The sequence below is a fragment of the Stenotrophomonas sp. RG-453 genome (genome assembly GCF_033843685.1).
GTDB lineage: Bacteria > Pseudomonadota > Gammaproteobacteria > Xanthomonadales > Xanthomonadaceae > Stenotrophomonas > Stenotrophomonas bentonitica_A.
The window spans coordinates 170,391-225,486 of sequence record NZ_JAMYED010000003.1 but is presented as its reverse complement, the minus strand read 5'-3'; the positions used below and the strand labels follow the sequence as shown (position 1 = coordinate 225,486).

At 65.6% G+C, this 55,096-nt stretch carries 59 protein-coding genes, 4 tRNA genes and 3 pseudogenes (2 of these 66 only partly in view); 48 read left to right on the top strand and 18 right to left on the bottom strand.

From position 1 onward, the window contains the following. The 7 genes from NJD74_RS06635 to NJD74_RS06605 form a co-directional block, all read right to left on the bottom strand. Positions 1-465, bottom strand: partial view of an FMN-binding glutamate synthase family protein gene (locus tag NJD74_RS06635; protein WP_319623857.1) — the 5' portion only. The gene continues 1,158 nt to the left of window position 1, outside the view; 465 of the gene's 1,623 nt are visible here — the first part of the coding sequence; its start codon is at positions 463-465; the stop codon falls past the left edge of the window. A 31-nt stretch (positions 466-496) separates the two neighbouring features. Then, positions 497-1,783: a nucleotide sugar dehydrogenase gene (locus tag NJD74_RS06630; RefSeq protein WP_319623856.1), complete on the bottom strand. Its 1,287-nt coding sequence runs from the start codon at positions 1,781-1,783 to the stop codon at positions 497-499. 303 nt (positions 1,784-2,086) lie between these two features. Then, a complete protein-coding gene (locus NJD74_RS06625) occupies positions 2,087-2,542 on the bottom strand; it encodes a BLUF domain-containing protein (RefSeq protein ID WP_319623855.1) in 456 nt (151 codons plus the stop codon). A gap of 109 nt (positions 2,543-2,651) precedes the next feature. Further along, positions 2,652-3,707 carry a TraB/GumN family protein gene (locus tag NJD74_RS06620; RefSeq protein ID WP_319623854.1) on the bottom strand — a complete coding sequence of 352 codons (1,056 nt, stop codon included), beginning with the start codon at positions 3,705-3,707 and terminating at the stop codon, positions 2,652-2,654. A 184-nt stretch (positions 3,708-3,891) separates the two neighbouring features. Beyond that, positions 3,892-3,978: transfer RNA gene (locus NJD74_RS06615), tRNA-Leu, on the bottom strand. A gap of 66 nt (positions 3,979-4,044) precedes the next feature. Next, a complete protein-coding gene (gene hemN / locus NJD74_RS06610; protein WP_319623853.1) occupies positions 4,045-5,454 on the bottom strand; it encodes an oxygen-independent coproporphyrinogen III oxidase in 1,410 nt (469 codons plus the stop codon). Between the two features lie 44 nt (positions 5,455-5,498). Further along, positions 5,499-5,936, bottom strand: coding sequence for a group III truncated hemoglobin (locus NJD74_RS06605; RefSeq protein WP_037553174.1), 438 nt, complete (start codon positions 5,934-5,936; stop codon positions 5,499-5,501). A 188-nt stretch (positions 5,937-6,124) separates the two neighbouring features. Between NJD74_RS06605 and NJD74_RS06600 the strand changes: the two genes are divergently transcribed. Both NJD74_RS06600 and NJD74_RS06595 read left to right on the top strand, forming a co-directional pair. Continuing rightward, positions 6,125-6,418, top strand: coding sequence for a hypothetical protein (locus NJD74_RS06600; RefSeq protein ID WP_019183361.1), 294 nt, complete (start codon positions 6,125-6,127; stop codon positions 6,416-6,418). 2 nt (positions 6,419-6,420) lie between these two features. Further along, positions 6,421-7,506, top strand: a complete 1,086-nt coding sequence (locus NJD74_RS06595) for a 4Fe-4S dicluster domain-containing protein (protein ID WP_319623852.1) — start codon at positions 6,421-6,423, stop codon at positions 7,504-7,506. A 54-nt stretch (positions 7,507-7,560) separates the two neighbouring features. Here NJD74_RS06595 and NJD74_RS06590 read toward each other — a convergent pair whose 3' ends face one another. From NJD74_RS06590 to NJD74_RS06560, 7 genes are all read right to left on the bottom strand, one after another. Continuing rightward, complete coding sequence (locus tag NJD74_RS06590) at positions 7,561-7,809, bottom strand: hypothetical protein (protein WP_019183363.1); 249 nt, start codon at positions 7,807-7,809, stop codon at positions 7,561-7,563. A gap of 280 nt (positions 7,810-8,089) precedes the next feature. Further along, complete coding sequence (locus tag NJD74_RS06585; protein WP_046273698.1) at positions 8,090-8,551, bottom strand: BLUF domain-containing protein; 462 nt, start codon at positions 8,549-8,551, stop codon at positions 8,090-8,092. Positions 8,552-8,702: 151 nt separating this feature from the next. Further along, positions 8,703-10,757, bottom strand: coding sequence for a PAS domain-containing sensor histidine kinase (locus tag NJD74_RS06580; RefSeq protein ID WP_254427778.1), 2,055 nt, complete (start codon positions 10,755-10,757; stop codon positions 8,703-8,705). Next, complete coding sequence (locus NJD74_RS06575; RefSeq protein ID WP_102788285.1) at positions 10,747-12,246, bottom strand: ATPase domain-containing protein; 1,500 nt, start codon at positions 12,244-12,246, stop codon at positions 10,747-10,749. Before NJD74_RS06575 ends, NJD74_RS06580 begins: the two co-directional genes overlap by 11 nt. Before the next feature lie 132 nt (positions 12,247-12,378). Then, positions 12,379-12,452: transfer RNA gene (locus tag NJD74_RS06570), tRNA-Cys, on the bottom strand. A 77-nt stretch (positions 12,453-12,529) separates the two neighbouring features. Continuing rightward, a tRNA-Gly gene (locus NJD74_RS06565) sits at positions 12,530-12,605 on the bottom strand. A gap of 147 nt (positions 12,606-12,752) precedes the next feature. Continuing rightward, positions 12,753-12,828 (bottom strand) — tRNA-Gly (locus tag NJD74_RS06560). Positions 12,829-13,035: 207 nt separating this feature from the next. On the opposite strand from NJD74_RS06560, the gene NJD74_RS06555 reads away from it, so the two are divergent. After that, positions 13,036-13,380 carry a hypothetical protein gene (locus tag NJD74_RS06555; RefSeq protein ID WP_102788284.1) on the top strand — a complete coding sequence of 115 codons (345 nt, stop codon included), beginning with the start codon at positions 13,036-13,038 and terminating at the stop codon, positions 13,378-13,380. Positions 13,381-13,874: 494 nt separating this feature from the next. Here NJD74_RS06555 and NJD74_RS06550 read toward each other — a convergent pair whose 3' ends face one another. Then, positions 13,875-14,375 carry a DUF305 domain-containing protein gene (locus NJD74_RS06550; RefSeq protein WP_003098996.1) on the bottom strand — a complete coding sequence of 167 codons (501 nt, stop codon included), beginning with the start codon at positions 14,373-14,375 and terminating at the stop codon, positions 13,875-13,877. A 450-nt stretch (positions 14,376-14,825) separates the two neighbouring features. Between NJD74_RS06550 and NJD74_RS06545 the strand changes: the two genes are divergently transcribed. The 11 genes from NJD74_RS06545 to NJD74_RS06495 all read left to right on the top strand — a co-directional run bounded on the left by NJD74_RS06545 (position 14,826) and on the right by NJD74_RS06495 (position 25,136). Continuing rightward, a complete protein-coding gene (locus NJD74_RS06545) occupies positions 14,826-15,572 on the top strand; it encodes a hypothetical protein (protein WP_003098991.1) in 747 nt (248 codons plus the stop codon). Positions 15,573-15,690: 118 nt separating this feature from the next. After that, positions 15,691-15,903: an AlpA family transcriptional regulator gene (locus NJD74_RS06540; RefSeq protein ID WP_003090093.1), complete on the top strand. Its 213-nt coding sequence runs from the start codon at positions 15,691-15,693 to the stop codon at positions 15,901-15,903. A gap of 42 nt (positions 15,904-15,945) precedes the next feature. Next, on the top strand, positions 15,946-16,821 hold the full coding sequence (locus NJD74_RS06535; protein ID WP_003098988.1) for a ParA family protein: 876 nt from the start codon (positions 15,946-15,948) through the stop codon (positions 16,819-16,821). After that, entirely contained in the window at positions 16,805-17,074 is a 270-nt protein-coding gene (locus NJD74_RS06530) for a hypothetical protein (RefSeq protein ID WP_003050422.1), read from the top strand. The genes NJD74_RS06535 and NJD74_RS06530 overlap by 17 nt, the downstream gene beginning before the upstream one ends. Continuing rightward, positions 17,067-18,746 carry a ParB family protein gene (locus NJD74_RS06525; RefSeq protein ID WP_004350508.1) on the top strand — a complete coding sequence of 560 codons (1,680 nt, stop codon included), beginning with the start codon at positions 17,067-17,069 and terminating at the stop codon, positions 18,744-18,746. The genes NJD74_RS06530 and NJD74_RS06525 overlap by 8 nt, the downstream gene beginning before the upstream one ends. A gap of 14 nt (positions 18,747-18,760) precedes the next feature. Next, entirely contained in the window at positions 18,761-19,321 is a 561-nt protein-coding gene (locus tag NJD74_RS06520) for a DUF2857 domain-containing protein (protein WP_003090097.1), read from the top strand. Positions 19,322-19,324: 3 nt separating this feature from the next. Next, positions 19,325-20,563, top strand: coding sequence for an STY4528 family pathogenicity island replication protein (locus tag NJD74_RS06515; protein ID WP_003116837.1), 1,239 nt, complete (start codon positions 19,325-19,327; stop codon positions 20,561-20,563). A gap of 429 nt (positions 20,564-20,992) precedes the next feature. Continuing rightward, complete coding sequence (locus NJD74_RS06510) at positions 20,993-21,784, top strand: PFL_4669 family integrating conjugative element protein (RefSeq protein WP_003116836.1); 792 nt, start codon at positions 20,993-20,995, stop codon at positions 21,782-21,784. Further along, positions 21,781-22,308: a DUF3158 family protein gene (locus NJD74_RS06505; protein WP_003098978.1), complete on the top strand. Its 528-nt coding sequence runs from the start codon at positions 21,781-21,783 to the stop codon at positions 22,306-22,308. The genes NJD74_RS06510 and NJD74_RS06505 overlap by 4 nt, the downstream gene beginning before the upstream one ends. A gap of 73 nt (positions 22,309-22,381) precedes the next feature. After that, the gene (locus NJD74_RS06500; protein ID WP_003098976.1) at positions 22,382-22,822 is read left to right on the top strand and encodes a single-stranded DNA-binding protein; all 441 of its coding nucleotides are present in this window, start codon (positions 22,382-22,384) and stop codon (positions 22,820-22,822) included. A 283-nt stretch (positions 22,823-23,105) separates the two neighbouring features. Continuing rightward, positions 23,106-25,136 carry a DNA topoisomerase III gene (locus NJD74_RS06495; protein ID WP_003116834.1) on the top strand — a complete coding sequence of 677 codons (2,031 nt, stop codon included), beginning with the start codon at positions 23,106-23,108 and terminating at the stop codon, positions 25,134-25,136. Between the two features lie 723 nt (positions 25,137-25,859). Here NJD74_RS06495 and NJD74_RS06490 read toward each other — a convergent pair. After that, entirely contained in the window at positions 25,860-26,495 is a 636-nt protein-coding gene (locus tag NJD74_RS06490) for a cation transporter (RefSeq protein ID WP_003098972.1), read from the bottom strand. Between the two features lie 417 nt (positions 26,496-26,912). On the opposite strand from NJD74_RS06490, the gene NJD74_RS06485 reads away from it, so the two are divergent. Next, positions 26,913-27,116: a hypothetical protein gene (locus NJD74_RS06485; protein WP_023657334.1), complete on the top strand. Its 204-nt coding sequence runs from the start codon at positions 26,913-26,915 to the stop codon at positions 27,114-27,116. Between the two features lie 454 nt (positions 27,117-27,570). Here NJD74_RS06485 and cadR read toward each other — a convergent pair whose 3' ends face one another. Next, positions 27,571-27,969 (bottom strand): Cd(II)/Pb(II)-responsive transcriptional regulator, encoded by a 399-nt coding sequence (gene cadR / locus NJD74_RS06480; RefSeq protein WP_003098965.1) that lies wholly within the window; start codon positions 27,967-27,969, stop codon positions 27,571-27,573. A 91-nt stretch (positions 27,970-28,060) separates the two neighbouring features. Between cadR and NJD74_RS06475 the strand changes: the two genes are divergently transcribed. From NJD74_RS06475 to NJD74_RS06435, 9 genes and pseudogenes are all read left to right on the top strand, one after another. Beyond that, positions 28,061-30,973, top strand: a complete 2,913-nt coding sequence (locus NJD74_RS06475; RefSeq protein ID WP_003098961.1) for a heavy metal translocating P-type ATPase — start codon at positions 28,061-28,063, stop codon at positions 30,971-30,973. Between the two features lie 3 nt (positions 30,974-30,976). Then, positions 30,977-31,477, top strand: a complete 501-nt coding sequence (gene lspA, locus NJD74_RS06470; RefSeq protein WP_003098955.1) for a signal peptidase II — start codon at positions 30,977-30,979, stop codon at positions 31,475-31,477. Between the two features lie 465 nt (positions 31,478-31,942). Further along, positions 31,943-32,125: pseudogene (locus tag NJD74_RS19675) on the top strand (hypothetical protein); the annotation flags it as partial. A gap of 337 nt (positions 32,126-32,462) precedes the next feature. Further along, positions 32,463-32,675, top strand: coding sequence for a hypothetical protein (locus NJD74_RS06460; RefSeq protein ID WP_003116833.1), 213 nt, complete (start codon positions 32,463-32,465; stop codon positions 32,673-32,675). Positions 32,676-32,696: 21 nt separating this feature from the next. Next, positions 32,697-33,089: a hypothetical protein gene (locus NJD74_RS06455; protein WP_003116832.1), complete on the top strand. Its 393-nt coding sequence runs from the start codon at positions 32,697-32,699 to the stop codon at positions 33,087-33,089. A 182-nt stretch (positions 33,090-33,271) separates the two neighbouring features. Continuing rightward, on the top strand, positions 33,272-33,958 hold the full coding sequence (locus NJD74_RS06450) for a hypothetical protein (RefSeq protein WP_003116830.1): 687 nt from the start codon (positions 33,272-33,274) through the stop codon (positions 33,956-33,958). Between the two features lie 83 nt (positions 33,959-34,041). Beyond that, positions 34,042-34,779 (top strand): hypothetical protein, encoded by a 738-nt coding sequence (locus tag NJD74_RS06445; protein WP_033962840.1) that lies wholly within the window; start codon positions 34,042-34,044, stop codon positions 34,777-34,779. Positions 34,780-34,876: 97 nt separating this feature from the next. Then, positions 34,877-35,155 (top strand): hypothetical protein, encoded by a 279-nt coding sequence (locus NJD74_RS06440; RefSeq protein WP_003116828.1) that lies wholly within the window; start codon positions 34,877-34,879, stop codon positions 35,153-35,155. Positions 35,156-35,443: 288 nt separating this feature from the next. Continuing rightward, a complete protein-coding gene (locus tag NJD74_RS06435) occupies positions 35,444-36,268 on the top strand; it encodes a hypothetical protein (RefSeq protein ID WP_003098941.1) in 825 nt (274 codons plus the stop codon). A 261-nt stretch (positions 36,269-36,529) separates the two neighbouring features. Here the strand turns inward: NJD74_RS06435 and merR are convergent, their stop codons facing one another. Beyond that, entirely contained in the window at positions 36,530-36,937 is a 408-nt protein-coding gene (gene merR / locus NJD74_RS06430; protein WP_003098939.1) for an Hg(II)-responsive transcriptional regulator, read from the bottom strand. 71 nt (positions 36,938-37,008) lie between these two features. On the opposite strand from merR, the gene merT reads away from it, so the two are divergent. The 24 genes and pseudogenes from merT to traD all read left to right on the top strand — a co-directional run. Then, positions 37,009-37,359, top strand: a complete 351-nt coding sequence (gene merT / locus NJD74_RS06425; RefSeq protein ID WP_003116827.1) for a mercuric ion transporter MerT — start codon at positions 37,009-37,011, stop codon at positions 37,357-37,359. A 12-nt stretch (positions 37,360-37,371) separates the two neighbouring features. Further along, positions 37,372-37,659, top strand: coding sequence for a mercury resistance system periplasmic binding protein MerP (merP, locus tag NJD74_RS06420; protein ID WP_003116826.1), 288 nt, complete (start codon positions 37,372-37,374; stop codon positions 37,657-37,659). A gap of 10 nt (positions 37,660-37,669) precedes the next feature. Continuing rightward, complete coding sequence (gene merA, locus NJD74_RS06415; RefSeq protein ID WP_003098932.1) at positions 37,670-39,358, top strand: mercury(II) reductase; 1,689 nt, start codon at positions 37,670-37,672, stop codon at positions 39,356-39,358. Between the two features lie 24 nt (positions 39,359-39,382). Further along, positions 39,383-40,374: pseudogene (locus tag NJD74_RS06410) on the top strand (Tn3 family transposase); the annotation flags it as partial. Between the two features lie 45 nt (positions 40,375-40,419). Next, positions 40,420-40,704, top strand: a complete 285-nt coding sequence (locus NJD74_RS06405) for a DUF3085 domain-containing protein (RefSeq protein ID WP_031629745.1) — start codon at positions 40,420-40,422, stop codon at positions 40,702-40,704. 141 nt (positions 40,705-40,845) lie between these two features. Continuing rightward, positions 40,846-41,031 (top strand): annotated as a pseudogene (locus tag NJD74_RS06400) (XF1762 family protein); the annotation flags it as partial. Next, positions 41,012-41,296, top strand: coding sequence for an XF1762 family protein (locus NJD74_RS06395; protein WP_003098923.1), 285 nt, complete (start codon positions 41,012-41,014; stop codon positions 41,294-41,296). The pseudogene NJD74_RS06400 and the gene NJD74_RS06395, both read left to right, overlap by 20 nt. Positions 41,297-41,606: 310 nt before the next feature. Beyond that, positions 41,607-42,512 carry a DUF3577 domain-containing protein gene (locus tag NJD74_RS06390; protein WP_003116825.1) on the top strand — a complete coding sequence of 302 codons (906 nt, stop codon included), beginning with the start codon at positions 41,607-41,609 and terminating at the stop codon, positions 42,510-42,512. 145 nt (positions 42,513-42,657) lie between these two features. Next, positions 42,658-43,485 (top strand): DUF932 domain-containing protein, encoded by an 828-nt coding sequence (locus NJD74_RS06385; protein WP_003116824.1) that lies wholly within the window; start codon positions 42,658-42,660, stop codon positions 43,483-43,485. 94 nt (positions 43,486-43,579) lie between these two features. Next, positions 43,580-44,269 carry a DUF3275 family protein gene (locus NJD74_RS06380; protein WP_003116823.1) on the top strand — a complete coding sequence of 230 codons (690 nt, stop codon included), beginning with the start codon at positions 43,580-43,582 and terminating at the stop codon, positions 44,267-44,269. A 94-nt stretch (positions 44,270-44,363) separates the two neighbouring features. Further along, a complete protein-coding gene (locus tag NJD74_RS06375) occupies positions 44,364-44,705 on the top strand; it encodes a hypothetical protein (protein WP_003116822.1) in 342 nt (113 codons plus the stop codon). Positions 44,706-44,809: 104 nt separating this feature from the next. After that, positions 44,810-45,217 (top strand): hypothetical protein, encoded by a 408-nt coding sequence (locus tag NJD74_RS06370; RefSeq protein WP_003116821.1) that lies wholly within the window; start codon positions 44,810-44,812, stop codon positions 45,215-45,217. Positions 45,218-45,233: 16 nt separating this feature from the next. Further along, positions 45,234-45,494 (top strand): hypothetical protein, encoded by a 261-nt coding sequence (locus NJD74_RS06365; protein WP_003090124.1) that lies wholly within the window; start codon positions 45,234-45,236, stop codon positions 45,492-45,494. A 76-nt stretch (positions 45,495-45,570) separates the two neighbouring features. Then, positions 45,571-46,218, top strand: a complete 648-nt coding sequence (locus NJD74_RS06360; RefSeq protein ID WP_054901198.1) for a hypothetical protein — start codon at positions 45,571-45,573, stop codon at positions 46,216-46,218. Between the two features lie 40 nt (positions 46,219-46,258). Continuing rightward, on the top strand, positions 46,259-47,392 hold the full coding sequence (locus NJD74_RS06355) for a DUF6094 domain-containing protein (protein ID WP_255632234.1): 1,134 nt from the start codon (positions 46,259-46,261) through the stop codon (positions 47,390-47,392). Positions 47,393-47,495: 103 nt separating this feature from the next. After that, positions 47,496-47,807, top strand: coding sequence for a hypothetical protein (locus tag NJD74_RS06350; protein WP_003821089.1), 312 nt, complete (start codon positions 47,496-47,498; stop codon positions 47,805-47,807). A gap of 102 nt (positions 47,808-47,909) precedes the next feature. Further along, positions 47,910-50,189 carry a helicase-related protein gene (locus tag NJD74_RS06345; protein WP_021205692.1) on the top strand — a complete coding sequence of 760 codons (2,280 nt, stop codon included), beginning with the start codon at positions 47,910-47,912 and terminating at the stop codon, positions 50,187-50,189. A gap of 113 nt (positions 50,190-50,302) precedes the next feature. Then, entirely contained in the window at positions 50,303-51,172 is an 870-nt protein-coding gene (locus tag NJD74_RS06340) for a hypothetical protein (protein ID WP_003821092.1), read from the top strand. A 158-nt stretch (positions 51,173-51,330) separates the two neighbouring features. Next, positions 51,331-51,930: a PilL N-terminal domain-containing protein gene (locus NJD74_RS06335; RefSeq protein ID WP_003821093.1), complete on the top strand. Its 600-nt coding sequence runs from the start codon at positions 51,331-51,333 to the stop codon at positions 51,928-51,930. Next, the gene (locus tag NJD74_RS06330; RefSeq protein WP_003821094.1) at positions 51,927-52,568 is read left to right on the top strand and encodes a hypothetical protein; all 642 of its coding nucleotides are present in this window, start codon (positions 51,927-51,929) and stop codon (positions 52,566-52,568) included. Before NJD74_RS06335 ends, NJD74_RS06330 begins: the two co-directional genes overlap by 4 nt. Before the next feature lie 14 nt (positions 52,569-52,582). Beyond that, positions 52,583-53,308, top strand: coding sequence for a TIGR03759 family integrating conjugative element protein (locus NJD74_RS06325; protein WP_003821095.1), 726 nt, complete (start codon positions 52,583-52,585; stop codon positions 53,306-53,308). Further along, positions 53,290-53,880 carry a transglycosylase SLT domain-containing protein gene (locus NJD74_RS06320; protein WP_003821096.1) on the top strand — a complete coding sequence of 197 codons (591 nt, stop codon included), beginning with the start codon at positions 53,290-53,292 and terminating at the stop codon, positions 53,878-53,880. Before NJD74_RS06325 ends, NJD74_RS06320 begins: the two co-directional genes overlap by 19 nt. After that, a complete protein-coding gene (locus NJD74_RS06315) occupies positions 53,877-54,416 on the top strand; it encodes an integrating conjugative element protein (RefSeq protein ID WP_003821097.1) in 540 nt (179 codons plus the stop codon). Before NJD74_RS06320 ends, NJD74_RS06315 begins: the two co-directional genes overlap by 4 nt. Positions 54,417-54,420: 4 nt before the next feature. After that, positions 54,421-55,096 carry the 5' portion of a type IV conjugative transfer system coupling protein TraD gene (traD, locus tag NJD74_RS06310; protein WP_003821101.1) on the top strand. 1,517 nt of this gene lie beyond the right edge of the window, so only the first 676 of its 2,193 coding nucleotides appear in the window; its start codon is at positions 54,421-54,423; its stop codon lies off the right edge, out of view.

Genomic DNA, 55,096 nt, shown 5'->3' with positions numbered 1-55,096 from the left:
GATGTTGAACACGCTGGCCGAGTACGGCTTGGCACAGTTGGGCCCGATCTGGATGCGGAAATCGTGGTGGCCGATCTCGGTCGGCGCCAGCGAGTGGTTGATCCATTCGTAATCCACCGCATACGTGCTGCGCAGCGTACCGAATGGCACCACGTCCATTTCATTCTTGGAGCGCTGGTAGATCAGGGCACGCTGCTGGCGCGAGAACGGCACGTCTTCCAGATCGCTCTGCACGAAGTACTGGCGGATCTCCGGCCCGATCGATTCCAGCCCGTAGCGGAAGTGCGCCATCACCGGGTAGTTGCGCCGCAGCGTGCTGCGCTTCTGCAGCATGTCCCACGTGCCCAGCACCACCAGCAGGGCCGTCACCCCCACGCCCCAGTACCAGGCGGGCCAGATCGTGCCCAACCACAGGCAGACCGGGAACAGCAGGATGGCGAGCAGATACGCGAGATAGCGGTGCATGGCTTTCCTCAATCAATAGCTGCCAACGAGTCTACAGGCGGTCGTCCACCACTTCCCGGGGCCATACGGATTTGACGTCGTACACCACGCCACCCGGTGCCAACAACGCGCGCACCTGCGCCGCATCCAGGGCACGGAAACGATCGTGCGCCACGGCGAGCACGACCGCGTCATACCCGCCCGCATCCGGGGCGTCGACCCAACGCACGCCGGCATCGGCCAGTGCCGCCGGACCGACCCACGGGTCCTGCACGTCCACCCGGGCCCCACTGGCCTGCAGGCGCTGCGCCAGTTCCAGCGCGCGGCTGTTGCGCAGGTCCGGGCAGTTCTCCTTGAAGGTGACGCCCAGCACCAGCACCCGGGCCTGGGCGACATCGATGCGGCGCGATGCCAGCAGCGCCAGCACGCGTTGTGCGACGTGCTCGCCGACCCGGTTGTTGACCTGGCGCGCGGTGTGGATCAGATCGGGGTGATAGCCCACGCTCTCGGATTTGTGCAGCAGGTAGTACGGATCCACGCCGATGCAGTGGCCGCCGACCAGGCCGGGCCGGAACGGCAGGAAGTTCCACTTGCTGCCGGCCGCGTCCAGCACATCCTGGGTATCGATGCCGAGCCGATCGAAGATCAGCGCCAGCTCGTTGACCAGGGCGATGTTGACGTCGCGCTGGATGTTCTCGATCACTTTGGCGGCTTCGGCCACGCGGATCGACGGTGCCGGCCATGTGCCTGCGGTGATGATGCTCTTGTACAGGGAATCGACCACCGCGGCGACCTCGGGCGTCGAGCCGGAGGTGATCTTGCGGATGTCCGGCAGCCGCCGCTCGCGGTCGCCCGGGTTGATCCGCTCCGGGCTGTAACCGCAATAGAAATCCTCGTTGAAGCGCAGCCCCGACCCTTCCTCGAGCAGGGGGACGCAGACTTCCTCGGTGGTACCGGGATAGACCGTGGATTCATAGATCACGATGTCGCCGCGCTTGAGCAGGCCGGCAATCAAGGTACTGGCGCTGCGCAGCGGCCCCAGATCGGGCTGCTCATGCGCATCGATCGGGGTCGGCACGGTCACGATGTACACATTGCAGGCGGCCAGATCGGCGGGATCGGCGCTGTAATGCGCATGCACAGCGGCAGCGAGCTCATCGGCCTCCAGTTCCAGCGTGTGGTCCAGGCCACGCTGCAGCTCGGCGACCCGCGCGCTATCGATGTCGTAGCCCACCGTGGCCTGCTGCCGGCCGAAGGTCACTGTCAACGGCAGCCCGACATAGCCGAGCCCGATGACGCCGATGCGCGGCGCGGCCGCGGCGGAAATGGCCTGGGTCATCGCTCGGCTCCGCATCGCGGAACCGGGCCGGCCAGCAGGCGGGGCGTCATCAGGGGATACGTCATGCGATACGGAGCCGGGATACAGGTCATGCAAGCCTAACGCGCCAGCCCCTGCCCCACAAAGAACAAAGCCGCCGCCCGCGGAGAGTACGGACGACGGCCAAAGGAATAATGGTCCAGCTGCGGTTACTACCCTTTCAGACAGCCTCCAAGGGCAAACCCCGCAAGACTGGTCACAGCTGGTAGGAAGAGGATAGGCGGGCAACCGTGATCATTGTGTTACGGCCAGCGTTGTTCTGCGTTACGAACCCAGCGTCACCGCAGCCGGTTCCAACTCGCCGGAGACACCGGTCCACGCCGCAAGCAGACAGCCAAACCCCGTGGGCGTGTCGCCCGCTGCGGGCAGGCCGGCCAGAAATCCGTGCCAGGGCGCATCGATGATGCGCGCCAGTGCTTCGGGCTCCACTGCTGCGGAGGCCATCGTCCAGCGGGGGAAGTGGCGGGCACCGACCGTCCCGCGCGCAAGCTCACGCAGGTTGGTATGGATGCGCGCGTTGAACACCCGCTGGAACACCGAATCCACGCCATCCTCCGGACCTTCGAAATACTGCAGGAACCGACGCCCGTCGAACATCAGCACGCCGGTGACGCCGGCCACTTTATTGAATCCCGATGCCGCGCGCAGGATCTGATCGATATCAGACGTTTCGATTCCATCGACAGCGTCGCTGACATAAGCGACCGCATGCAGCGGCATGAAGGATTTCCGGAATGAACTGAAGCTGACTATGCCATGAAGTATTCGCACTGGGTAGACATCGACTGTGTCTGCCATCCCGTTCCGGAAAAGCGCGCCGGCGCATGCGTCATTCCGGGATCTGCACCTCGAATCCACGCTCGCGCAGCTGATCGATATAGCCGCCGGGCGTGACCAGCGAAGTCACCGGCACCGTCGCGAAGGTCACCGCGTTGCGTGCCAGCGCGTCGCTGGCCATGGAGATCCATTTGCGGTGAGCTTGGGCATCGACGTCGGTCAGGCCGCGGCGGCGCCCGAAGTCACTGTTGGCCACCGCATCCACGCAGGCCACGTACTGCCCTTTCACTGCCAGGCGCTGCAGCGCCTGGATATCACCCACGGCCCAGGCATTGGCGCGCTCGGCCAGCAGCGGCAGCCCGTGCTCGATCACCTCCAGCGTGCGCCGGAAGCATTCCACGTCCTGCAGGGCTGTCCCACGCACTTCCTTCAACGCCTGCCGGGGGTCGGCGATCTTGATCGTGACCTGGGTCGACACCGGCTTGAGGCCGTGTGCCTTGCTGGCCTTCTCGATGATCCTGGAGACCGGCGAGGATCGGCCCAGCCCCACATCCTTGAGGGCGGCGGCGTACAACTGCGTAGCGGCCACCAGCGGGCGGTCTTTCTCGATGCCATTGTCGCGCCCGATGTGACGCTGCTTGAGCAGCGCCCAGCGTGCATAGAGATCGGGCGGCAGGACCTCGCGCAGCGTGCGTCCGTCAGGATCGCGCGCCGCCTTCATCGCCGCAGGCGCCAGGGTCAGGCGGCGGAAGAACCCCACATCGGCATCCAGCGTCCAGCCGGGTGAGCCGAGCACCTCCTGGGCGCTGGCGATCACCGCCTGCACCTCGTCGGCGCGCCAGTCCAGCTTGGCCGGCAGCGGCGAGACCGTGCCGAGAATCCACAGTGTGTGCCCCTGGCTGTTGCGGACCTGCCACATGCCCGGCCCCGGCTGCACGCCGGAGACCAGCACCGGGGCAAGGTCGGTCACCTCGCCCGCCGTCTGCGCCGGTACCGGTACCGGTTCCTGCGCCGGCGCATGGACCTGGGCATTGGCATGGACCGCGCCGCCGAGCAGCACTGCCATGCCCCACACCAGTGCGCTCCCTGCACGTCCTGCGTTGGCCATGTGACCTTTCCGAAGTGAGTTGCTGCGCAGCGTACGGCGGCGCGCGGCCGGCTGCGTAAAGTTTGCGTTGCACCGGAACGCCGGCTGCAACGAACAAGGGCAGCCGGTTGGCTGCCCTCGCGTTGAATCATCACCGGCGTGCGTCGATCGCAGCGCGATCAGAACCCACGCCAAGGGGAAGCCTTGGTGCCCGGGGCCGGAATCGAACCGGCATGGGGTCGCCCCCGGCGGATTTTAAGTCCGATGCGTCTACCAGTTTCGCCACCCGGGCAACGGCGCGCATAGGGTGCCTGATCGCGCCCGGTTTTGGAATGCACGCACGCCGGGGCGACGGCACTCAGATCGCCCTGGAATACCGCACCGGCTGGTCCGGCTGCGCGAGATAACGGTCGAAGCACATCGCCAGCAGCCGCAGCAGCGGGCGCCCGCGTTCGCTGGCGCGCACCACGCCCTGCGCGTAGTCGGCCAGGCCGTCGGCCTGCAGCGTGGCCAGCGCGCGCAGCCCGTCGGCGAAATACGCCTCGAAGTCCACGCCATGCCGTGCTGCCAGCGCGGCGCCATCCACTTCGCCCTGGCACATCAGCTGGCCGATCAGCTCGGCGCGCAGTACGTCGTCCTCGTCCAGCTGCAGGCCACGCCAGACCGGCAGGCGCCCTGCATCGACGGCCGCCTCCCAGGCCGGCAGCTCGCGCGGGTTCTGGCTGTAGGTGTCGCCGATGTGGCTGATCGCGCTGGCGCCCAGGCCGACCAGATCGGTATCGGCATGCGTGGTGTAGCCCATGAAATTGCGGTGCAGCTGGCCCGCGCGTTGTGCCCGCGACAGATCCTCCTCCGGCAATGCGAAGTGGTCCATGCCGATGTACTGATAGCCCGCCTCGGAAAGCCGTTGCACCGCCAGGCCGAGCAGCGCGAGCTTCTGGTCGGGACCGGGCAGATCCGCATCGGCGATCTGGCGCTGCGCGCGGAACAGGTGCGGCAGGTGGGCATAGCCGTACACCGCCAGGCGATCGGGGCGCTCACGCAACACCGTTTCCAGTGTCTGCGCGAAGCCGGCCAGCGTCTGCTTCGGCAGGCCATAGATCAGATCGACATTGACCGAACGCAGCCCGTACTCGCGGCACGCGCGCAGGATGTCCAGGGTGGCCTCCACGCCCTGCTCGCGGTTGATCGCCTTCTGAACGTCCGGATCGAAATCCTGCACGCCCAGGCTGGCGCGGTTGAAGCCCAGCGCGGCCAAGCCGGCGATGTCGGCGCGGGTGACGAAGCGCGGGTCCAGTTCGATGGAGAAATCGCGTGCGGTCGCAGTGCTGAAATTGAAGCGCTCGCGCAGCCCCTCAAGCAGCTCGCGCATCTGCGCTGGCGCCAGGAAGTTCGGCGTGCCGCCACCGAGGTGCAGCTGGATCACTTCGCGGGCCGGATCGAACTGCGGCGCCATCAGGTCCGCCTCGCTCAGCACGCGGGCGACGTAGCTGATGCCCTTGCTGTGGTCGCGGGTGATGACACGGTTGCAGCCGCAGTAGAAGCATGGGCTGCTGCAGTAAGGCACGTGCACATACAGCGACAGCGGCCGGCCGAGCCGGTTGCTGCCGGCGATGGCCTCGCGCAGGGCCAGCTCGCCATACCCGTCATGGAAGTGCGGCGCGGTCGGATAGGAGGTGTAGCGCGGCCCGGGCCGGTCGTGGCGGCGCAGCAGCTCGGGGTCGAAGTGCCAGGCAAGCCCGGCGGCGGCAGGCGAGAAAGTATCCATGCCGCCAGCGTGCACGCGCGCGGGCGCGCACGCATTGCGTCAGATCAATTCAGGCCCTGGCGGCCGACCAGCGGCAGGCTGGGCCAACGCAGCATCTGGAAGCGACGCCAGAACGTATCGGCGATCCGCCCGGCAACGTCATCGGCCAGCCGCTGCATCGGCGGATTGCCACATTCGGCGGTCGTCTGCCGGAACAGGGCCAGCCAGCGGTCGAACAGATCGCGGTCGAGCTCATCCATGGCCATGTGCTTGGGCATCGGCGCGCCTTTGAAGCGGCGCGTGCCGCGCAGCATCGCCGACCAGAAATCGACCAGCTGGGCCAGGTGCGCATCCCAGTCGTGAATCCGTGCCGCGAAGACCGGCCCCAGCCGCGGCTCCTCGCGGACGCGCGCATAGAAGTCATGCACCAGCCGGGTGACCTCCTCTTCGCTGCACAGGTCCGGCGCAGGGAGAGGCAGCGCGTTGTCGGTGGGATCGGCCATGAACATCCTCGGGCGGCAACGCCCAGCATCGGCGGCAGCGCGTGCCGCTGCCTTGATCAGAATCAATGAAGGCCGTCGCGAAGCCTTCTAGTCTGGGAGCTCGACAGGAAGCGCGCACCCGCGATCCCGGCCCCCGGTCGGCGCGAAGTATAGCCGCGCCCTGCCCCCTCCTCCTGACCGTGGCCGCAATGAACGACCTGCATGACCCGCCCGACGGCAGCCGCCGACGGCTGATCCAGCAATGGGGCGCCATCCTGTGGCCCAGTTTCGTCGCAGCCGGCCTGGCCAGCGTGGTCTTCTTCGCGTTCGTCGACCCGCTGCGCCTGCGCGACATCACCTTCCCGCAACACGAGATCAGCCGCGAACTGGGCTACACACTGGGGTTCTTCATGTTCTGGGCGGTCACCGCCGCCGCCAGCACGATCACCTGGTACCTGCTGCGGCCAATGCCCGGCGACGACGACGATCTGCCGCTGGGGTGACCATGACAGACCGCCTCGCCCTGCATCTTGTCGATCCACCACCGGCACCGCCGCCCACCGTTCGCCGCGCGCCACTGCGCTGGCGGCCGCTGCTGTCGGCGCTGCTGCTGGCCGGCTTCTATGCCCTGCCGTGGCTGCGCTGGGAGGGCCGCCAGGCACTGTTGTTCGACCTGACCGCGCGCCGTTTCGATCTGTTCGGCTGGACGCTCTGGCCGCAGGACGTGGGCATCCTGCTGGGGCTGGCCGCCGTGCTGGCCACCACCCTGGTGCTGCTGACCAACCTGGCTGGCCGGGTCTGGTGCGGCCATGCCTGCCCGCAGACCTTGTGGAGCCGATTGTTCCGCTGGATCGAACAGGCCGCCGCGCACTGCCTGCCGGCCGCACCGGCGCGCGCGGCCAAGCATCTGCTGTGGCTGCTGGTGGCCGCGTGGACCGGCATCACCTTCGTGGGCTTTTTCAGCCCGATCCACGGTCTGGTCGGCACGCCGTGGCCGCCGGCCTGGAGCGGCTGGGAAACGTTCTGGATCCTGTTCTACGCCGCCGCCACCTGGGGCAACGCGGGCTTCCTGCGTGAACATGTCTGTCGCGAGTTGTGCCCGTATGCGCGCGTCCACGGCATGTTCTGCGACAGCGACACGCCGCGCATGCACTATCACGCGCGCCGCGGTGAACCGCGCGGCCCGCGCGTGGCAGGGCTGGGTGGCGTGCAGGCCCGCGGCCGCGGACTGCTCGACCCCACCAGCGCCAGCGATTACGCGTTCCGCGCCGCGCATGAGGACATCGCCGGCCCCATGCCGCACTTCAGCGCCGATCGGCTCGGCGATTGCCTGGATTGCGGGGACTGCGTCACCGTCTGTCCGATGGCGCTGGACGTGCGCGCCGGGCCGCATGCCGATTGCATCGGCTGTGGCGACTGCCAGGACGCCTGCGATGCGCGCATGCGTGCCTGGCAGTTCCCGACCGGTCTGATCCGCCGTGCCAGCCCGTCAGCCATGCAGCAAGGCCCGTCACGCTGGATCCGCCCGCGCACGCTTGCCGCGGCCAGCACGCTGCTGGCCCTGCTGGGCATCGGTCTCCATTACCTGTAGTGGCGCCGCGCTGGCGGTTGTCCCCGTCCCGATTCCCGGTCCCCCGACCCGGTTTCAGCGAGCGCGCGGTCGCGCACTGCGTGGGGGCACCAACTGGGCGCGCCGCACGATCCCCAACTGTTCGATGATCAACGCCAGTTCATTGGTGACACGGGTTCGCGCGGTGCCCTGCGCCGGTGGGACCAGTCGCTCCAGCACGCGCTGGTAGGTGGACCAGAATTCCGGGCCGCAGCCATGTTTCACGTAGCTGGCTTCCAGCTCGGTTCGCACTCCGTCAGCCAAGTCATGTTCGCCGTATTCCATACGACCTCCGTGGGACTTGCTTGCTTCAGGGACGACAAAACCCCCTCAGGGGCGGAGTCACTTCGGGTTCACTTAAAATTTGCACTTCCTTCGCATTAAGTCAATTACCACACGGCCAAAGGCGACGCCCCTGATGAATCGTTCATCTCGCGCCTGCGCCCGTATCTGCATCATGCAGGGCGCATATTGACAGCAGCATGTCAGCGCGGCGGCGGATACTCCGCCTCTGGCCGGCTCCCCCTGGTATCAGCCCCTGCGGGTAAACGCTGCAGGGGTCATCTCATTCCGCTGCCGAGCGCACCGGCTGTGACGCGGCCTGCCCGGGCAGGTGCGGGGCGACGAACTGCAGCAGCCGCTCCATCCCGCTGCCCGCCGGCGCGCCGCCGGCGATACGGTCTGCGAACGCCTCCCAGTCACCTGCCGAGAGCACCTCGATCAAGGCAGGCTCCACGCCCAGCCAGCGCATGCTCCAGTACGGGAAAAAGCGCTGCGGTACGCGCGCGTGGCCGAGCTTGTGGATGGCGCGATGGCTCCGTGCCTGCAACACCCGCTCATGCACCGCCGACACCCCGTCATCGGGACCTTCAAAGTACTGCAGGAAACGACTGCCGTCGCACAGCAGTACGCCGGTCACCCCCGCCAGACTGTTGAAGCGGATGGCATCCTCGACAAGGGCGTCAAGATGCGCCGCAGACAGCGGGCCCGCAACGTCGCTGACATACGCGATCGCGCATAAGGGCATGGGTAAACTCCGACATTCTCAAAGCCCTATGCTGGCACTTTCAGGTATCTAAATAAAGCCGCTCGCTGAAGCATTCAGATGACGCTGCAACCGAAAGTTTCCATCGCGCGGCGGTTTCGTCCCCCAGGCCGCCGCAGGCAGCCACGCGCACTCACTGCCGCGTGGCGATCGAACTACGTACTGCCTCACTGAACGCATCGAGCAGGAATGGCTTGGCGATCATCGCCATGCCGTTGTCGAGGAACGCCGAGCGTTCCTGCGCCTTCTCCGCGTAGCCGGTCATGAACAGCACCGGCAGGGATGGCCGCGTCTGCCGCGCGATTTCCGCCAGTTGCCGTCCATTGAGACCGGGCAGCCCGACATCGGTGATCAGCAGGTCGATCTTCTTCGACGAGCCGAGGATGGGAATGGCGCCATCGGCGTCGCCGACCACCTCGGCGGTATACCCGAGATCCTCAAGCACCACCGTCACCAGCATCCGCACCTGCTCGTCGTCCTCCACCACCAGGATCGACTGCCCGGCGCCAAGCGATACCGCCTGCGCGTTCGGCGTGTCCTCATCCTCGGCCGGGTCGTGCACCACCGGCATGAACAAGGACACCGTCGTGCCCTGCCCCGGCGTGGAGTCCACGGTGATGTGGCCCCCGGACTGCTGCATGAAGCCGTAGATCATCGACATGCCCAGCCCGGTGCCCTTGCCGATCGGCTTGGTGGTGAAGAACGGCTCGAAGATCCGTTCGACCACCTCCGGCGGCATGCCGGTGCCGGTATCGGACACGGCCACCACGGCGTACTCGCCGGCCGGGACGGTCGGCACCTCCGCCTCGGCGACATGCACATGCGAGGTGCGCAGCCGCAACTCTCCACCATCGGGCATGGCATCGCGTGCGTTGATGGCCAGATTGAGCAGCGCGCTTTCAAACTGGTTGCTGTCCAGGTTCGCGCGCAGCGGGGTATCGCTGGTCACCATCTGGATGCGGATCGTTTCCCCCAGGGTGCTGCGCAGCAGGTGCTGGACCGACCCCACCAGTGCGTTGAGTTCGACGGTTTTCGAATCCAGCGATTGCCGGCGCGAGAACGCCAGCAGGCGCTGGGTCAACGCGGCCGCACGCTGGCTGGAGGCGGTGGCGGCATCCAGGAACCGTTCCAACCCCTCCATGCGCCCCATTTCCACGCGCATGCGCATGATGTCCAGCGAGGACAGGATGCCGGTCAGCATGTTGTTGAAGTCATGCGCGATGCCGCCGGTGAGCTGGCCGATCGCATCCATCTTCTGCGACTGGCGCAGTGCGGCTTCGCTGGCTTCGCGCGCGGCCATCTGGTGTTCCAGTTCGGCGGTGCGCTCGGCCACCATCGCCTCCAAATCCAGCGCGTGCTGCTGGCTGGTCTCCAGGGCCAGTTTGGAGGCGGTGATGTCGGTGACGAACACATGGAACCCGTCCGGCGTTCCATCCGCATCAACGCGTGGCGAGTAGCGGATCTCACTGTCGCGCCGCCGGCCATCACTGAACGGCCAGTTCGCCTCGAACACGATGTGCTCGCCGGCCAGCGCACGTTCGATCAACGGCCGGCGACTGGTCCACACTTCCTGCCCGAACACGTCGGGCACGCGCCTGCCGATCACGTCCGAAACCGGCCGCTCGAACCAGGCTTCATACGCCTTGTTGGCGAAGCGGTAATTCAGGTCACGGTCGATGAAGGCGATCAGCACCGGCATCGCGTCGGCCACCAGGCGCAGTTCGGCTTCGCTGCGCTCCAGCGCGGCACGCCCATCGGCCAGCGCCCGCATCTGGTCACGCACCAGGAACTGCTTGTCGCGCGCGCGCAGCGCACTGCGCACCGAACTCAGCAGCGAGCTGCTGCCCAGTGGCCGGTCCAGTTCGATGATGTTGATCGCCAGCTGCAGGCCGGCGTCGGCCAATGGCCGCTTCTGCGAGCGCGGGGACCGCAGCAGGATGAAGGGAATATCCGACCAGGTCGGTTGCCGGGCCAGGGGCTCGAGCAGGGCAGCCGTGCCTTTCGCCACGGCCTCCTCGGTGACCACCACCGCGCCCACCTCGTCATCGAGCGCATCGGCCAACCGCGCCAGGCTTTCCTGGATCGTGGTCCGCAACCCGGCGGCGTTGAGCACGGCAGCGATGCTCGGCGCATCACGCCCGAACGGTGCAACGATGTGCACCACGCCGGACGTGGCGTCAGTCTGCACGGGTGTGGCCGAGCAGATGCGCCGTATTGCCCACGAATTCCGGCGTGCCGGTCAGGATCCCCTTGAACTCGTTGAGGGGCGCACTGAGCGAAATGCCCTTGCCGTCGATGTTCAGCTCGCGGATCGTGTTTTCGTGCGCACCGCCGCGGTTCTTGATCACCGAGATCGCCTTGCGGATCCGCCCCTGCGACTCGAAGAAGCGGAACAGTACGACCGAGTCGGCGATGTAGGACACGTTGAGATTGCCCGTGGACATGGTGCCGACCAGGCCATGCTGCGGATTGATCAGGATGGTCGCCACGCCCTTCTGGTTGAGATAGGACAGCATCTCGTGCAGCTGGAGCATCAGCTGCTTTTCCTGCGGCATCGCCGTGACGTAGCCGTTGAGGCTGTCGATCACCAGCAGGCGGCACTGACGTTCTTCCACCGCACGCTGCATGTTCCAGGCGAACTCGCCCGGCGAGATCTCGGCCGGGTCCACCTGCTGGATCTCCAGCAGCCCCGTCTCCAGATGTTTGCTGAGGTCGATATCCAATGACTCCGCGCGGGCCAGCAAGGTGCCGATGCGCTCATCGAATTCGAAGATGCAGCAATGCTCACCGCGCTCGCACGCGGCCCACACATACTGCAGCGCCACGTTGGTCTTGCCGCTGCCGGCCGGGCCGGTCAGCAACGTGCTGGTGCCCCGCAGCGGTCCACCACCGAGCAGGCTGTCGATCTCGCCCACCCCGCTGCTGATCGGGGTACCGTTGAATTTGGCGTGGTGGTCCGAAGCGATCAGTCGCGGGAACACCTCCAGACCGCCCTCGCGGATGGTCATGTCGTGGTAGCCGGCAGTGAAGTTCACCCCGCGCAGTTTCTGCACATGCATCCGCCGCCGGGCCGGACCGAAATCCAGCGTCAGCCGTTCCAGTGATACGACGCCATGACACAGGCTGTGCAGCTGGCCATCGCGCTCCTCGCCGGAGGCGGTCATGTCATCGACCAGCACCACGGTTGCGCTCTTCGGCGCGAAGAACTGCTTGAGCGACAGAATCTGCCGGCGATAGCGCAGCGGATCCTGCGAGAGCAATCGCAGCTCGGAGAGCGAGTCGAACACCACCCGGTGCGGCTTGATGCGCTCCACCTCGCCCAGGATCAGCTTGACCGTCTCATCCAGCTCGACCTCCCAGGAGTGCAGGACCGACTGCATGCGGCCGTCGCCCAGTGCTTCCTCGGCCGAGGCCAGCTCGAACAGGTCAAGCCCGTCCAGCGACCAGCCGTGGGCGTTGGCGACTTCCCGGAGTTCGTCAGCCGTCTCGGAGAGCGTGATGTACAGGCAGCGCTCCCCCTTGCTCAGCCCGTGCAGCAGGAACTGCAGGGACAGCGTGGTCTTGCCTGAGCCGGGCGGACCCTCGAGCAGATACAGCCGCCCCTGCGGGAAGCCCCCGCCCAGGATGCTGTCGAGGCCTTCGATACCCGTCGCTACGCGTGCTTTTTGTGTCTGCATAAGGCTGCCAATATGGACGGGCGCAGCATACGAAGCGGGTTGTGTAGGCCCTGTCGGCTCTCCCCTGCGAAACTGAATGGAGGCCCACAACGCACAAAGCCCGCATGCGCGGGCTCTGGGCTACTTTCTATTTGGAGGCCTGGGTCGGAATTGAACCGGCGTACGCGGATTTGCAGTCCGCTGCATGACCACTCTGCCACCAGGCCGGTGACCCTACGATCATCGGAGGCGTGTTGCATGCCCCGATAGAACAAGACCCCGAGAACGGGGCCTGGTCAGGATTTGGAGCGGGAAACGAGACTCGAACTCGCGACCTCAACCTTGGCAAGGTTGCGCTCTACCAACTGAGCTATTCCCGCAAAATCAAGCGTGCATGTTACCGAAACCACTCGAAACACACCAGCTTTTTCACACTTTTTTTCACATCCCGGCCAATGCTTCCGGACCGGATGCCCGCGTGCCACCGCGGAGAAAAACAAGGCCCCGAGGGGGGCCCTGTCGAAATCTGGAGCGGGAAACGAGACTCGAACTCGCGACCTCAACCTTGGCAAGGTTGCGCTCTACCAACTGAGCTATTCCCGCAGACTTTCGCTTGCCCCGACGGCACCGCACCCTGGGGTGCTGGAGGCTGTCGGCCCCTCGACCTGCGTCGAAGGAGCGCTATTCTGTCGGAATTCCTTCACGTCGTCAACATCCTTTTTGCTGCATTTCCGTGCGTTGCCCCGGGCCGCCCCGGCGCGCGTGCCGGCCTCGCCTGCCCCTCCCCCGGTCATTCCCAATCATCACCCCATGCCACGCCCTCTCCGCATTGCCAGCCTCGCCATCGCCGCCCTGGTCGGCGCGATCGCCATCGTCGGCGCGACCACCCACGGCTTCTCCAACGCCTGGATGATGCTGACCGACAGCAGCAACATAATCCCGGCCGAATCATCGATCCTCTCGTTCGAGCCCTACGTCATCAACCCGGGCTCATCGAACTATTGGCTGTATGGCAAGGACCGCACGAACTATTACCACTTCGTGCACACGGAGCAGGCGCTCTACGTGTACCTGCCCATCAAGAACAGCTGCCCGCGGTTCGACCGCGAGAACATCCGCACGTGGTGCAACGTCCGGATCGGAACGCGCCACTGACCGCAGACACGCGCATACGAAAAAAGCGACCCGGAAGGTCGCTTTTTTCGGTGTTTCCCTTCGCGACGGATTGCGATGGAAACAGTATCTGGAGCGGGAAACGAGTCATGCACTAGAGCGCTAAGTCTCTGTTTCCCAATCACTTTCTCCACTGTGGTGATCAGCGAAGAACTCAATTATAGCCTTGTTTTTCGCCCTCGGCAACAAAGTTCATCCAACCACTTCCACCAGCGTCCAAGGATGATCCATCCACCCGTCGTTACGCCTGATGCGTCCAGCTGCTGAGCGGGTTCGCTATCGAACTCCAACTTGCGACGATCATGACTTGCGCTCGCTCCGCAGGCAGCGCGGGGTGGTGTCGCGTGGACTACCTGGCACCTGGACGGCTGTAGGACACAACCGCCGGCATCGGAACACCGCAAGTACTCATCTTTACATCGCTGCGGCTAACTTCGCCGGAGCGCAACGCGGCGCCAGTGTAGTGGCAGCCAGCCTCAACGAAGGCGTGCAGCAATCCGGTTCATCTGCTCGATCTCCGCGCGCTGGCCATCGGAAATCGCTTGGCATAGGTTGACGAGTTCCGGATCTGAGAGCTGCGCCTCGCGGCACATGAGGATCGCTCCCGAATGGTGCGGGACCATAGACGCGATGAACTGTCGATCGCCGATTCCGGTTTGAGCACGGGTAGCGGCAAAAGAACCGAGTGTGAGAACGGCAAACAAGCCGTACAGCACGAGATTGAGCCGCCGGTTTGGAAACATGCCGGGCATTGTCGCTAGCATGAAGATGCCCATTGGCGCCCACATAGTGACCGCCATGTAGAGCATGTTGAGATTGTTTCTGAAGTCCCTGGCGCCGTCGATCATGCTGAACATTACGAAGTACATGACGACGAGGCCCAACACCATGTTCACCCAGAACTTGGCGTATGGTCGGCCGTGCTTACCCATCTGACCGGATGTGTGATGTTGATGTTCATGGGAATGTTCAGCCATCTCCGTCTCCTATGTGCTGGGGCAACCTGGCAGGGTCACTGGTACTGCGGCAGATACTTTGTCGATATATCAGCATGTGGAGCGATGCATCACTAACCGCTGATTTCCAGTCCCCAACTGGACGTAGGGGCGTCGAACGCTTCAACTCGCTGGTCTTGAACCGTCTGGATATCAGACCATACCAAATCGGTCTTGATGGGCTTTGCGCCACCTATGACGCTGGTACCGTGAGCGCCAATATCGAGCTTGCGTCCTCATCGCTCGATGGGCCGGCAACTGATCGATTCTTGCATATCAAGCAAGACAAGGCCACCTGCGGCGGACGCCAATGGCCTCCTCCGCCTTCGCTTAGGGCATCGCCTCAAGCGTCCGTCGCAGGCCATAACGACACAACAGCCCTTGGGCAAGAAAGGAGCCGGTGATGTAGCGCACCCGAAAGGAGACGAAGACATGCACAAGGACATTTCAACATCAAAGGTGTTCTATCGTCCCATCGAGGCGGCCATCCGATGGGCTGGGTTGCTGCGGTATCTCCCGATGATCCTGGCCACGATCGCGTCACCGCGTGTCCTGCCTCGGTCGCTGAACTGCCCTCGATGGAATGAGTGCCGGCTGCACTCGGAACGTATCTATGACGGCATCCTCAACGGAGAGCTGCCCTACGGCAAGAACGGGATCACGCTCAATGATCCGAACCTGCTCAATTCTCTGGATCTGACTGTTCGCCATGTCGATCTAAAACGCTGGATGCGCACCCACTATCCCGAGCACCGGCCAGGATTTCTGTTCAGCCGTGGCGAACGCATGGCGCATCCTTTCATCACCATGGAAACAGGACAGGCGATCCTCGTGGAGCGGCTGGCCCTTCAGGCCGCGCTTGAACAAGCCCGACGTGAGATGCGAGAACTGCAGGAGCAGCACGACACGCTACTCAAGCAATCCTCGGTGCTGTTGGCATCCAAGCAATGCGAGATCAGCGAACGGGCGGAAACGACCTATCTCAACATCATTGGAGGGATGTTGACGCTGATGCTGAGCCAGTCGCCTTCAGGCGTGCCCTATTCCAGCTTCAAAACGCAGGAGGCCCTTGTCTCTGCATTGGTCGCCCACTACGGCGGCACCATGGGCATCACTGAGCGCACCTTAAACGGAAAGTTCGCCAACGCTAAGAGGTACGTTCGTAGCGCAAGCGCATGAGGTTATCCAGCTTGTATGTGCAATCGCGGAGATTGCATTTGCAATGTCTTTCCGCAGCCAGGTCTATTGAATAGAGGTCACGCCAACAAACGCCACCGAGCGTTCAGGAGTGACCGCCATGTCGCAGACCCCTGTACTCCCGCCGAACGAGCGCCGCATCCTGCGGCTCGATGAAGTCGAAGCGAAGTCCGGCTTCAAACGCGCCCACATCTACAACCTGATGAAGAAGCGCCAGTTCCCTCAGGCGCTGCGCCTGGGCGTGCGCGCTGTCGGCTGGGATTCGATCGAAATCGACCAGTGGATCGCCGAGCGCCTCAACCACCGGACCTGACCCGCTCTCCCGCGGACTTCCCATTCCCAGCCGGAGAGCGCCATGCAGGTCGTGTCCATCATTTCAACGAAGGGCGGCGTCGGCAAGACCACGACGGCCGCCAACCTGGGCGGGCTCGCCGCGGACGCGGGCCTGCGCGTGCTGCTGCTCGATCTCGACGTGCAGCCCACCTTGTCCTCCTACTACGAACTGACCCAGCGCGCGCCGGGCGGCATCTATGAGCTGTTGGCCTTCAACGAGCGCGACCTTGGCCAGCTCGTGTCCCGCACGATCATCGCGGGCCTGGACCTGGTGCTGTCCGACGACCACCGGGGCGAGCTGAACACGTTGTTGCTGCATGCGCCGGATGGCCGCCTGCGGTTGCGGCATCTGCTGCCAGCACTTGCTCCCCTCTACGACCTGGTGCTGATCGACACCCAGGGCGCGCGTTCCGTGCTGCTGGAGATGGCGGTGCTCGCCTCCGATCTCGCGCTGTCGCCCGTCACGCCGGAGATCCTCGCGGCACGCGAGCTGCGGCGCGGCACCATGCAGTTGCTCGAAGACATTGCGCCGTACCGGCACCTGGGCATCGAACCGCCGCCGCTGCACTTGCTCATCAACCGCGTCCACCCGGTGTCCGCCAACGCACGGCTGATCCAGCAGGCCTTGCGCGACCTGTTCCAGGACAGCGCCGGCATCCGCGTGCTCGCCACCGACGTGCCGGCCATAGAAGCGTATCCACGTGCCGCAACGCGCGGCCTGCCGGTGCATCGGGTCGAGCACCGCCAGCCGCCCGGCAGAGTCGCCCCTGCCGCGCTCGACACGATGCGCGCGCTCGCCAGCGAGTTGTTCCCGCAATGGCAGGACCGACTGGCTCAAGTATCCGGCCGCCCGCAGCGACCTCTTGATCCTGGGAGGCCCCATGGCGAACGCACATGAGCTGGCCCGCGGCCACAAGCGGCTGCGCGCCCTGATCGAGTTCGCGGTCGGTGAGGGCTGGCACGTCAAGCGCACGCCGGGCGGGCACCTCAAGTTCACCAAGGCCGGCTGCGCGGCGATCTACACGAGTTCGACAGCGAGTGACCACCGGGCCGAATTGAACGCCCGTGCGCAGATCCGCCGCGCCGAGCGAGAGGCCCGCATGGCGCCGGCCGGCGGTCGTGGGGACTGCGAGGGGTGCGGCCATGGCTGACATGACCTCGCAGGACATGGCAGGCAAGCTGCTCGCGGCCGGCTTCGAGCGCAGCGGCCCAGCGGCTACGGCCTTGAGCGACCCGATCGCGGACACGCCCATGGTCGTGACGCTGGACCAGTTGCGGCCCTACGACCATGACCCGCGCATGAAGCGCAACCCGGCTTACGAGGAAATCAAGGCATCCATCCGCGAGCGCGGCCTGGACGCGGCGCCGGCCATCACGCGCAGGCCCGGCGAGGACCACTACATCATCCGCAACGGCGGCAACACGCGACTGGCGATCCTGCGCGAACTCTGGTCGGAGACCAAGGAAGAACGCTTCTTCCGCATATCGTGCCTGTTCCGACCATGGCCGGAGCGCGGTGAAATCGTCGCGCTGACCGGGCATCTTGCCGAGAACGAACTGCGCGGCGGCCTCACGTTCATCGAGCGCGCGCTCGGCGTCGAGAAAGCACGGGAGTTCTACGAGCAGGAGAGCGGCGCCGCCCTGAGCCAGTCGGAACTGGCCCGCCGCCTGGCGGCCGATGGCTTCCCCGTCCAGCGGTCGCACATCACCCGCATGGCCGACGCGGTGCGCTACCTGCTGCCCGCCATTCCCACTGTGCTCTATGGCGGCCTGGGGCGCCACCAGGTCGAGCGGCTGTCGGTCATGCGCACGGCCTGCAAACGCACCTGGGAGCACTACGCCAAGGACCGTTCGCTGCCGCTGGACTTCGACAGTTTCTTTCAGGAGGTGCTGGCGCAGTTCGACACGCAGGGCGACGAGTTCGCGCCGCAGCGCGTGCAAGACGAGCTGATCGGCCAGATGTCCGAGCTGCTGGGCATCGGCTACGACGTGCTGGCGCTGGACCTGACCGAATCGGAAAGCCGCCACCGGGCGCTGGTCAGTGACCCGACGCCACCTGCGGCGCAGCCGGCGTTGCCTTCGCCCACCGCCGGCACGCCGACTCCGCCGGGCGCAGCATCGTCCATCGCCACGCCTGCAGCGGCGGCCGGTCCTCCACCCGCCAGCCCTCCGGCGTCCGAGCCCACCTTGCGCCACGACGACACGGCGGTTGGCGAAGCGGCCACGGGAAGCCAGCCGGCCGCACCGGGCGATCTGCTTCGCGAGCACATCGTCTCGCCAGCACCGACGACAGAACGGCTCCAATCGATCCAGCGCATGGTCGCCGACCAGTTGGGCGATGCGCTGCCGCCCGACTTCTCGGCGAGCGTGCTGCAGTCCATCCCGGTGCAAGCCGGCGGACTCTATCCGATCTCCGACGTCTGGTACATCGACGCCGGCCTGGACACGCCCGATCGGCTGCGCATCCACATCGCGCAGTTCGCGCGCGAGATCGCCGGGGAGGCAGGCCTGGACGAGTGCATCGAGGATCGCGCCGATGGCATCGGGTTTGCGTGCCGCGCCCGCGGCCAAGCCCCGTCGCCGCTCGGCCGCGCGGTGCTGACGCTGCTCACTTCCCTGACGGGTCAGCCCGTCGCCGAAGCGGGCCTGGACGGCGCGCAGCTCGCCGCCGACCTGCCGACCCTGTTGCACGGCCAGAGCCAAGGCCATGGCAGCGGCGCAAGGCGCTTGAGCGACACGGCGTTGGTCAAGCTCTTTCGGCTGCTGCGCCTCGCCCGGCGTCTGCTGGACCTGGAAGCCGGCACCACGGCGCCCGGGACGTGAGCGAGGGAGGCCGCATGTCCACATCGCATCCGCTCAACCAGGCCGTGATTGCCCAGGCGCTGTATGACCTTCGCAACGGCCAACTGCGCCGCTGCAAGGCCATGGGCTTCGGCGAGGCCGAGCTGGATGCGCTCAAGCACCCCGCGCTGATCAGCGTGCTGGCCAACGCCAGCGTCTCGTGGTGCTCGGTCACGGTCAACCGCGAAGTGCTGCAGCGCCTGCTCAACCAGGCACAGGACGTGGAGAAGGAAATCGCCACGGTCGATCGCATGCTGCGGCTGGGGGCCAGCACGGAGATGGTCAGCCGCTTCTATGGCCTGACCCATCAGGAAGTCGCCCTGCGGCGGGAGATCCTCGGCCTGCCCAAGCGCAAGGGGCGCCACCCCGTCCTGGACGAGACCCAGGACACCGAACTGTGGCGGCAATGGAAAGCCGTGACCAGCAGCAGGAACGTCGATCTGGAGGACGAGACCTCGATTCTCGATGCGGCCATGGACCTGGCCGAGGGCATGTCGCTGCCGCTCTCGGTGGTCTGGGCCGCGATCAGGAACTGGGTCGATCAGGGATTGGGCTAGGCCATGGCCGTGGACGACACCGCCCCACGAGCCCAGCGCCCTGGCCCCATCGCACTCGCCGACCTGTTCGACGCTGCGCTGAAGGACCTCGCGCCCAAGTCCAGCTCTGGCGCTCCCGCGTCCCTGCCTGCTCCAACGCCCACGCCTCCTACGTCCGGCGACGCCTTCCTGTTCAGTGGCAATCGGCACGAGAGCGTGCCGCGGCGGCTGTTCCTCGACCGCCGCCTGACACCGCTGGAGCGCAACGCCTGGCAGGTGTTCCGATTGATGCTCAACGACGATGGCGTCACGGCATTTCCCACCTATGAGCAGTTGCGCCCCTGGCTGGCGTCGATGCCCTGCGCAGGCCAGGCCTCCCATGAGACCGTGGCGCGGGCGCTGACGCTGCTGCGCCTGACGCGCTGGCTGAGCCTCGTGCGACGACGGCGCGACCCCAAGACCGGTCGCATCCTCGGCAACCTCTACGTCCTGCACGACGAACCGCTGACGCCGTTCGAGGCGATGCAACTCGACGCCGACTACCTGGCCCTGGTCAGCCAGTCGCTGGGGCATTCGGCCAAGGCCGTCCAGGTGGTGGGACTCAACACCCTCCAGGAGATCGCGGACGACCCGATGCTGTCCGGACGCACCTTGCCGTCGCGGCTGCAAGTGCTCGCCGAGCGCCTGGCCGACCAGGGCATCACCGCCTCCGAAAGTTATCCACAGGAGGATGCGGTCCACGATTCCGAAGAAGGGCCCGCGAGCCTTCTTCGGAATGGCGATCGCCCATCTTCGGAATCCGAAGCAGGGCCGAAACCCGCGCCAGACGGCGCTCTTCGGAATTCGAAGCAGGACCGTACAGTACGTAGTAGTCGTATTGATGAAGTACGTACTACCGCGCAGGCGCGTGCGCTGGGCGACCTGCAATGGCCCAAGCGCTTCGCGGAACTGAAGGCGGAACAGCAGGCCGGAGCCAAGATGGCGTTGCAGCAGGTGGACGCTGCCCTGCGGCAGGCCGTGCTGGACGAATGGGCCGCACGGTGCGGCAAGCATGGCATCCGCAACCCCGCCGGTTATCTGTTCGGCATCATCCAGCGCGCCATGCGCGGCGAGTTCAATGCCTGGGCCAAGCAGACCGGCCCGGCACCGCCAACACCATCGGCGGCGCGAGCGCCACCAACCGAGCCGCCGCGCAACGTCGTGCCGCCCGAGGTGGCCCGGCAGCACATCGAGCGCCTGCGCGATCTGCTGCGCAAATCCTGAGCACAGGGCTTGTCAAAGCCGTGAAGTAGATCTCCATGGCGGTCGGCAGAAACGGTCCCCTGGGGACGGCTGTGCGGTGAAGCGCCGGGCGACGGCGCGACATGCTGCGCAAAACCTGAGTAGAGCGCATGCAAGACCATGAAGCAGACCTCCATGGCGCTCAACGGAACGGTCCCCTGGGGACGGCTGCGCGGCGAAGGATCGTGTCGAACGGCAGCGCGACGTGCGGTGCAGCACGCATACCGTCAACAACCGAGGACGGGAACGCCGATGTGAGTGCCCATCTGCGGAGCGGTCCCCAGGGGACCGTTGCGCGCTGCGCCGCCAGCGCGCACAGAACCGGGGGTCGGCTCATTTCGGTTTGTTGACTGACTGCCTTCCGCTGCATGCGGATGCTGGCGGCTCCCTGTCCACCAGCGAGCGATCACCATGGCAACCAGCAACGAACCATTGCAACTCAACCTCGGCTCCCTGCGCAGCGCGATGTCGCTGACGCTGCACACCCACCACGCCTCGCGCATCTGGCATGGCCGCGCCGCCGCCGAGGGGCGACCCGGCATCGTCGGCCTGAACGGCTACATCGCCGTGATGAACAAGATGAAGCGCGGCTCGGAGCAGGACGACCCGTACAGCGACTGGTGGATGTTGCGCATCGAGGAAAAGCTCGACCAGACCAGGACCACGTTGCAATCGCTGCGCGAGCAGGTTGACCAGGCACTGGCCGGCGTGCCTGCGGCGTTGAGCCTGGGTGAGAACCTCAACGTGCAGCCGGTGAAGCTCCCCTTGTTCGTGAACGCGCAGCTCGGCTTTGCCGCCGTCTATCTGCTGGCCGACTACGACGACATCGCCCGCAAGCTGATCCTCGCCCACCACACCGCGCTGATCGATCGCTCGACGTTGGAGCGCTGGCTCAACGAAGGTGCCCACGCGCTGCGCAGCCTGTTCAGCCTGGCCCAGCAATACCGCTACTCGGGCTGCACCCGCGACGACTTCGCGGCCAAGAACGCCGCAGCTCGGGCAGCATTGGAGAAGTTCGGCGAACTGCCGCAGGACGTGCTCGAAGGCATGCGCCGCTCGAAGTTTGCGCCGCCCGTCGTGCGCCGTGGTCTGCAACAGCGTGGTGATAGCGCTGCCGCAGCCGCATCTCCCACCGACGAAGGCGCTGCCGCCGATTCGGCCGAGGCCAAGTCCACAGCCGCCGGCGAGGACGAACCGGCATGAGCGACCCGAACCGCGAACCGCGCTACTTCCGTCGTCTGGAACAGCCAGCCTTCATGCGGCTGGAACACGCGGCCTCTCTAAAAGGCCTTTTAAAGCCTTTTAAAGGTAAAGGGGACTTCGAGGCCTGGGCCAGCCAGTGCTTCGCCATGCGCGACGAGTTGATTGCCCTGGCGCAGCGACAGGTGCTGCCACAGGCGTGCGGGCATCCCTTCCACCTGCTTCCCGTCGAGCTGGCCCAGCAGACCACTGGCGCAGGCACGACCTTTCTTCGCTGGCGCAAGCACGATCGATCGGCCATGGGCGTGGCGTTGTGGCAGGAGCTGATGGCGAGCCCCAGCACGCCGGTCAACCTGCTGCACGACCTGCACGAGATCGAACTGCAGCGCGTCATGCTGAACATGCAGATCAGCCTGCTGCACACCCTGGGCAGGCAAGCACAGGAATGCGCCAGCAAGGCCGCGCAGGCGGACAACACCTACCTGCGCCGGCTCGCGTCCGTTCCTGCCGCAGTGCGCGATCGGTGATTGCGCCTGCCATCCGAGCACGCGCCCGAGCCCAACGAGGCACGGGTATTTCAACCACCACGGAGATTCCAACATGAGCACACAATTCATCGGCGAGGGCAACATCGGATCGCCTCCCGAGTACCGCGAATTCCCCAATGGCAACGACGATCCTCGCCGGTTGCTCCGGCTGAACGTGTACTTCGACAACCCCGTCCCCACCAAGGGCGGCGAGTTCGAGGACCGCGGCGGCTTCTGGGCGCCGGTGGAACTCTGGCACCACGACGCCGACCGCTGGCAGCAGCTCTACCAGAAGGGCATGCGGGTGCTGGTCGTCGGCCGCATGGAGCGCGACCCCTGGACGGACAACGAAGATCAGCCGCGTGAGACTTGGCAGGTCAACGCGCGCAGTGTCGGCATCCTGCCGTACCGCATCGAGTCTGTGGCCCTCAGCCCGAAGCCACAGGAGGCAGAGCCGAAGCCCCAGGCCACCCAGGAATCGACGGCGCCGAAAGAGACCAAGCGCAGGAAGTGATCGGGCATGGAGGGCGGCTGCCGCAGTGCTTCGCCGCCCTCCATGCGCTGCGAATTATCCCCAGGGGATAGCTCCACCAACGTCCACCGAGTTCCACGCGCGCTCCCGGAAATCGCGGCTCTCGGCCCGCACACTTCCGGCCACGCACCTTCCCCGCACTCGCCATTTCATCGGCGTGAAAGCGGTCGCTGCCGCATGCGGCTTGTTTGCTGCTGCCAGGGGCTGCGCTCGGCATCCTCGATCCCAGCAACTCCATGAACAACAGGAATCGGGATGGACGGATATGCGGCTGTTCTTGTGCGAGAAGCCCTCCCAGGGCAAAGACATTGGCCGGATTCTCGGCGCCACGCAGCGCGGTGAAGGCTGCCTCAACGGTTCCGGCGTCACGGTCACCTGGTGCATCGGCCATCTCGTGGAGGCGGCGCCGCCCGAGGCCTACGACGAGCAGCTCAAACGATGGTCCGTTGAGCAGTTGCCCATCATTCCCCAGCACTGGCGGGTCGAGGTCAAACCGAAGACCGCCACGCAATTCAAGGTCGTCAAGGCGCTCTTGGCGAAGGCGACTCACCTGGTTATCGCCACCGATGCCGACCGCGAGGGCGAATTGATCGCCCGCGAGATCGTGGAGCTTTGCGGCTACCGCGGCCCCATCGAACGCCTGTGGCTGTCGGCGCTCAACGATGCGTCCATTCGGGCGGCACTGGGCAAGCTGCGGCCTTCGGCCGAGACGCTTTCGATGTACCACTCGGCGCTGGCGCGCTCCCGTGCGGATTGGCTCGTGGGCATGAACCTGAGCCGGCTGTTCACGGTGCTGGGGCGACAGGCGGGTTACGACGGCGTGCTGTCGGTCGGCCGCGTACAGACCCCGACGCTCAAGCTCGTTGTGGACCGCGACCGCGAGATCGCGCGCTTCGTGTCCGTACCATACTGGGCCATCGCCGTGTCCCTGTTCGCAGGCGGTTCGACTTTCGCCGCGCAATGGGTTCCACCCGATGCGTGCACCGACGACGCAGGCCGCTGCCTGCGGCAGCCGGTCGCACAGCAGACCATGCAGCAGATCCGCGCTGCGGGCAGTGCCCACGTCGTGTCGGTGGAGACTGAGCGTGTCCGCGAAGGCCCGCCGCTGCCGTTCGACCTGGGCACCTTGCAGGAAGTGTGTTCCAAGCAGCTTGGGCTGGACGTGCAGGAAACCTTGGAGATTGCCCAAGCCCTGTACGAGACGCACAAGGCCACGACGTACCCCCGCTCGGACTCCGGCTACCTGCCCGAGAGCATGTTTGCCGAAGTGCCCACCGTTCTCGACAGCCTGCTCAAGACCGATCCCTCGCTGCGCTCGATCATGGGCCAGCTCGACCGCTCGCAGCGCTCGCGCGCCTGGAACGATGGCAAGGTCACGGCGCACCACGGCATCATCCCGACGCTCGAACCGGCGAAGCTCTCCGCCATGAGCGAGAAGGAACTGGCCGTGTACAGGCTCATCCGGTCGCATTACCTGGCGCAGTTCCTCCCTCACCACGAGTTCGACCGCACTGTGGCCAAGTTTTCGTGCGGGGGGCAGAACCTGGCGGCCACGGGCAAGCAGGTTGTCATCCCGGGTTGGCGCCAGGTGCTCGCCGAGCCGCAGGCCGAAGACGGTGATGGCGAGGGCGATACTGCGGTCCGCGCCCAGGTGCTGCCCGCGCTGCCGAAACTGTATGAGGGCCTGGCATGCCAGGTGGCCGACGTCGATCTCAAGGCACTCAAGACGCTGCCGCCCAAACCGTACACGCAAGGCGAGTTGGTCAAGTCCATGAAAGGCGTCGCCAAGCTGGTGTCCGATCCCCGCCTGAAGCAGAAGCTCAAGGATACGGTTGGCATCGGCACCGAAGCGACGCGGGCCAACATCATCGGCGGCCTGATCGCTCGCGGCTACCTCGTGAAGAAGGGGCGCGCCATCCGCGCCTCGGATGCGGCTTTCACTTTGATCGATGCCGTGCCTGCGGCGATTGCCGACCCTGGCACCACCGCCGTCTGGGAACAGGCGCTCGACATGATCGAGGCCGGACAGCTCACCCTGGACGTGTTCATCGGCAAGCAGGCCGCGTGGATTTCGCAGTTGATTGCGCAGTACGGCAGCGCCTCCCTGTCCATCAAGGTTCCCCAAGGGCCGGCATGCCCGCAGTGCGGCGCACCCACGCGCCAGCGCAGCGGCAAGAGCGGCCCGTTCTGGTCGTGCAGCCGCTACCCGGACTGCAAAGGCACGCTGCCAGTCGAATCCGGCAGCTCCAAGCGCGGCGCCTCGCGCCCGCGCCGTAGCGGCCGCAAAGGCTCCTGACCGCCCCCGTTCCCCGTGAGCCGTGCCCGCCTTCGGCGGCGTGGCCCCTGTCCCGCACTCCGCCGCATGCCCTGCGGGACGCCCAGCGCGCAACGCCTTCTTGATCCGTGTGCGCGTCCCGCCCAGCCGTCCCCGGCCGCGGGACCTGAAGGTAGCTTCTCTGCGAGCCGCACCACGCGCGTTCTGTTGATCTGCGTTTCTTCCGCCCTCTGCGAAGGGTCTCCCGGTGGCTTGCCAGGCTGCACGAGCCACCGGGAGACCCTTCGTGGTCAGCGGTAATCGGTGCCGGTGCCCGCCGGTGCAAAAACGGGCTCCCTTTGTGCGCGGATGTGCGCCAGACGATGCCGGCCCCAGCCACGACATGGGCCGGGTGTGATTGCTTGATGAGCAGACGGTTCTAGCGACGACCGGGCCTGCCAATCAGCCCACGGGTGGTTCCTCTTTTCTCCCGAGCCGAAGGCCGTTGGGCCTTCGGCGCCATTCTCCTGCCCATCAACGTCCCGGCCCGGCCATTGGCCTGGGCCACACGAACAGGAGAGACGACATGCACCCTCAACCTTGCGCACCGCTGCTGTACGGCAGACGGAGGTCGAGAACGGCATGCCCGCCTATCGCGCGGCCATCGCCAATGGTACGCTCGGCTGCAGCCGAGGCCGTAGCCCAAAGGCTGGACTACCTCTTTTGCAGAGGTAAACCTCGGGATGAACTGGGCGAAAACATGCCTTATGTGCCCGCCTTACGGCGAGCTGTTTCCGATGCTTCGCGCAGGATTTCCCGCCCCCCATTCGCTGCGATTGCGGCCACGATGACGCCCAGCACCAGATCCGGGATGTTCGACCCGAACCCCATCACCAGCACCCCGGACAGCACAATCGCACCATTGACGATGGAGTCGTTGCTGGTAAAGATCGCTGACGCCTTGAAGTTCACATCTTCCCCGCGATGGCGGCGCAGTAGTCTGAGGCACACTAGGTTCAAAGCCGCGTTCAGCGCGGCCATGGCCATCATGGCTGGGCCGACAGGCTCTTCCCCTCCAGCGAAGCGGCGTAGGACTTCCAACAGCAGCAGCGCGGCCAGGCCGATTAGCAAGAAACCCGACAAGCGGGCCGCGCCCACCTTGACCGTTGCCGCACGACCGACGGCATACAGGCTAACCGCATAGACCGACGCATCGGCGAGGTTGTCCAACCCGGCGCCCATCAGCGCCGTAGAGCCAGCCCAGATGCCAAGGGCAATGCCGGCGGCGGACTGCGTCAGGTTGATCAGCAACACAGTCAGAAGAATCTTTCGGTCCTTCGCATCGCTCGCATCTAGGCGGCCCAACTCGTCGTTTTCGTGATTTCTGTGGTTTTCAGCCATGCATTGTTCCTTCCAAATCGATGGATGCTGAAGCCTGTAGCGGCTGGAGAGTCAAGGCGCAGATGCAACGAACTTGCCACAGGGTCTTCCCGGACGCCCTTGACTCTACCGTAGCTAGAAGGTTTTCCAATCCAGTCAGAGCTTTAGGACAGAACAGATGAGCACCAATGCGCCCCCTTCATTGCGACTGTCATCCGGTATGGCTGCTATCCACTGATCCGTGGCGCCACTGCGGTTGTGCTCTTCGGCGAGCTCGCGACCGGCCGGCCGTCTTTTCCGACGGAGCTACTCACAGTGATCGTCGCGCTCGCTTGTGCCGCCTTGCTAGAGGGCGGGCGGCCTTTCCACTCCCCGTTGAGCCAGTAGCGGCGTTCCAAGCTGTGGTTGGCCGTCGGCGCATGGCTCGGCTTCTTGGTCGTGCATCTGGCCTTCCAGCACTCCAATCTGGGATACCGGGTCGGGCCGTTGGGATTGTTGATCGGGGTGGCTGAAGCCCATCGCTGGCATCACAAGCGTGAGCACGAAGACGCCCAAGTCAACTACGGCGATTTCTGGATGCCCGGGGGCCACTTGTTCAGCGCTTTCCGGTCGCAAAAGCACACGCTGGGCGCCAAAGAGTGACACTCAAGAAAGATGGACTTTCCAATGGACTACGGCCCGCAGCTTGTCTATCCCTTCCGGAGCCGGCCAGCAGCGGCAAACGCTTGCGCTGCTGGCTATACGATCTTGCCCACGTCGCATTCTTGCGCGAGTCGGGCCTTGCGGCTTCTTGCGAAGCGATCGCGAGTTGCGTGGCGTGCCCATGAGTCGGGCCGCGTCGTGGCGCACTGCTACCTTGGCCTGCACCTGCACCTGCGCAGCCACGCCGCGATGCTCGGTCTGGCCTGGAGAACCCGTAAGGTGGCGGAGATTGCGGCGCGCAGGTCGTCCGGCTCGCGCTGGCTCCTGTGGGCCACGCCCTCGGTCGCACGCCGTCTCAAAACGTCAGAATCGCGCGCTTTCGCATGATGGAGCGCGGCACGTGGCTCTCAGAACTGGACCCGATCACTTCCAGCACCGATGACACGCTCGAGCTTCAGGCGGGCTCGGCCAAGCTGTTGAGAATGCCGCACTCGCGCGAGGTTCGGGCGCTATCGCAGGAGCGTCGCAGATCCATTAACTCGCGCTCCAAGGCGCGCAATTCCTTCATCTTGGTCCGCACTTGCGCGATATGAGCGTCGACCAGCGCGTTCACCTCGCCGCAGCCCAACTCTGGCCGATCCCGTAAGTTCAGCAGTTGACGGATCTCATCCAGCGTCATGTCCTTCGCCCGGCAGCGGCGGATGAACAGCAAGCGCTGCAAATGGACTTCGTCATAGAGCCTGAAGTTGCCCTCGCTACGTGCAGGCTCGGGCAGCAAGCCTTCTGACTCGTAAAAGCGCACGGTCTGCACCAAGCAATCTGCCTTCTTGCCCAGTTCACCGATCCGCATCATGGTTGCTTCCTATAAAAAACTTGACTCTATATCTACTAGAGGTTTTCTAATGATGGCATCCGGGGAAAACCTTGTCAATGAAGAGCGATCTATGAACAAAGAACCTTCCAGCCCATGCGCCTGCTCCGGCGGCAATGGCCAACAGACGGCGTGCGCCAGTGAGCAGGCCAGCACTGAAACCACCGTTTTCCACGTGAGCAACATGGATTGCCGCAATGAGGAAGCACTGGTGCGGCGAACGCTGGAGGGCATGCCCGGTGTCGAGCGGCTCCTGTTCGATCTTCCGCAGCGTTTGTTGACCATTTCGCACCGCGAAGTCTCGGCCGATGCCTTGGAGCAAGCGCTGAATTCGGTGGGCATGAAGGCTCAGGCTGTCCGAGACGCCGCCGTGTCGACCACCTACCGCATCGAGAACATGGACTGCCCGAGCGAGGAGAAACTCATCCGCTCGCACCTCGGGGCAGTCGAGGGAATTCAGGACCTCGACTTCGACCTCGCTGAGCGCACCCTGTCGGTGAAACACCTCGCTCAGGCACGCGCGCAGATGGAGCAGGTCCTGGCCTCGATCGGCATGCGCGCCAAGGAGCAGACCTTCGGCCACACGGGGCCGATCGAAGCCGCGGCTGTGATCCCATCCTCGGCCCTGCAGCAGCAACCAACCGCTGCCGTTTCCGCGCCGCCGATCGGCGAGCGGGTGACGTACCGGATCGAGAACATGGATTGCCCGACGGAAGAAGCGCTGATCCGCGACCGGCTGGGCAAGCTGCCGGGTGTGACCGCGCTCGACTTCAATCTGATGCAGCGTGTGCTGGGAGTCCAGCACACGCTGGCGACCTCAGCGCCGATCGAGAAGGCGCTTGCTTCCATTGGAATGCAGGCTGCGCGGCAGGACATGCAGACAGCCACCACGGTACTTCGCATCGCGAAGATGGACTGTCCGACCGAGGAAAGTCTGATCCGCGGCAAGCTGCAAGGCATGCCGGGCGTGCAGGGAATGGATTTCAACCTGATGCAGCGCACGCTCACGGTTCGGCACACACCCGACGCGATCAAGCCGGCAGTCGAAGCCATCGAATCGCTGGGCATGGAAGCCGAGGTCCAGAGGACTGATGAGCCGCGCGATGCCCCGGTGGCCGCGCACAAGACCAATTGGTGGCCGATGGCGGTTTCGGGCGTTGCGGCGGTGGCCGCCGAAGGCGTGTACTGGGTCAACGACGGCAATCATTGGGCCGTGATCGTGCTGGCACTGGTTTCGATCTTCACCGGCGGCCTCAGCACCTACAAGAAGGGCTGGATCGCGCTGAAGAACCTCAACCTGAACATGAACGCCCTGATGGCCATCGCGGTCACCGGCGGCATGGCGATCGGCCACTGGCCGGAGGCCGCCATGGTCATGTTCCTGTTCGCGTTGGCGGAAGTGATCGAGGCGAAGTCGCTGGACCGCGCCCGCAACGCCATTCGGGGGCTGATGGACTTGGCGCCCGAGACCGCGACCGTGCGGCAGGCCGATGGCTCATGGACAGAGCTGCCGGCCAAGGAGGTCGCAAAGGGCGCGGTGGTCCGCGTGCGTCCTGGCGAGCGCATCGCACTGGACGGCCTGATCACCTCGGGTCGATCGGCCATCAACCAGGCGCCCATCACCGGCGAGAGCCTGCCCGTCGAGAAGGCCGAAGGTGACCAGGTCTTCGCCGGAACCATCAATGAGACCGGCTCTTTCGAATACAAGGTGACCGCAGGCGCCAGCGACTCGACGCTCGCGCGCATCATCCATGCCGTGGAGTCCGCGCAGGGCAGCCGTGCGCCCACGCAGCGCTTCGTCGACCAGTTCGCCCGCGTCTACACGCCGGCGGTGTTCGCGGTGTCCGTGCTGGTTGCCGTCGTGCCGCCGCTCGCCTTCGGCGGCGCATGGTTTGACTGGGTCTACAAGGCCCTGGTACTGCTGGTGATCGCCTGCCCCTGCGCTCTGGTCATCTCCACGCCGGTCACCATCGTCAGCGGCTTGGCCGCTGCCGCCCGACGCGGCATCCTGATCAAGGGTGGCGTCTACCTGGAGGGCGGGCGCAAGCTCAAGGCGTTGGCCCTGGACAAGACCGGCACACTCACACATGGCAAGCCCGAGCAGACCGACTTCGTGCCGCTGATCGGCGAGGCGCAGGAAGTTGCCGCCTGGGCCGCAAGCCTCGCGGCACGCTCGGACCATCCTGTGTCTCAGGCCATCGCCCGCAAGGCGAACCGTGACGGCATCGCGCTGCACGAGGTCGACGACTTCGCGGCGCTGCCTGGCCGCGGCGTGCGCGGCCGCGTCGCCGGGCGCATGTTGCACATGGGCAACCACAGGCTCGCCCAGGAGCTGGGCCTGAGCGAAGCGACGCTCCAGGCTCGGCTGGAGACCCTGGAGCGCCAAGGCAAGACAGCGATCCTGCTGATGGACGATGCGACCGTGCTCGGCATTTTTGCAGTGGCCGACACCGTGAAGGAAACCAGCCGTGAGGCGGTGGCCGACCTGCAGGCGCTGGGTGTGCGCACGCTGATGCTGACGGGGGACAACCAGCACACGGCCGCGGCCATCGCTGCCCAGGTCGGAATCTCTGAAGCCCGTGGTGACCAACTGCCCGAAGACAAGCTCAAGACCATCGAAAGCCTGGTCGGCGGCGAGGGCCAGGTGGGCATGGTGGGCGACGGCATCAACGATTCGCCCGCGCTCGCCCGTGCCGACATCGGCTTCGCCATGGGCGCGGCCGGCACCGACACCGCGATCGAAACAGCCGACGTCGCCCTGATGGACGACGACCTGCGCAAGATCCCCGCCTTCATCCGGCTGTCGCGTAGCACTGCGGCGATCCTCACGCAGAACATCGTTCTGGCCCTTGGCATCAAGGCGGTGTTCCTTGCGTTGACGTTCACAGGGCATGCCACCATGTGGATGGCTGTGTTCGCTGACATGGGGGCAAGTCTTTTGGTTGTCGTCAATGGGCTGCGCCTCCTGAAGTTCAAGGCGGCATGAACAATGGATGAACCATCTCTTCGCAAGACGCAGTGGTACTCACTCGCGATCGTTATATTCGCCGGCGATCAGGCAGCTAAGAGCTACATTGACGCGACAACTCCCTTGGGTTGGTCGCACGAGGTGGCGTCATTCTTCAACCTAGTTCACGCTCTCAATCCCGGCGCGGCGTTCAGCTTCCTTGCTGGCGCGGGCGGCTGGCAGCGGTGGTTTTTTCTGGCGATCGCGTTCGCAATATCGGCATGGCTCGCATGGCTGCTCTCCCGGCCGCTGCGCAAAACGGAAGGCCTTTCGTACAGCCTCATTCTGGGCGGCGCATTGGGCAACGCGTTCGACCGCGCCACGCGCGGGCACGTTATCGACTACATCGACTTTCACCTGCACGGCTGGCACTGGCCCGCCTTCAACATCGCTGACATGGCCATCGTGGGCGGGGCGATCGCGCTGGTGGCCCAGTCGTTCATGAGCGTGGAGAACCCGGCCGCCACAAAGGAGTCCCAGTGACATTGGGACGATCCGGAAATTCGCAATGCACACGGTGCAGGACACCAATCTGAAGAGAACGGCCCCCAGCATGAGCGGCCGCGGCTTGGCCCTCATGCTAGCGCCCACCGCCGCTTTTGCTGCAACGCCCTGTTGCGATGGCGGCGATTGCTGCAACGACGTCGCAATGCCTTGCTGTGAATAAACAGCACGCAAGCCAGTTGACCTGGCAATTATGAAAGTCCATCACGGCGATGCTGGCCTTTTTCGTTCCAATGAGCCGTCACGGAGAGGTGATGATGAAGCTATGCCGGGATCCTGCAAGCTTTAGGACGGTCTTCTTTACCGCATAGCGATATGCTGATGTCACCCGTTCGCCTCGCCTGGCAAGTACAAGTAGTTCGTCGCGGTTTTCTGGCCGTGTCCGCCCGCTTCGCTGGCCCTTTTGCCCCAAACAAGCGCAATCATGCCTGCGTTACCACCAAAGTTCGCCCCCGCCAGTTGCTGTTCCTAAAGGGCATCAAGCTCAACGCCATCGCCGACCGGCCAGCGTATTTCGCATCGCTGCGTGCCCGTCGGGGCCAGCCCATCGTCATCCTCGCAGAGCTGGGACCGGACGAGGCATTCGCCCTGTGGAAGCAGCATGTACTGGGCGACAGGCCTCGCTGACCCAGTTTCGCCTCATCCTCCTGACAGCCCCGCACTTATTGCGGGGCTTTCTTTTTTCCGCGTTCGCCAATCGGGGCTGTTGCAAATGCCGATTTCCGGCTGACGCGGCTCGCCTCGCGCATGAAGCTGCCCGCATGTGTCGCTGATTCGTCAGCACCATGCCAGCAGCCAGAGTTTCCAGGCTGCCGCGGATTCTTTCCGCGCTACCCGCCAGTCCGCCATCGCATCGAGTCTGCGGACGCGCGTCACCCGTGACGCCGATGCTTTTTTCTCAACCGCGTGCGGGAGCTGCCATCCCGTGAGGGACGAGGCCCCGCTTTTTCCAAGGAGCCCGTCCATGTCCCAGCAAGCCTCTTTCGGCCAGTTGGCCTTGATCCATTGCGGCAAGTTCCTGCCGCTCGAAATCCTGCATAGCGCCGCCGGCCACTACATCGGCACGCGCGATACAGAAGGTCCCGTTTCGCGGGAATCCTGCCAGTACTTCCGCAGCTATGCCGCGGCTCAACGTGCCCTCGAAAGAGGCGGCTGGTCCCAGCTCGCCACACCCTGATCCAACTGGAGGAACCACGTCATGAACCAGCTTTTGCCCCAGGAAGTCGTCGATCAGATCATGCGGGAAGAGCAGCATTTCGCCGCCGCGCCCCAAGCCTTCTTCGAGGTCTGGAAGCGCGGCGTCGAGATCGCAGGCCCGCAATGGTTTGGCGACGGCACGCGCGAAGGCCTGAACCAGGCAAAGAGCAAGTGGGATCTGCGTCCCGACATGCTGCGTGCCAACGACGCACTCGGCGTCCTGAGCAGCGGGGAACGCATGTTCCTGTCCGCCATGTTCAGCTTCTACAACGCGCGCGAGGGCGGTGCCATGCTCAAGCGCTGCCACTTCCAAGGACTGTCGGACTTCGATGGTCTCGATCTGCAACGTCGCCAGGTGATCGCCGACCTGCTGCTGAACTACAGCGGTTGGTGAGCCGGTCCCTGGCACACCTTCATCACTGCGTTCACGGGACCCCATGAGGGACATGCGCCTCGTTCGAGGCCATGTCCCTCGCGTTTTCTCCCCGCCCAGCGCCATCCGGCATCAGGCGGTTTCCCCTGCGGATGCCATCGTCCGCAAGGGCTGGCTCCGTTCATTCATCGAAAGGAGCCTTCATGGCCAACAACTACTACGAAGCCACCGGCGTTCTCGTGCTCGACCGTGTGACGCCCGTCATCCAGGCGCTGTTCGGCGCCTTCGCGCTGGACGAGAGCCACCCCGGCAACGGGCAGGCCTACATCGCCCAGATCGCCGAGACCACCAATCCGCAATGGCCGGACGTGCTCGATGGCCTGGAAGACCTGGCCACGCAACTCGGTATTCCGATGCCGGACGACGAAGGGCTGTCGATCCCGCCGCTGCTCGAACTGCTCGCCGTGCACTTCCGTGCCGATGAGGACGAAGAGCTGGGGAACTTGATCGACCGTCATTCGTTCGAGGACACCGCCGATCTCGACGCATTGTTTCTGATCGCCACCCGGTTCGATGACGGGCACCACCTGACCGCCATCCAGTTCGAGGGCTGCTGGTACTGCAGCAAGCCGCGGCTGTTCGAGTTCGGCGGCAACGGCTGCTACCTGAGCCGCGAGGTCCGCTTCATCAGCTCCTCCTCCCAGGCCCTCCAGCTCGGCGACCAATTGCGCAAGACCATTGTGGCCGCCGACATCGAAGAGGCTTCGGCCCTGATCGCGCTGGAGACCATCAATCTGCTGGCGGGCGTCAGCGACGAGCCATTCCGCATGAATTTGCGCCGGCGCGTCGCCGAGCGATTGGCCCAAACGCCAACGATCAGCGTCACCTGACGCTGTTTCCTTTCTTTCCACCCACCGGGGTCAATTCCCGGTGGCGGGGATTTGCTCCATCATTATTCTGTTGGAGAAATCCCATGTCCCAGAATCCCAATCCCTTTCTACGCGGCTACTGGAATCTGAAAATCGTCCGCACGCTGTCCATCAGCTACGAGGACGGAAGCCCGCATGTTTGGCGAAACATCCACCCGAGCCAGCAGCACCTCTGCGACGCGGCGCTGGTTTCTTCTCCTTGCATCATCACCAGCGACTTCGCGGTGGTCAGGACTGGCACCGAACCTGTCGGCGCCGCACTGATCGCCGAATGCGACGCGGCTGAAGGGGGCAGCGGCGAAGGCATGGTGGGTGCCGTGGTGTACGCGATCCACGGCGACGACTTCGACGGCCGCCCCGTCCACATTGGCGACACCTATTCGGCCGAGGCCGCACGGGAAGTCGTGCAGCGGTTGAGCTTCGAGACCGGCTACTACAGCCGGTGCTGGGAAATCAGCAGCGCGCACATCAGCCGCGAAACCGGCCAGTACCTGGCCAACCTGGCTGACCTCGCGACGCCGGAGGCCTTTTTGTTCATCGCGTTCCGGATTCCCTACAGCCCGGCGATCGGCGTCAAGCTGATCTCCACGCCCTGGACGGACCAGCACCTGCAGGACGTCGAGGGGATCGCCGCCGAGCAGCTTCGGCAGGAGCACCGCAGCAAGGGCATGCCGGACGAGCTGGCACAGATCCTTGGACTGGCCGGCCAGGCCGACGTGCGCATCCTCATCCTCGATGCCGACGCACCCGTGTTGCCGGGCCTATCGCTGGCCGGCGAATAGCTGCCACACACATCCCCGGCCTTCCTTGTCCTCACCGCATGCCGGCCCGGTCTCCCGCCAGAGAGCCGGGCCGGCGCACTTTCACAGGAGCGATCCCATGTTCCCCGACCTCATCACACCCGCATCCGACTTCGAGCACCAACTCGGAGCCTGCGTCAACGCCATGAGCCAGGAAGATGCCATCGGCCAGATCCTGGTATTCGAGCGCATGAGCGGCACGCTGCACATGCGCCATATCGCCAGCGCCGACCTGGTGGACACCGACGTGGACGACTACGAAATGGTCGTCTTCGACGGTGGCAACACAAGCGGCGACACGTGGAAACACGTGTTCTTTCCGCGTCAGCGCGAGCACTACTTCGTGTACCAAGCCTGATTCCTCCAGCCCCTTTCGAGGGGCTTTTTCTTGCCCGCAGCACAGGAAAACGGTTGTGGTGCGGTGCCGTTTCCTGCGGGCAGGCAGACCGCCCCAGGGCCATGCTTGCCCCATGTTCGTCGGCGTTGCCGGCACATGCCCAGGCAGTCGAGACCTTCGAGGCTGCAAGCGCGGGAAACCGTGCTGGTCGTTTCTTCCTACGGACCTACCGCGTCCATCCACGCCACCCACAAGGGACCTCTCCCTTGCGGGCGGGGAATCCCTTGTTTTTCCTCAAGGAGTTTCCCCATGGATCGTTCCCTCATCAAATCCATGATGCCTTCGCTGGTCGCAGGCCATGTGCCCCGCAACGTGCGGTCGTTCAAGTACCGCGTGTTCGATGATCAGCCGCTGTCCTCAACGCTGGGCTTCGCCATCGACCCCCAACCCTTCGACGGCAAGGTGGTCGCCGCGACCGACGATGCCATCGTCGTCAAGCTCAAGCCTTCCGAGTTCGCGGTGCTCGATCCCAGCCTGGTGACCACGGTTCCTGCCGAAGGCGCCAAGGTGCATGTCCAACCCTATGCCCGTCGTCGCTTCGACGGACTGCGCGCGGACACGCCGGAGGTCATCACCGAGGAGACTTCGGACGGCACGCCGTACACCATCACGAGGCACATCCTCGGCTCGGCGCCGGCCAAGCTGCCCATTCCCACGCCGCAGTGCATGGAGTTGGGCCAGCTCATCGAGCAGTTGGAGGAGATGCCGGCCCCCGATCGCTTCCGGCGCATCACCCACATGCTGGTGGATGCCGGTGCCCGCGACTTCACCTGGGTCGATCCCACGCCCTCCAAGATCATCGAGACCCCGCCGGCGATCAGCTTCACGGTCTCGACCGCGAAGTTCGAGGGCCGGGTGACGATCCTCTACGACCGCGGCGGAGACACCTACGTGGTGGAACTGCACCGTCAGAACGGTGAATCGGTCGAACTGGTCGATCGGCACGACGAGGTGTATTTCGACATGCTCGGCGAAGTGCTGGAGAGGCTCATCGACGACGGGCGCTGGCGCCAGATCGACGTGAGCATCCTCGACGCGAAAGCGGCCCGCAAGCGCCAGGCCGTCCCGGCATGACGCCCCGCAGCGAAACCGGGCGGTCCTGCGGCTGACCCGAGGCATCCGCCACGGCGTTCCAGCCGTTCCGGCCGCGTGCACTACAGGCCCTTCATCCCATCGGATGGAGGCCTTTCTCATTCTTCCACACAGGAGATTTCATCCATGTCACTGCGATTCAAAGGCGCTGACCTGCGCCCCGTGCTGACCGAAGCCATCGCCAATCAGGGGTCGTCTCAGAAAACGGAAAAAAATCGTACGCTAAGAGCCGAAGTGGGCCCTTTAGCAGCAATGCAAAGCTGCGATCAACGGGCAGGAAACATTGCCATGGTGCGCGTTGCACTCTCTCACTAGCGTCGACAGGGCCTCTTCCATCCGCGTGAGGTCCGCCATGCGTGCGCGCACATCGGCCAGCCGGTGAGCAGCCAGTTCGGCCGCCTCGCTGCAATGGGTGCCGTCCTCCAGTTTCAGGAGCTGGCCGACTTCATCCAGGCTGAATCCCAGGCGCTGGGCTGACTTCACGAACTTCACCCGCGCCACGTCCGCCTGCCCGTAGCGGCGGATGCGACCGTAGGGCCGCTCCGGCTGGGGTAGCAAGCCCTTGAGCTGATAGAAGCGGATCGTCTCCACGTTGACCCGGGCTGCCTTGGCGAAGGCCCCGATGGTCAGATTCTCTTGAGCGTTCTCCATGGCGCTTGACTCCGTAGTTGACTACGGAAGTAACGTTACAGCATCAAGCGAAGTCCCGGAAGGAGAACCTTATGTCGGAACCCAAGAACGGCTGCGGCGCACTGGCGACCGGCGGCGTCGCGGCCGTCCTCGCCTCGGCCTGCTGCCTCGGCCCCCTTGTCCTGGTCGCGCTCGGCTTCTCTGGCGCGTGGATCGGCAACCTGACCGTGCTGGAGCCGTATCGGCCGATCTTCATCGGCGCAGCGCTCATCGCGCTGTTCTTCGCCTGGCGCAGCATCTTCCGACCAGCCCATGCCTGCAAGCCCGGCGACGTTTGCGCCGTGCCCCAAGTGCGGACTGCCTACAAGGTGATCTTCTGGATCGTGGCCGCCCTGGTTCTGGTTGCCCTCGCGTTTCCCTACGTCCTGCCGCTGTTCTACTGAAAGGAGATCACCATGAAGAAACTCACCACCCTCACCACCCTCATCGCCCTGGCCGCCGCTCTAAGCGCGCCCGCCTGGGCTGCCACCAAGACCGTCACCCTGTCGGTGCCCGGCATGACCTGCGCCGCGTGCCCGATCACGGTCAAGACGGCTCTGTCCAAGGTCGCCGGCGTCGAGAAGGCCGAAGTCAGCTTCGAGAAGCGGGAGGCCGTCGTCACCTTCGACGAGGCCAAGACCAATGCCGACGCCTTGACCAAGGCCACCGCAAACGCGGGTTACCCGTCCAGCGTCAAGCAGTGAGGGCGTAATCATGGCCGAGGCGATCACCCTCCACATCGAAGGCATGACCTGCACGTCGTGCGCCGAGCACGTCCAGCAGGCTTTGACGAACGTGCCCGGCGTGCGCGCGGCCTCGGTGTCCTATCCGCAGCGGCAGGCCGAAATCGAGGCGGATGCAGGCGTGAGCGTGGCCCCGCTGGTTGCCGCAGTGGCCACGCTCGGCTATCGCGCACGGCTTACCGACACGCCGAACAAGCCTGCCGGCCTGCTAGACAAGGCGCTGGGCTGGCTCGGTGGCGAAACGAAGCATGTTGGCGGTGAACAAGCGCTGCACGTGGCTGTGATAGGCAGCGGCGGCGCGGCGATGGCGGCTGCCTTGAAGGCCGTGGAGCAAGGCGCCCGCGTCACGCTGATCGAGCGCGGCACCATCGGCGGCACCTGCGTCAATGTCGGCTGCGTGCCGTCCAAGATCATGATCCGCGCCGCGCACATCGTCCACCTGCGCCGCGAAAGCCCGTTCGATGCTGGCCTGCCGGCCGCAGCGCCCGCTGTACTGCGCGAGCGGCTGCTGGCCCAGCAACAAGGCCGCGTCGAGGAGCTGCGCCATGCCAAGTACGAAGGCATCCTGGCAAGCACTCCGGCCATCACCGTGCTGCGCGGCGAGGCCCGGTTCAGGGACACGCGCACGCTGACCGTGGCGACCGCTGACGGCGGCACGCACGAGGTGAACTTCGACCGCTGCCTGATTGCCACCGGCGCGAGCCCGGCGCTTCCGCCAATCCCGGGCCTTGCGGACACACCCCACTGGACCTCCACCGAGGCGCTGGAAAGCAGCTCGCTCCCCGAGCGGCTGGCCGTGATTGGTTCCTCCGTGGTGGCGGTCGAGTTGGCGCAAGCCTTCGCCCGGCTGGGCAGCCAGGTCACGATCCTGGCGCGCAGCACGCTGTTCTTCCGAGAAGACCCGGCCATCGGGGAAGCCGTAACAGACGCCTTCCGCGCCGAGGGCATCGAGGTGCTGGACCACACCCAGGCGAGCCACGTTGCCTATGCGGGCGGGGAATTCGTGCTCACCACCGGGCAGGGGGAAGTGCGCGCCGACAAGCTGCTGGTCGCCACCGGTCGCGCGCCGAACACGCGCAGCCTGAACCTTGAAGCGGCAGGCGTCGAAGTCAATGCGCAGGGAGCCATCGTCATCGACCGCGCCATGCGCACGAGCGCACCGCACATCTTTGCTGCCGGCGACTGCACCGACCAGCCGCAGTTCGTCTATGTGGCGGCGGCGGCCGGCACGCGCGCCGCGATCAACATGACCGGCGGCGACGCGGCGCTGGACCTGACGGCGATGCCGGCGGTGGTGTTCACCGATCCGCAGGTGGCGACCGTGGGCTACAGCGAGGCGGAAGCGCACCACGACGGCATCGAGACCGACAGCCGGCTGCTGACGCTCGACAACGTGCCGAGGGCGCTCGCCAACTTCGACACGCGCGGCTTCATCAAGCTGGTGGCGGAAGCTGGCTCAGGGCGGCTGATCGGCGTACAGGCGGTCGCGCCGGAAGCGGGCGAACTGATCCAGACGGCCGCGCTGGCGATCCGCCACCGGATGACCGTGCAGGAGCTGGCCGACCAGTTGTTCCCCTACCTGACCATGGTCGAGGGACTGAAGCTCGCGGCGCAGACCTTCAACAAGGACGTGAAGCAACTGTCCTGTTGCGCCGGATGAGGAAAAGGGAGGTGTTCGATGAACGCCTACAGCCGCGCCAACCGCCGCATCTACGCGGCCTTGTCCGATCCCCTGTCGGCCACCCACCGGCACCGCCTCGACGATCTGCTCAAGCGCCACGACAACGGCAAGACGACCTGGCTGGCCTGGCTGCGCCAGTCGCCCGTCAAGCCGAACTCGCGCCACATACTCGAACACATCGAGCGCCTCAAAGCCTGGCAGGCGCTCGACCTGCCTTCCGGCATCGAGCGGTCGGTGCACCAGAACCGCCTGCTCAAGATCGCCCGCGAAGGCGGCCAGATGACGCCCGCCGATCTGGCCAAGTTCGAGGCACAGCGCCGCTACGCGACCCTGGTGCGCTCGCCATCGAGGGCATGGCCACCGTCACCGACGAAATCATCGACCTGCACGACCGCATCCTGGGCAAGCTGTTCAACGCTGCCAAGCACAAGCATCAGCAGCAGTTCCAGGCGTCCGGCAAGGCGATCAACGCCAAGGTGCGGCTGGCCACCTCGATCAAGCAGGGCACGGTGACGGCCTCGCTGATGCTCAGGAAACTCGGCAGCTACCCGCGCCAGAACGGCCTGGCCGTGGCGCTGCGCGAGCTGGGCCGCATCGAGCGAACGCTGTTCATCCTGGACTGGCTGCAAAGCGTCGAGCTGCGCCGCCGCGTGCATGCCGGACTGAACAAGGGCGAAGCCCGCAACGCGCTAGCCCGCGCCGTGTTCTTCAACCGGCTGGGCGAAATCCGCGACCGCAGTTTCGAGCAGCAGCGCTACCGGGCCAGCGGCCTCAACCTGGTGACGGCGGCCATAGTGTTGTGGAACACGGTCTATCTGGAACGGGCCTCAAACGCCTTACGCGGTCACGGCCAGACTGTCGATGACGCCCTGTTGCAGTACCTGTCGCCGCTGGGCTGGGAGCACATCAACCTGACCGGCGATTACCTCTGGCGCAGCAGCGCCAAGATCGGCGCGGGCAAGTTCAGGCCGCTACGACCGCTGCAACCGGCTTAGCGTACGATTTTTTCCGTTTTCTGAGACGTCCCCAATCAGTGCCGCATTGTCCTGGTCAAGGATCAGGGCGTGTACTTCCTCGCCGAGCGTGGGGAGCGTCGCCCGGATGGGCGCCAGGCACTGCTCGCCTACGCCGTCGGATGCAACCCGGACACCGACCCGTTCGATGACTGGTGGCACCTCGCCGGCCGCGAGCTGGGCGGCGATGACTTCGCGGAGTATTTCGACCCGAAGGACGGCCTGTTCACGCGCCTCCAGCACTCGGCGGACGATCTCGTGCTTTCCGCCACCGCCACGCACCTGTCCTTAGCAGTGGTGCCTCCCGCCTGACGCGGCAACCGCCTCGCAGCCCCCGCATCGGGGGCCTTCTTTTGTTCGCACCGCCGCCATCGCCGCGCGTGCGCGTTTGTCTCCAGCCGCCGAGGCACGCCCCGCCGGCCACAACGCCGGCATGCCACCGGAGACAACCGCATGAACACGCCATCGACCTCGCCGAGGCTGCACCTCCTACCGGTGTCGCTGCGCACGGCCAATGCATTCGTTCTGTCGCACCATCGCCACCACCGCCCGGTCCAGGGCGCGAAGTTCGCCCTGGCCGTCACGCTGAGCGACAGCGACCTGATCCACGGCGTGGCCATTGTCGGCCGCCCGGTCGCGCGGCACCTGGACGCTGGAAGTCACGCGGCTGTGCACCGACGGCACACCCAGCGCCTGCAGCAAGCTCTACGGCGCGGCCTGGCAGGCGGCAAGGGCGCTGGGCTACATACGCCTGCTCACCTACACCATGCCCGACGAAGGTGGCGCCAGCCTGCGCGCCGCCGGCTGGCGGCTGATCGGCGCGCGCGGTGGCGGCGCCTGGAGCCGTCCCGGCCGTCCGCGCGCCGATACCCCCGAGCACCTGCGCGGCGCCAAGTGCCTGTGACAGGCGCCGGGTGGCGCGGACAAAGGGAAGCGCCCGGGTGCCGATTGATTGCTGCCGCGCGCGCGAGGCCCCGCCATGCTGGCCCCATGCCTGCTGACGTCGTCAGCGACATGCCAGGCAACCATCGGTCTTCGAGGTTGCGGCGCAGTTCCCACTGCGTGACCGAGCCAGCTCGCACCGCATCCTTCCGCGAGCGGCCACCAGCCTCTGGTGGCGGATGCTTTCGCCTTATCAACCCACCGCGGGGTCACGCACCTTCCCCGCATGCGTGGGCCGGTGTGTCTCCGCTTCATCCCAATGGAGATTCACCATGAACACCACGTCCAACGAGAAATCGTATTTCGACCTCCACACCTCGGGCATCGGCTACATCCAGCGTGTCCGTGAAGTGCCCGTCCGGGGCGGCCGCCGTGCGCAGCCTTTCCTGGCATGCACCATCGCCGCGCTGGTCGGCCCCGCCCGGGACCCCAGCTACCGCTACTTCGACGTCAAGGTCTCGGGTGCCGAGGCCAAGAAGCTCGTTCAGCGCTACATCGGCGTTGACGATCCCAAGCAGCGCCCGCTGGTGCGCTTTCGCCTCGGTGACCTGTGGGGCGATGTGTACATCCGCGACAAGGGTGAGCAGAAGGGTCAGGCCGCCGCGTCCCTCAAGGCGCGACTGCTCAAGGCCGAACTGATCGACCGGGCCGAACTGGCTTCGATCGAGCAGCACGAGTTGATCACCCGCGGCATCGGCTATCTCAATCGTGTGAAGGACGTCACCCCAAAAGCTGGCGACTCGTTCCTCTCTTGCACCGTCGCGGCACTGGCCGGGCCTGTCGATGAACCGGAGTATCGGTACTTCGACACCATCGTCGCCACCCCGGAAGCCGAGCACCTGGTTCGCCGGTGCGTTCAGGCCGTCGAGGGTGACCGCAAGGTGCTGATCGCCTTCCGTCTGAACGACATGAAGATCGATCCGTACATCCGCACCAAGGGTGAGCACGCCGGGGAACCGGCCGCCAGCCTGGAATCGACGCTGGTCCACATCGGTCTCATCAAGATCGACGGCACCCAGGTCTATCCGACGAGCCAGGCGCAAGCCGAGGCGCCGCCGGCCGAAGACGCATCCGCGTCCGAAGCCGACGATGCCATCGACACGGCCACCGAGCCCGCCGAGCGCGAGCCCGAGGCGCAAGTCCAGGAGCAGGAGCCGGCATTGGCTGCTTCGTTCTGATCCGGCACGGCCTCTCACGGGGCCTTGTCGCTTTTCCTCCCCACGTACGCCGCGTCCCCAGGACGCGTGCTTGCGCATTTCATCCCCCGAGTTCCGCGTGGTCTCACGGCCACGCGGTTGTCGAATTTCTCAAAGGAGATCAGCCATGTCTCTGGTATCCCGCTTTGCTCCGCAATCCCCGATCCTGCGCTCTGATCGCCCACTCTCGGACGACCGCATTCGTGCCGTCGTTCCGTCGATCTTCGCCGACGCTCCACATGGGAGCCGGTCCGATCGGTATGCCTACATACCGACCTCGACCGTGCTGACCAAGCTGCGCCAGGAGGGCTTCGAGCCCTTCATGGTGTGTCAGACGCGCGTGCGCAACGAAGACCGGCGCGAGTACACGAAGCACCTCATCCGACTTCGCCATGCAAGCCAGATCAACGGCGACGAGGCGAACGAGATCATCCTGCTCAACAGCCATGACGGCACGAGCAGCTATCAGATGCTCGCCGGCATGTTCCGGTTCGTCTGCCACAACGGCCTGGTTTGCGGTGACACCACCGCAGACATCCGCGTTCCCCACAAGGGCGACGTGGCCAGCCAGGTGATCGAAGGTGCCTACGGAGTCCTCGAAGGTTTCGAGCGCGTGCATAACGCGCGCGATGCGATGCGCACCATCACCCTCGATGAGGGCGAAGCGGAGGTCTTTGCGAACTCTGCGCTCGCACTCAAGTACGACGATCCGGCCAAGTCCACGCCTGTCACCGAGAGCCAACTGCTGGCACCCCGGCGATGGGACGACCGCAAGAACGACCTGTGGGCCGTCTTCAACCGCGTCCAGGAGAACCTAGTCAAAGGGGGCCTGAACGGACGCACGGCCAACGGCCGCAATCAGCGCACCCGTCCGGTGCAAGGCATCGACCAGAACCTGCGCCTGAACCGGGCGTTGTGGCTGCTGGCCGAAGGCATGCGCCAGCTCAAGGCGTGATGCCACGCGGACCTCGCCCACCTCGGGCGAGGCCATTTCCTCTCATCCACCGGGTGCCGTCGGCGGCCCGTCATTCATCATCAGGAGAACCATCATGGCAACCCCATCGGCTTCCGAGAAATCGGTTGCGCCCATCGTCGTCCCCGGCCAGCTCACGCTGCGTACCATCCGCGGCAAGAACGGCCCGTTCACGGTTGGCCGCCTCGCGACGCACCTCGGTACTTTCGAGGTCAAAGACCCGGAGCTGGAGCAGTACCCCGAAGGCAAGTACGACGGGGAATTCATCATCAGGTACATCTTCCCGAAGTCCTATCCGGTCGGCGGCGGCATGCGGTTCGAGATCCGTGCCAGCCTCGACGGCATGACGCTCAACGGCATCGACAAACTCAGCCGCGACGAAGCCCGCAGCTTCGCCACCCAGGACGTCGATCCGCTCGATGAAGAGCAAGGGGCGCAGCCTGCGGCAACGCCGGCCAAGCCCACCAAAGCGTCCAGGCCCGCCAAGCCCGCACCCGTGCAGGCGTCCGCGGACCCGCTGGTCGATACCACGCCCTTCGGCGTGGATGCGCCACCGCCTGCTACGGCCGCTGCCCCCGGCAGCACCGAAGACGGTGACGCCGCGCTCTTCGGCCTGCTGTGGCCGCTGGGCGAGTCCGTGAAACTGGATTCGACCATCGACCGCCGCACCCTGCGCGCGCAGATCGCCCGCCTGGGCGAGCTGGGCTACGCGCTGGACTTCAAGACGCAGGAGTGGAGCCGCCAGGCCGAACCAAAACCTGCGTGATCGCAGACGCCGCATGCGCGGTGTTCTTCATCCACCCGCCGGGGTTCCTTTCCCATGCGGGGGAGGCCCTGGCCATTTTCTGGAGGTCTCCATCATGTCCACCATCGCTTGCGATACCCCGCGTTCAACGCTGGATGAACCCGCGTGGCGGGACCTTTGCAAAGCGGCCGCCGCACACGCCCAGCGCGGTTGCGGCTTGTCCTACGACCACTACGTGACGCTCTTCAGTTCGGCGATCGACGCACAGGCCAATCGTTTGCCGGATGAGCAACGTGCTCAGGCTCTCGAAATCGCGGCCCAGGAATGGGACTACGCAACACCTGCCGAACGGCAGGAAACCCAGGACTGGAATGCGGAGCATGGCTATTGCTCGCACGGGATCGAGTTCGGCTACTGCCCGGCCGGTTGTGATCGAGACGATGACGACTGGGATTGAGGGCGACGCATAGGTTCCTTCGCCGCAGATGCGGCATTCCATCACCCGCTGGGGGTTCTTCCCCACGGGGAGGCCTTCAGCTCAACTTTTCGAGGAGGCCTCTCATGGGCTGGTATTTCTCAAACCAATCGCGGTCCGAACTGATCGCGGAACTGATCGCACCGCAAGAGACCGAGCGCGCCAGCGTCAAGGTCATCGCTCACACCCTGCGCGGCAACGTGCTGTGGTCCGTCGCCGAAGTGACCGCCAAGGTCGAAGGCGTGCATCGTGATCTCGCACCGGGCCAGTCCCTGCGCTACATCCGCTGCGATCTGCTTGAACGAAGCGGCGGCCAGTGGGGCTACAAGTCCTTGGACGAGTCCATGCACCCGTACTACTACACGTGCCCGCTGTCCTATCTGGACCTCGCACCGGAGCAGTCCGCCGACTGGCGTGCAGGCGTTCGCGCCTACCACGCCCGGCGGCGCACACCCACGGCATCCGCGGCATCCGCCGCGGCGTCGATGGCCTGAGCCAGGAGGAACCGACATGGACCCGATCCTGGCAACGCTTCCGCCCTCGTTGCTGGCACTCGTTGAAGGGAGTTTGTCCAACGACGAAGTGTCCTCCGACGAGGAAATGCTGGCGTACTTCATCGACAACGGCCTCACCGAGGACCAGGCACGGCAGGCACTGACCTACCGCGACCAGTACCTCAACAACATCTACCTGGAAGGCTTCACGCCGATCACTTCGGCGGACGAGCCGCTTCACTTCAACCCGCACACCCGGCAGTTCGAGCCGGACTGAGCGGTTTTCTTCCACCCCCTGGGGCAGTACTTGCCCCAGCGGGCGGTGCTGTTCCCGTTCATCCGAGGACACCACCATGCCCGCAAACACTTCTTCCACGCTGTACCGCATCGACGAATGCTCCGACGTGATGGCCGATGCTTGCGTCGGCGATGACCAGGGCAATCTGATCTTCCTGTCGATCTGGGCGCGCGACACCGCCGTCCAGCAGTTCCTCGCTCGTCTGACCCTCGGGCGCGACGAACAGGGCCTGGACCAGTTCCACGTCATCACCGACCAGGGCGGCAGCGTCCCGGTGTTCGTCAGCAACGTCGATCGTCTGGAAAAGCGCATGACCCGCGCCTACCGGCGAACGCTGTTCGGTTCGCTGTCCAACGTGTGGCTGTTCGACCGCCGCTGCGTCAAGCCCGACAAGGCCAACGCCAGCGCACTGGCATTGCTGCCCAAGGGCAGCGCCCACCGGCTTGACCGCCTGTGGATGCTGGTGCGGGACACCTGCCCACTGCCGCTGCTCGACCACTGGCGCGAAACCGTGCTGGAGCTGCTACAGACCCGCGAGATGCTGGCCCGTCTTCCGTTCGCCCTCGGGTCGCTGGAAGGCCATCGGCTCGCCATCGACGTGCCGGCGCTGACCCTGGCGCTGGGCTCCCTGATCCGCAGTGACGTGCTCACCGCCTATCCGTATCCGGCCAAGATTTGGACGCCGGAAGCGGTAGCGGCTTGACCCGCCCGCGAGAGCACGCCAAGGCGTGCTTTCGCACTTCATCCCCGCCAACCAGGAGACTTCCATGGCCCTCATGTTCCCGCGGCTCGCCCGCAATTTCTCCAAGAACGGGTACTACCCGACCGACGAACCCACGCTCGAAAGAGCCCTCAACGCACTGATGCCCAGCGATGGCCCGATGTGCATCCTCGATCCCTGCGCCGGCGAAGGCGTGGCGATCGCCGAAGCCGCTCATGCTCTCGGGCGCGAGCAAGCCAAGGCGTTCGCCGTCGAGTTCGACGCGGAGCGGGCACGCCATGCCCGCGGCCTGGTCGATCATTGCCTGCACGCGGACCTGATGGACACGATGATCTCAAAGCAGTCGTTCGGGCTGCTCTGGCTCAACCCACCGTATGGCGATCTGTCCAAGGACGTCAACGGCAACATCGGCTATCAGGGCCAGGGCCGTGCCCGCTTCGAGAAGCTCTTCTATCAGCGCAGCCTCTCGCTATTGCAGTATGGCGGCGTGCTGGTCTTCATCGTCCCTGGCTACGTGCTCGACGCCGAGCTGGTCGGCTGGCTGACACGCCACTACACGGACCTACGCATCTACCGAGCGGTGGAAACGCAGTTCAAGCAGGTGGTGATCTTCGGCCGCAGGGTGCGCCAGCGCGAGCTGGCACCCGATGGTCTCAAGGCCGTGCGCAATCTGCTGCTGCAGATCGGGCTTGGTGAAGTCGAAGCCGAGGAACTGCCGAGCGAATGGCCGTTCCTGCCGTACATCGTCCCCGCCAGTCCGGCCGAGCCGGAGCATTTCTTCCGCGTGACGATGGAGCCAGAGCAGTTCGCCGATGAAGTCGGCCGGCTGCAAGGCCTCTGGCCGTCGCAGGACACGCACCTGGGGGCCGCGCAGCAGTCGCTGCGTCCACCGGCGCGTGCCTTGTCCCACTGGCATCTCGCCCTGGCTCTGGCCGCGGGCGCGATCTCGGGGGTTGTGCGCTCCAAGACCGGGCGCGTGCTCGTCGTCAAAGGTGACACCCACAAGGACAAGACGCTCCAGCGGGAATTCACCGAACGCGAAGACGGCTCCATCGCCGAGACCCGCATCCTCACCGACAAGTTCGTGCCCGTCATCCGCGCGTGGGACATGACGCCCGGCTCCGCCACGCGGGGCGAGGTGTTGACCATCCGCTGATCGCTTCTCTACCGCTGACGGTCACCGTCGGCTTCCTCCACCCACCGGGGTCCAGTCGCCCCGAGGGGGCGCCGTGGCCCCTTCATCTTCAAGGAGCCTTTCCATGGCAGCCCAAGCACTTCCCATCGGCCAAGCATCGAGCCGGCGCTTCTTCCCTGGCGAGACCGTCGTGACCTGTGGCGTTGACGCCCTGGTCCAGCAGGGCCGGCTCAACCCGGTGCCGTATCTGCACCGCCACCTCAATGGCGACTGGGGCGACCTCGACGACTACGACAAGCGGCAGAACGATGCCGCGCTGGAGTCCGGCGAGGACCGCCTTTTCTCTTCCTACCAGGTCGCACCCGGCCTGCAGCTTTGGATTATCACCGAATGGGATCGCAGCGTGACCACGCTGCTACTGCCCAGCGAGTACTGATCTCTCCCAGACGACGGCCGCCTGCCGTCTCTTCATCCCACCACGGGGCATGCCATCGCCCCGCGGGGGTGGTGCATGCCCCATTTTCTTTGGAGCATCACCATGTCCCTCGATCTCGAAACCACTGCCGCTGAAGCCGCGCCCGTACAGGGCGAACTGCTCGATGCGGAATCTTCCCCTCTGACCCTGAGCCTTCAGGATTTCGTCGGCGAGTTCGGCGACGAACTGCTCGACGCCCTCAACAGCGCGAACCCGCCGGTCTATAACGGCCAGCCGCAGGCGCACCGGCAACTCGTCGTCGCCAGCCTCAAGCGCAAGCTGTTTCCGGCCCAGGCCGAAGTCGTCCACGCCGCCGCCGAGCTGCTGATCGACCGTGGCGAACGCGCCGCGATCGTCAATGGCGAAATGGGCTGCGGCAAGACGACCGTCGGCATCGCCACGGCCGCCGTGCTCAACGCCGAAGGCTATCGCCGCACCCTGGTTCTTTCGCCGCCGCACCTTGTTTACAAGTGGCGGCGCGAGATCCAGGAGACGGTGGCAGGCGCCAAGGTGTGGGTGCTCAACGGGCCGGACACGCTCATCAAGCTCATCAAGCTGCGCGAGCAGTTGAATGTCCAGCCCACGGGCCAGGAGTTCTTCGTCTTGGGCCGGGTCAGGATGCGGATGGGGTTCCACTGGAAGCCCGTCTTCACCCAGCGGCGCACCCGTCACGGCAACGTGGCGGCGTGCCCGGACTGCGGCACGGTCATCACCGACCTCGACGGCGAGCCGGTCAATCCGGTCGCGCTCCAAGCCGAGGAATACCGCAGGAAGTGCAGCCATTGCGCCGCCCCCCTGTGGACGCTGATCCGCCCGCGCAGCCTGTCCGGCAGCGACCAGTCCTCGGCCGTGCTGAAAGCCCTCAAGCGCATCCCGACGATCGGGGAAGTCACCGCGCAGAAGCTGATGCAGAAGTTCGGCGAAGGCTTCCTCGCGTCGATGCTGGGCGACAACATCCATGAGTTCATCAACCTCATGGACGGCAACGGCGAACTGGTCTTCTCTGACCGCCAGGCGCATCGCATGGAAAGAGCGATGGCGAACATGGAGTTCGGCTTCGGCGAAGGCGGCTACCAGCCGTCCGAGTTCATCAAGCGCTACCTGCCTCAAGGCACGTTCGACCTGTGCATCGCGGACGAGGCCCACGAGTACAAGAACGGTGGCAGTGCCCAGGGCCAGGCCATGGGCGTGCTGGCGGCGAAGGCTCGCAAGACCTTGCTGCTGACAGGCACGCTGATGGGCGGCTACGGGGACGACCTGTTCTACCTGCTGTTCCGAGCCCTGCCTGGGCGGATGATCGAAGACGGCTACCGCCCGACCACGAGCGGCAGCATGACCTCGGCGGCCATGGCGTTCATGAGGGACCACGGGGTCCTCAAGGACATCTACTCCGAAAGCACCGGCACGGCGCACAAGACGGCCAGGGGCACCAAGGTATCGGTGCGCACGGTCAAGGCTCCCGGCTTCGGGCCGAAAGGGGTCTTGCGGTGCATCCTGCCGTTCACGATCTTCCTCAAGCTCAAGGACATCGGCGGCAACGTCCTGCCGCCGTATGACGAGGAGTTCCGTGAAGTCGCAATGGACACGGCGCAAGCCGCGGCCTACCGCGACCTGGCGGGTCGGCTGACCGCGGAGCTGAAACAGGCTCTGGCGCGACGCGATACGACGCTGCTGGGTGTGGTGCTCAACGTGCTGCTGGCCTGGCCGGACTGCTGCTTCCGGTCGGAAACCGTGGTGCATCCGCGCACGCGCAACACCTTGGCGTTCGTCCCGGCTCAGTTCAACGAGTTTGAGGTGACGCCGAAAGAGCGCGAGCTGATCGACATCTGCAAAGAAGAGAAGGCGCAGGGCCGCAAGGTCCTGGCCTACACGGTCTATACCGGCACGCGCGACACCACGTCGCGCTTGAAGGTGCTGCTGGAGCAGGAAGGTTTTCGGGTGGCGGTGCTGCGCGCAAGCGTGGACGCCAGCCGCCGCGAGGACTGGATCGCCGAGCAACTGGACCGTGGCATCGACGTGCTCATCACCAACCCCGAGCTGGTCAAGACGGGCTTGGACCTGTTGGACTTCCCGACGATCGTTTTCATGCAGTCGGGCTACAACGTGTACTCGCTCCAGCAGGCGGCACGCCGCTCCTGGCGCATCGGACAGAAACAGCCGGTGCGCGTGATCTACCTCGGCTACGCCGGTTCCTCGCAGATGACCTGCCTGGAGCTGATGGCCAAGAAGATCATGGTCTCGCAGTCCACCTCGGGCGACGTGCCCGAATCGGGCCTGGATGTGCTCAACCAGGACGGTGATTCCGTCGAGGTCGCGCTGGCCCGGCAACTGGTCGCCGCCTGATCCCCACGCCAACGCCGGCCTCGCGCCGCCGGCTTTCCATTGTTCCCACCTTGCAGCCACGCCCACGGTCTCCGTGGACGTGGCTGCGCATTTTTCATTCCAAGGAGATTTCCATGAACACCCATACCCAATCCACGCCCGAAAACGTGAAGGCCCGCCTGACGCTGGACGTGACCTGTTTGCTCAACGGCGAGGCCGCGTCGGAAATACTGGCACGGCTGCAACGCATGTGGGTCCGCGCCATCGGCGAGAGGTTGCTAATCGATGAGACCGCCGCGAAGGTGGATGTTTGGTCGATCGAGGTGACCGAGTTGCCCTCGGCGACTAACAGCGATGCGCTCGAAGCCGAGATCGCCGCCTTCATGCAGCAACGCATCGGGGACGGCAACCTCTGTGCAGAGGACATTCCCTTGCGCCTGGCGAGCTATGGCCTGATGGCCCCCGAGGATTTCATCGACGAAATGCGCGAGCGCATGGGCATGGAAGACGACGCCCCCACGGGCCGAGCCGTCATCCCCTCGACCGAACCTGCCGACGGCGGTGAGATCGAGATGCAAGTCGCGGTCGTCTGCATCGGTGCCTCCGGTAGCCCCAACGTGCCGGTCTTCAAGGTCAGGATCACCCAGGAGGAATACGACCTGGGTATCCACTACGACAAGGCCAGGGACCTGGCCGAAGAGGCCCGGTACGAAGGGCCGTTCATCTGCTTCGACGCCGCCGAATATGGCCCCATCCTGTCGGCCGCCCGCGAACTTGGCCTCGTTCCGCAGGTCGTCGTGGTCGATATGACCGACGGCCAGATCCACTCCATCCGCTGCGACAGCGGCGAGATCAAGGTCATCTGCTACGACACCAGCGACACTGACGAGTATTCGGCGGCGGTGGCGAACCGGCCGCTCGGCGAGAACGGGCAGTTCGTGCGCTGCTGGTCGCACACCCAACTGGCACGGGTCGATCCCGGCCTGAAGCTGGCTCGGGATTGATCGGGCGAAGCCCGATGCGTTTTCACAGGCCCCTTCGGGGGCCTTTTCCTTTGGAGGGAGGCTGCCGGGAAATCGGGCGCTGCCTGGTTCGCATTGTTTGCTGCCGCTCGTGGCCCGAGCGGCGATGGTGAGGGCTCGATGTTTCAGGACGACGCGCCATGTGCCCCTCTCCACCTTGGTTTCACCATCCCGAACGCCGTCTGCTGGCGGGTTTTCTCGGCCTGCTTTGGTCGGTGCTGGCTGGCGGCTGCGCGACGACGAGCGCGCCGGTCGCGCCCGACACCATCGAGGAAGTCTCGGCCGCACCCGTACCCGAGGCGCCCGAATACATCCCCGTTGTGCGCTACGGCCGCTACACCCTCGTGGAACTGGCACCGACAGCAGCGCAGCGCGACCTGCTGTTGCAGACCATCGACGTGTCGATGCCCGAGGATGCACGCGCTACGGTCGGCGACGGGCTACGGCATGTGCTCAAGCGCAGCGGTTACGGCTTGTGCCAGACGACGCACGCGGTGATCGAGCTGTACGCACTGCCGCTGCCGGCGGCCCACCTGCACCTCGGCCCCATGACCCTGCGGGATGCGCTGCTCACCCTGGCTGGTTCGGCCTGGGAACTGCACGCGGATGACCGCGCGCGGCAAATCTGCTTCGAGCGGCCCGGCGACAGCATGACCGCCGACAACGTACCCGCGCCGCCTGCCACCGAGGCGGTGCAGACGTTCCCGCTGGCGCCCGCGGCATCGGGAGGCCAGCCATGAACGCCCCGCAGCCCGCCCATCGTTCAACGGCCGCCGTGGTGGTGCAGAGCCTGATGTGGCTCTGGCTGATCGGCCTCAGTGTCCTCGTTGCCCTCGGCTACCAGACGATGAACGACCAGGCCGACCAGGAGCGCCTCGATTCCCGCCTGCAACGCCTCGAAGCGCAGGCAACAGGCCTGGCCGAGACCGTCGAGGCCATCCAGCAGCGTCCAGCCGTCGCCACGGCGGCAGACCTCAAAGACACCCGCCAAATCCTGGAAGCACGCGCGGCCCAGGTCGAGAAATCGCTGAGCGCCTATGCCTCCGCCGACGACCTTCAGGCACTGCGCGCCGAAGTCGAGCAAATCAAGGCGCGGCAGACCGCTGCGCGCGCCGCTGCACCCGCCCAGCCGCGCACCAGGAACAAGCCCACCGCCAAGCCCGAACCGACGCCGCTCCCGTTCCGCATCGTCGGTGCCGAACTGCGTGCCGGCGAGCGCAGCGTGTCCGTCGCGCCGAGCAATGGCGACTTCACGCCCGACCAGCTTCAGGTGCTGCTACCCGGCGATGCGGTCGGCCCGTGGCGCTTGCAGGCCGTCGAGGGCAGCACTGCGGTGTTCCAGGCCGGCGACCAGACCCGCCACGTGGCGATCCCCTGAACGGAGCACACCACATGAAGCCGTCGATCATCCTTTCCGCGCTTCTGCTGGCGTCCACCCAGTTGCCCGCGTGGGCGCAGCAATCCGCCACGGCTCCCGCCCGCAATGCGCAGAGTCAGGAACGCCCGCTGGTCGCCCGCATTCTGGACGACCGGGTGGCGAGCGACTGGGGCCTTCAACCTCAGGAGTGGGCGCGCTATCGCGAACTGATGGACGGTCCACTGGGCATCTATTCGCCCAACCTGGACCCGCTGTCGGCCCTGGGCATCGAGGCGCGTACCGAAGAGGAACGGCGACGCTACGCCGAGCTGCAGGTGCAGGTCGAAGCGCGCCGCGTGGAGAAACTGCTCGCTTATCAGCGGGCCTATGACGAGGCCTGGCAGCGCCTGAACCCCGGGATGCAGCGGGTGAACCTGCCGGACGACAAGCCGGTCGCCGGGGCCACGCGCGGCTCCGGCCGCACGGCAGTGTTCGTGAAAGATAACTGCGTGGCCTGCGGCCAGCTCGTGCAGCGCCTGCAATCCTCGGGCGCCGAATTCGACCTGTACATGGTCGGCAGCCGCCAGGACGACGCGCGCATCCGCGATTGGGCCAAGCGCGCGAACGTCGATCCGGCGCGCGTGCGCAGCGGCAGCATCACGCTCAACCACGACGGCGGCCGCTGGTTGACCTTGGGGGTACCCGGCGACCTGCCGGCGGTCGTGCGCGAGGTGAACGGCCAATGGCAGCGCCAGCCATAGCCGCCCCCCTGCGCACACTGGTGCTCGCCGCTGGCCTATGCGCCTGCGTCGCCCAAGCCCAGGAGGTTCCGCCACCGGCCTACCAGCTCGCCGCGCAGCGCGCAGGCATCCCCTCGACGGTGCTCTACGCCGTGGCCTTGCAGGAGAGTGGCATCCGCCGTAACGGACGCATCGTCCCGTGGCCGTGGTCCCTCAACGTCGCCGGCCAATCACGCCGCTATGCGACCCGCGCCGATGCCTGCGCGGGTTTGCAGCAGGCGATGCGCTCCACGCCGCACACGCGCATCGACGCGGGCCTGGGCCAGATCAACCTCGGCTACCACCAGCAGCGCTACGCCAGCGCCTGCGACCTGCTCGACCCGTACCGGAATCTCGCCATCGCTGCCGAGATCCTGCGCGAGCAACACGCCCCCGGCGAGGACTGGTTGCTGGCGATGGGCCGCTACCACCGCCCCGCGGGTGGCGAGCCCGCCGCCCGCTACCGGCGCAGCGTGTCGCGCCACCTCGCCCGGGTGCAGGGCGCACGCCCAACCGCCGCGGTTCTCGCCGCACGCAAGGAGACATCCCCATGACGACATCCCATCTGGCCTTGCGTGGCCTGCTCGTACTGCTGGCGGGTCTGCCGCTGGCCTCGCTTGCCGGCGAGCCGCTGATCGTGGTCGAAGACCGCGGCGGCGCGTCGGCGCTGCCGTACTACGAAGCCCTGAACCTCCAGCCGCGCACCAACGCACCGGCCCGGCCGCCGATCCCGACGCCCCAGGTTCCCGCCACGCCGGCGGACGAGGCCGCGATGCTGCCGGTGCGCAGCGCCAAGCTCACCCCCGGCACCGTCCCGCGGCGTGTCATCGAGGCTCCGGGTCTGCGGCCTTTCGTTGTCGTCGGCGACGACGAGGCATCTCGGGCCTGGCTGCGCAGCCAGGCAGCCGCGCTGCGCGAGCGCGGCGCGGTCGGTCTGGTGGTCAACGTCGAGACCGTGCAGGGCCTGGCGCGGCTGCGCACCCTGGTGCCCGGCGTACCCCTCGCGCCCATGTCCGGCGACGACCTGGCCGAGCGCCTGGGCCTGCGGCACTACCCGGTGCTGATCACAGCCACCGGCATCGAGCAATGAAGCCATGTCGGGGAAACAGCCGGTCGAGGTACTGCTTCGCCCAGCGGTGGAGCTATACACCGTTGCCGCATGCGCGGGCGCCGCGTTTCTGTCCCTGGTGGCCCCATGGTCGCTCGCGCTGAGCCCGTCCATGGGCGTCGGCAGCGCGCTGGCGTTCGGCGCCTACGGTGCCATCCGCTACCGCGATGCCCGCGTCATCCTGCGCTACCGGCGCAACATCCGCCGCCTGCCGCGCTACGTGATGACCAGCAAGGACGTGCCGGTCAGCCAGCAGCGGCTGTTCGTGGGGCGCGGGTTCCTGTGGGAGCAGAAGCACACCCATAGGCTCATGCAAACGTACCGGCCGGAGTTCCGCCGCTACGTCGAGCCCACACCAGCCTACCGGCTGGCGCGACGGCTGGAAGAACGGCTGGAGTACGCGCCGTTCCCGCTGTCCCGGCTGTCGAAACTCACCGGCTGGGACGTACCTTTCAACCCGGTGCGGCCGTTGCCGCCTGTGGGCGGCCTGCCGCGCCTGCACGGCATCGAACCCGAGGAGATGGACGTCAGCCTGCCGCTGGGCGAGCGCGTCGGCCACTCGCTGGTGCTGGGCACGACGCGCGTCGGCAAGACCCGGCTGGCCGAACTATTCGTGACCCAGGACATCCGGCGCGTGAACGCCGCGGGCGAGCACGAGGTGG

What these genes read in the sequence shown, in the direction of transcription:
- NJD74_RS06630 (WP_319623856.1), bottom strand. Translation starts at nt 1,783, where the DNA reads ATGACCCAGGCCATTTCCGCCGCGGCCGCGCCGCGCATCGGCGTCATC.
- NJD74_RS06625 (WP_319623855.1), bottom strand. Translation starts at nt 2,542, where the DNA reads ATGCCGCTGCATGCGGTCGCTTATGTCAGCGACGCTGTCGATGGAATC.
- NJD74_RS06620 (WP_319623854.1), bottom strand. Translation starts at nt 3,707, where the DNA reads ATGGCCAACGCAGGACGTGCAGGGAGCGCACTGGTGTGGGGCATGGCA.
- hemN (WP_319623853.1), bottom strand. Translation starts at nt 5,454, where the DNA reads ATGGATACTTTCTCGCCTGCCGCCGCCGGGCTTGCCTGGCACTTCGAC.
- NJD74_RS06605 (WP_037553174.1), bottom strand. Translation starts at nt 5,936, where the DNA reads ATGGCCGATCCCACCGACAACGCGCTGCCTCTCCCTGCGCCGGACCTG.
- NJD74_RS06600 (WP_019183361.1), top strand. Translation starts at nt 6,125, where the DNA reads ATGAACGACCTGCATGACCCGCCCGACGGCAGCCGCCGACGGCTGATC.
- NJD74_RS06595 (WP_319623852.1), top strand. Translation starts at nt 6,421, where the DNA reads ATGACAGACCGCCTCGCCCTGCATCTTGTCGATCCACCACCGGCACCG.
- NJD74_RS06590 (WP_019183363.1), bottom strand. Translation starts at nt 7,809, where the DNA reads ATGGAATACGGCGAACATGACTTGGCTGACGGAGTGCGAACCGAGCTG.
- NJD74_RS06585 (WP_046273698.1), bottom strand. Translation starts at nt 8,551, where the DNA reads ATGCCCTTATGCGCGATCGCGTATGTCAGCGACGTTGCGGGCCCGCTG.
- NJD74_RS06575 (WP_102788285.1), bottom strand. Translation starts at nt 12,246, where the DNA reads ATGCAGACACAAAAAGCACGCGTAGCGACGGGTATCGAAGGCCTCGAC.
- NJD74_RS06555 (WP_102788284.1), top strand. Translation starts at nt 13,036, where the DNA reads ATGCCACGCCCTCTCCGCATTGCCAGCCTCGCCATCGCCGCCCTGGTC.
- NJD74_RS06550 (WP_003098996.1), bottom strand. Translation starts at nt 14,375, where the DNA reads ATGGCTGAACATTCCCATGAACATCAACATCACACATCCGGTCAGATG.
- NJD74_RS06545 (WP_003098991.1), top strand. Translation starts at nt 14,826, where the DNA reads ATGCACAAGGACATTTCAACATCAAAGGTGTTCTATCGTCCCATCGAG.
- NJD74_RS06540 (WP_003090093.1), top strand. Translation starts at nt 15,691, where the DNA reads ATGTCGCAGACCCCTGTACTCCCGCCGAACGAGCGCCGCATCCTGCGG.
- NJD74_RS06535 (WP_003098988.1), top strand. Translation starts at nt 15,946, where the DNA reads ATGCAGGTCGTGTCCATCATTTCAACGAAGGGCGGCGTCGGCAAGACC.
- NJD74_RS06530 (WP_003050422.1), top strand. Translation starts at nt 16,805, where the DNA reads ATGGCGAACGCACATGAGCTGGCCCGCGGCCACAAGCGGCTGCGCGCC.
- NJD74_RS06525 (WP_004350508.1), top strand. Translation starts at nt 17,067, where the DNA reads ATGGCTGACATGACCTCGCAGGACATGGCAGGCAAGCTGCTCGCGGCC.
- NJD74_RS06520 (WP_003090097.1), top strand. Translation starts at nt 18,761, where the DNA reads ATGTCCACATCGCATCCGCTCAACCAGGCCGTGATTGCCCAGGCGCTG.
- NJD74_RS06515 (WP_003116837.1), top strand. Translation starts at nt 19,325, where the DNA reads ATGGCCGTGGACGACACCGCCCCACGAGCCCAGCGCCCTGGCCCCATC.
- NJD74_RS06510 (WP_003116836.1), top strand. Translation starts at nt 20,993, where the DNA reads ATGGCAACCAGCAACGAACCATTGCAACTCAACCTCGGCTCCCTGCGC.
- NJD74_RS06505 (WP_003098978.1), top strand. Translation starts at nt 21,781, where the DNA reads ATGAGCGACCCGAACCGCGAACCGCGCTACTTCCGTCGTCTGGAACAG.
- NJD74_RS06500 (WP_003098976.1), top strand. Translation starts at nt 22,382, where the DNA reads ATGAGCACACAATTCATCGGCGAGGGCAACATCGGATCGCCTCCCGAG.
- NJD74_RS06495 (WP_003116834.1), top strand. Translation starts at nt 23,106, where the DNA reads ATGCGGCTGTTCTTGTGCGAGAAGCCCTCCCAGGGCAAAGACATTGGC.
- NJD74_RS06490 (WP_003098972.1), bottom strand. Translation starts at nt 26,495, where the DNA reads ATGGCTGAAAACCACAGAAATCACGAAAACGACGAGTTGGGCCGCCTA.
- cadR (WP_003098965.1), bottom strand. Translation starts at nt 27,969, where the DNA reads ATGATGCGGATCGGTGAACTGGGCAAGAAGGCAGATTGCTTGGTGCAG.
- NJD74_RS06475 (WP_003098961.1), top strand. Translation starts at nt 28,061, where the DNA reads ATGAACAAAGAACCTTCCAGCCCATGCGCCTGCTCCGGCGGCAATGGC.
- lspA (WP_003098955.1), top strand. Translation starts at nt 30,977, where the DNA reads ATGGATGAACCATCTCTTCGCAAGACGCAGTGGTACTCACTCGCGATC.
- NJD74_RS06460 (WP_003116833.1), top strand. Translation starts at nt 32,463, where the DNA reads ATGTCCCAGCAAGCCTCTTTCGGCCAGTTGGCCTTGATCCATTGCGGC.
- NJD74_RS06455 (WP_003116832.1), top strand. Translation starts at nt 32,697, where the DNA reads ATGAACCAGCTTTTGCCCCAGGAAGTCGTCGATCAGATCATGCGGGAA.
- NJD74_RS06450 (WP_003116830.1), top strand. Translation starts at nt 33,272, where the DNA reads ATGGCCAACAACTACTACGAAGCCACCGGCGTTCTCGTGCTCGACCGT.
- NJD74_RS06445 (WP_033962840.1), top strand. Translation starts at nt 34,042, where the DNA reads ATGTCCCAGAATCCCAATCCCTTTCTACGCGGCTACTGGAATCTGAAA.
- NJD74_RS06440 (WP_003116828.1), top strand. Translation starts at nt 34,877, where the DNA reads ATGTTCCCCGACCTCATCACACCCGCATCCGACTTCGAGCACCAACTC.
- NJD74_RS06435 (WP_003098941.1), top strand. Translation starts at nt 35,444, where the DNA reads ATGGATCGTTCCCTCATCAAATCCATGATGCCTTCGCTGGTCGCAGGC.
- merR (WP_003098939.1), bottom strand. Translation starts at nt 36,937, where the DNA reads ATGGAGAACGCTCAAGAGAATCTGACCATCGGGGCCTTCGCCAAGGCA.
- merT (WP_003116827.1), top strand. Translation starts at nt 37,009, where the DNA reads ATGTCGGAACCCAAGAACGGCTGCGGCGCACTGGCGACCGGCGGCGTC.
- merP (WP_003116826.1), top strand. Translation starts at nt 37,372, where the DNA reads ATGAAGAAACTCACCACCCTCACCACCCTCATCGCCCTGGCCGCCGCT.
- merA (WP_003098932.1), top strand. Translation starts at nt 37,670, where the DNA reads ATGGCCGAGGCGATCACCCTCCACATCGAAGGCATGACCTGCACGTCG.
- NJD74_RS06390 (WP_003116825.1), top strand. Translation starts at nt 41,607, where the DNA reads ATGAACACCACGTCCAACGAGAAATCGTATTTCGACCTCCACACCTCG.
- NJD74_RS06385 (WP_003116824.1), top strand. Translation starts at nt 42,658, where the DNA reads ATGTCTCTGGTATCCCGCTTTGCTCCGCAATCCCCGATCCTGCGCTCT.
- NJD74_RS06380 (WP_003116823.1), top strand. Translation starts at nt 43,580, where the DNA reads ATGGCAACCCCATCGGCTTCCGAGAAATCGGTTGCGCCCATCGTCGTC.
- NJD74_RS06375 (WP_003116822.1), top strand. Translation starts at nt 44,364, where the DNA reads ATGTCCACCATCGCTTGCGATACCCCGCGTTCAACGCTGGATGAACCC.
- NJD74_RS06370 (WP_003116821.1), top strand. Translation starts at nt 44,810, where the DNA reads ATGGGCTGGTATTTCTCAAACCAATCGCGGTCCGAACTGATCGCGGAA.
- NJD74_RS06365 (WP_003090124.1), top strand. Translation starts at nt 45,234, where the DNA reads ATGGACCCGATCCTGGCAACGCTTCCGCCCTCGTTGCTGGCACTCGTT.
- NJD74_RS06360 (WP_054901198.1), top strand. Translation starts at nt 45,571, where the DNA reads ATGCCCGCAAACACTTCTTCCACGCTGTACCGCATCGACGAATGCTCC.
- NJD74_RS06350 (WP_003821089.1), top strand. Translation starts at nt 47,496, where the DNA reads ATGGCAGCCCAAGCACTTCCCATCGGCCAAGCATCGAGCCGGCGCTTC.
- NJD74_RS06345 (WP_021205692.1), top strand. Translation starts at nt 47,910, where the DNA reads ATGTCCCTCGATCTCGAAACCACTGCCGCTGAAGCCGCGCCCGTACAG.
- NJD74_RS06340 (WP_003821092.1), top strand. Translation starts at nt 50,303, where the DNA reads ATGAACACCCATACCCAATCCACGCCCGAAAACGTGAAGGCCCGCCTG.
- NJD74_RS06335 (WP_003821093.1), top strand. Translation starts at nt 51,331, where the DNA reads ATGTGCCCCTCTCCACCTTGGTTTCACCATCCCGAACGCCGTCTGCTG.
- NJD74_RS06330 (WP_003821094.1), top strand. Translation starts at nt 51,927, where the DNA reads ATGAACGCCCCGCAGCCCGCCCATCGTTCAACGGCCGCCGTGGTGGTG.
- NJD74_RS06325 (WP_003821095.1), top strand. Translation starts at nt 52,583, where the DNA reads ATGAAGCCGTCGATCATCCTTTCCGCGCTTCTGCTGGCGTCCACCCAG.
- NJD74_RS06320 (WP_003821096.1), top strand. Translation starts at nt 53,290, where the DNA reads ATGGCAGCGCCAGCCATAGCCGCCCCCCTGCGCACACTGGTGCTCGCC.
- NJD74_RS06315 (WP_003821097.1), top strand. Translation starts at nt 53,877, where the DNA reads ATGACGACATCCCATCTGGCCTTGCGTGGCCTGCTCGTACTGCTGGCG.